Source organism: Chitinophaga dinghuensis, from assembly GCF_003259435.1.
GTDB lineage: Bacteria > Bacteroidota > Bacteroidia > Chitinophagales > Chitinophagaceae > Chitinophaga > Chitinophaga dinghuensis.
The window spans coordinates 115,344-173,014 of record NZ_QLMA01000011.1 but is presented as its reverse complement, the minus strand read 5'-3'; the positions used below and the strand labels follow the sequence as shown (position 1 = coordinate 173,014).

Below are 57,671 nucleotides of genomic sequence, written 5' to 3'. Positions count from 1 at the left end.
CCGCCTGCAGATCCTGTTGCCGGAGCAGCCGCTGCCGCTGTTGGAACTGGCGCCGGAGTAGGCTTAGGTGTAGGAGCCGGTGCTGGTACTGTTTGTACAGGAGCTGCTTGGTGTATAGGTGATTGTACCGGTACAGACTGCTCTGCTTTTACGACAGGAGCGGCTGCGGGTACTTCTTGCTGTATAGTGGATGCTGTAGCAGGTTTCTCTGTGATGCTCTTCGCAGTCACCGGCTGTGCTGCCGGAGCACGGAGCTTCTGCGGCGCACTGCCATCAGGTACTAATTTTTTTTTTGCTACCTCTCCGGTATTATCATCACTGACAAGTGTTACTGCCTGTTGCAGGAAGCAAAGCTTAATCAACGCCATCTCCACATGCAAACGCTTATTGCGGGCCAGACGATAGTTGATCTCTGTTTCATTTAACAGGTTCAGAGCGGATATCAGGTAGGCAGGACTTACCTTTCCTGCCAGTTGCTTATACCTGTCCTTCAGATTTCCAGATACCTCTACCAGATGCATGGCTTTCTCTTCCTTGCACAGCAACAGGTTTCGGAGGAATTCTGCCCAGCCTCCCAGGAAATTATCTCCCTCAAATCCTTTCTGTAATACCTCATCAAATAACAGCAATGCAGCTGCTACATCCTGGGTCAATACATGATCCATTACCCGGAAATAATAATCATAATCCAGGATATTCAGGTGCTCCAGCGTATTTTGGTAGGTGAGATGCCCCGCTGTGAAACTGACAATTTTATCCAGGGTACTAAGGGAGTCACGCATACAACCATCGGTCTTCTGCGCTACCAGATGCAAGGCATCTGTTTCCGCCTCAATACTTTCTTTGCGGCAGATTTCCTGCAGGTGATCTACCGTGTCCTGTATAGTGATGCGTTTAAAATCAAAGATCTGACAACGACTCAGAATCGTAGGCAGAATTTTATGTTTTTCGGTAGTAGCCAGGATAAAGATCGCATAGGAAGGCGGCTCTTCCAGCGTTTTCAGGAAGGCGTTGAATGCCGAAGAACTCAACATGTGCACCTCGTCTATGATATAGATCTTATATTTTCCTGCCTGTGGCGCAAAACGTACCTGCTCTACCAGGGTACGGATATCATCTACCGAGTTGTTGGATGCAGCATCCAACTCGTGTATATTAAAGGAACTACCCTCATTAAAAGATTTACAGGAATGACATTCATTACATGCCTCCCCGTCTGGCTGTAGATTTTCACAGTTGATGGTCTTCGCCAGGATACGGGCACAGGTGGTTTTTCCCACCCCCCTCGGTCCACAAAAGAGAAATGCATGCGCTAACTGATGATTGCGGATGGCATTCTTTAGTGTGGTGGTAATATGTGCTTGCCCAACAACTGTTGAAAAGTTTTGTGGACGGTATTTACGGGCTGAAACGATAAAATTCTCCATAGACTGCTACGCATTCGCGAGCGCCGAAAATACGAATAACATTCCGAGATTTATTTTTTTGCGCGCGCTGAAGTTGATATTATATTATTATCAATTGTTTATGCAGATGCAAATTTAGTTATTTATGGTGTACTTGTGGTCGATCTGAACTATTAATTCCAGGTAAGTTTTTTTCTTCAGGATGATACAGTTGTTCAGGTATTCCATCAGGGAATTGCTGATATCATGCAGGTCTTTGATACTATTATAATCCGGTATGCCTTCCCGGAGAAAATCACAGTCATGCTGCCGGAAATGCTCAATTTTCTCGGAAATATCTTCCGGCAGGTTATTTTTTATGAACGGATGGGCAATGATATGCAGCAATAATTTCTGGAATTCACGGGCATCATCGGAGAGCGCTTCAAAAAAAGGATAGGCCGTTTCCAAGGTATAGCCGCTGTTACTGAAAACGATACTTATACTGTGGATAACCCGAATTACCAGGTCGCTCAGCCGGATGGCATCCCGCTGATGATTCAAAATGGTTTGATAACCGTCCACCATTTCCTGCGCCATCCCAGGGTCCAGTGTCAGCGCCTGTGTATAGTGATACCTACAGGCAAGAATATCATTGGCAGCAAGCCATTGTTGCTCATTTTCTACCTGTACCTGGAGTCGCTGTGCCAGCCGTTCTGCTTTATTGGCCCGGTAACGCTTTCCGTCAAACTCAAACTGGGGCGTTTGTAGCTGCTGCAGGGCAATTGCCTGCAAGGTCTCTGTATCCTGGTAATCCCGGTAATAGGTACGCATACGTAACACTACATCCGGATGATACAACGTTCCAAAGCTGATCTCCGATAGTTCCCCGGCACTCATTGGCCGCAATAGCGTGATATCCGTATTCGTAAATGCCCGGTTATCGTAATAATTATTAAATGCCTTAGGAAATTCGAATATGCGGTGTCTTTTTTCCAGATCATGGATATAATCATTGGCTGAAATCCAGCTGCATTCACAGGCCTCCAATGTTAATATATCATACACCCTGGCTGTAACCTGCTCCTGGAGCGCTTCGGCACTGCTGAAAAGCTGCCAGGCACTATTCTGGGTCTGTTCTTTCACCACCGCCGCCTGTCGGAATCGTTGTACCCTGGCGTCTGTAGTGGGATGTACGGCCCAGTCGGTCCGCAATTGAACGCGACTCCTCAGATGTATTTTATTATAGGAACCCGCCACAATGGGGAGACCTTCATTATCCAAACTGGCATAGTTCTGCATGGTATAATAACCAATGAGATTACGCTGTACTTTATAAATATTCCGGAACCTTAGTTTCGCTTCATACAGCTCAGGCATCTTGTGCATACAGTGATCCATACAATAACTGCCAATATCCGCACGGCGAATAGCGCTCAAAGCTGCGGCAGTACCCGCAGCGTGAACAGCGATATCATCTGCTCGCAGGGCTATCTCCTGACTTACCTGCTGGTATGCCCGGTGAATTAACCTGTATGCCCGACGCAGCAACAACTGAATCGAATGGATGATACTACAGGTAATATGTATGAAGAATCCCGGAATACTGCCACTGTGCCGGTGATGCGCGAGGTCGTTCCAGTTCTCATTCTCATATAGCATCTGATGTAACATCTTATTGGTGCTATAGATATAACTTCCCAGTTGCCTGCTGCCACCGGAAAAATGACCAAATTCATGCGCCAGCAACATCCGGAACTCACTGATATTGACACTATTCACCAATCCCAGCCCAATCTCCAGGTTTTTCCTGACAGGCCAGAATAAATGAAAGAAGCTGGCATTATAAAACAACGCTGTATTCATATCCGGAACTACGAATATCTTCTTAGGAAACCGGACATGCGTCTCCCTAACCAGCTGTTGTAAAAATGCTAGTAACCCCGGATGATCCTTCAGATCTATTTGTGTGCGATACGGATTTACAGACTGATTGCGATGAAGCAGGAATTTCGCTAAAAAATACAGAATACTACAACCCAGAATGATGAGGGCTATTCCTGGAATGGCCGACAATACGGTGCCGTAATAGTGCATAAGCATTACTCCGCCTGCAATGCAACTTGCTGCAAGCCCTATCGCAGTGAATACTAATACCACGTACAGAAAAAGAAACAAAATGATATAGCCCAACACTTTTATCAATTGCTGCCTGACGGTAAACGTGGTTGCACGGACCTCAGTCGTATCAATCCTGGAGTCCTGGTTCAAGTTGGTCATAACAATTCATCAGGTTAAATACGATGGTTACCGGATTAGGGATTTATTAATAGACACAATTCTGCCTGGAAATGTTGAAAAAAAGGAGCCTCATATGAATATATGAGTAGTTGTAACCTAATGCTGTGGCTGGTTTAGGAGGATTATGGCGTGAAATATTTTTTTATTTTATGTGTCGTTTTTTTGGGAAACCAGGGTCAAATAAAAAGCATCAGTATTATGTAAGACTACATATTACTGATGCTTTTATATATAAATTATCATTATTTGTTATTCCAGGATCGGATGACGCTCAAAAGGTGCGTTCGGGTCAAACATGTATCGATAGGTGGTCAGCATACGGGTAGGATGTGCGCCCAGGCCCTCTGCCACATTGATCATTTTAGGGTTGAAGTCGCCCACCCATTGCATTTCATAATCATCGTAACCCGAATTATCCTGGATAACCTTGGCCCCTTCAATGATGAGGTAAGCATCGGCGCCTTTTCCCTGCCATTCCGGAACAATTCCGAAAAGGATACCCACAAATTTCTTACAACTGCCTGTCATCTTCATCCAGAGGAAGGATAATTTCTGGAGCAGTCCGAATTTACCATGGAAATGCTTTAAATACTGGTTCAGATCCGGGAGATTCAGCCAGCAGCCGACTGGTTCATCTTTATAGTAAATAAACCAGGATAGCTTTTCATCCAGCAGTGGTTTCATCTGCTTGAAGATGGTATAAGCCTGCGCTTCATTCATATCCTTACCACCGGCATGTTTAGCCCATGCTTTGTTGTATACCACACAAAAATCATGTGCATACCGTTTCAGGTCATTCTTGCGGATATGCTCTGAGCGGAAGTTCGGATCTTTTGCGAGGGCAGCATGACGGTTGAAAAACTTAGGTTGCAGCTGATCCCGTACTTTCATACCATAGCAAATCTGGTTGAAATAAAGACGGAAACCATATGTTTCCAGCAGTTGCTTGTAATAAGGCGGATTAAAGTTCATCCCATACAGCGGCTCATGAAATCCTTCCGTGAGTAATCCCCACCAGTTATTCCGCTCGCCGAAATTGATAGGGCCATCCATAGCGCCCATCCCTCTCTCCTGTAACCATTGCTTCGCCGTATCCAGCAGTAAATTAGCCGTCTGCTGATCATTGATACAATCGAAAAATCCCATCCCGCCTACTTTGCAGGTGTCGCCTTTGTTCCGATATTTTTTATTGACAAAAGCTGCAATTCTTCCAATCAGCTTTCCGTTATTATCTTGTAATATCCAACGGATACATGTGCCGTGTCTGAATGCCTTGTTGTGGGCAGGATCAAATACGCCATTTATATCCTTATCCAGCGGACGTATCCAACCAGGAACGTCTTTGTTTAGTTGTACGTGTACATCCAGAAACTGCCTTGCCTTAATGTCGTTATCAACAATTATCAATTCCATAGGGAGTATTTGTGCAAATGTAATAAAAAAGCTATCTGATACCCGATGCTGGGCTACTGGCATCATTTTTTCAGGATATGGTCCATATGAAACAACAGTATATTATACCCTCGGTACTGCTGCTACTCACTATTCTGCTGAGTTTAGGATACTGTCAACAGCAAAAACACGTGAGAAGGATTCTCGCAGAAAACGAACGACTGCACAATGAAAACCGCGACCTGAGAAAAAGTCTCGAACAATCAGGTTTGATAGCCCAACAAATTTCAGATCGCAAAGATATGCAGCAGCGGGTAAATGCCCAATTTGTAGACAGACGCGCTTACTTCCGTAAAAATTGGCAGCAATTTATCACCGTATCTGTCAACGATTACCGTACCGGCCTGTTTGGCGGTATTAAAAATTTGAATATCACTGTGCGTAACCAAACGGACTATCCGCTGGAAAATGTGGTCGTGTCTCTCCAATATCTCAAAAACAATAATGAGGTTTTCAAAACGGAACAGTATACCATCAAGCGTATTCCCGCACAAGGGCAACAGTCGCTCCCCGCTTCCAATAGCCGCAAAGGTAGCAAGGCCGTGGTTAAACTGTTAAGTATTACCAGTCAGGCAATGAATTTCTGCTGGTCGGTGGATAAAGCCGTCGCTCCTGGAAACCCGGACCCATATGCCTGTGCGCCTGCATCATCTCCGGCTCAGAATCAGTAACTTAGAGGTATGATACAGTTACAACCAAGTATGCAGCCTTCGGCAGAAGTAAAGGCCTTATTTGACGAAGCTTTCCCATTGGCCGAACGCCGGCCATGGCCCAGGCAACTCCAGTTACTGGCAGACAGGAAACTGCAGTTAGTGGAATTAAGAAAGGAGGGGGCATTTGCCGGATTTGTCTTCTATTGGTGGCTGCCATCATTTTCTTTTATCGAATATATCGCCATTGCACCTGCCGCCAGGGGCGGTGGGGCCGGCTCTTATGTGATGCAACTCATGGCAGATAAACTGGGGGCTATTGTGCTGGAAGTAGAACCGCCGGATACGGAACAGGCTATACGAAGAATTCATTTCTATGAGCGACTCGGATACCAAACTTTTCCGGATGTATATGAGCAACCGCCGCATCATCCGGGGCATGGGCCATTGCCGCTCCGGCTGATGTACCTGCATCTCCCTACAGATCTAACATTCGAGACGATTAAACAAACACTTTACAAAGAAGTATACCAGATTACATAAAAAAAGATCCGCGTACTGCGGATCTTTTTTTATGTAATCTTTGAATAAACCTTATTCACCACGTTTTGGACGATCGCCGCCATTGTTAGCCGGCTGTTGTTGTGGTTGTTGATGCATCACACGTTGTGGCCTTGGCTGTTGTTGCTGATGTTGTTGCTGTTGTTGCTGGCGCTGCATCTGTTGTTGTTGTGTCCTTTGCTGTTGAACCTGTTGCTGTTGCTGCTGACGCTGTACACGTTGTTGCTGTTGCTGTTGTTGTTGCTGCTGTTGCCTTTGTTGTTGAATCTGCTGCTGTTGCTGTTGTTCTCTTTGTATACGTTGTTGCTGCTGTTGCTGCTGTTGTTGCTGTTGCTGTTGCCTTTGTTGTTGAATCTGTTGTTGTTGCTGTTGTTCCCTCTGGACACGCTGTTGCTGTTGAATCTGTTGTTGCTGCTGCTGTTGCTGTTGTTGTTGCTGTTGAATCTGATCCCTGTTTATACGATTACCTTGGTTATTATTCAATCCTCCGTTCACAGGCTGGTTATTATTATTATTGCCTGGTTCAACGCGGGAAGGTCTGTTGCTGTTATTGCCCGGATAGGTGTTACCATTGTTATTATTGCCTCCAGGTACTACGCGCCCACCGTTATTATTGTTATTCCCTGGATTATTATTGTTGTTATTGCCTGGCGTAACCCTGCCACCGTTGTTATTATTATTATTAAAACGGTTAGCATCTTGGTCCCGGCCACGTTGCAGTGCGTTAGCATCCGGACGATAAATTCTCAGCTGGTTATTATTCACAGAGCCGGCGCCTGGCGTGTTGGTATTTGAAATCCTCACTGGTCTGATGTTATTATCAGCCACTGGTCCGCGATTGACCCTGTTGTTATTATAAATAGTGGTGTTATTGATGATCGTAGTATTATTGATAATAGTAGTGTTTCTGCTGTTATCAACATAATAGTTCCGGATATGTGGATTATTAATATACCTTCTGTTTACGAATGTCCAGTTAGCAGAGATAGCAATTCCGCCACCAGGAGCCATTGGCGCCCATCCGTAATAGTCTCCACCAGATCTCCAGTCTACCCATGCAGGAGCCCATTCGTATCCGGGGATCCACATCCAGCCATACATTCTGTCAAACATCCAGCGGCCGTAGTGGAATGGAGCCCAGCCCCATGAATAATCAGATACCCAGGTCCATCCGTAGTCGGTATATACCCAGTGACCACCGGAAGAATAAGGTTGGAAATCCGGACCCGCATTAGGAATCCATACCTGGCTGTAGCCTGGATAACTTGTCCATCGGCCATAAGGACTTAAGGCATCATAGAAAGATACGGAACCACTCACCTGCAGACCTGACCCATATCCGCTGTTATAATCGCCAGAAGCATAATAAGTACTGGCGCAGCTAGTCAGGAACATGGATATGGTAAGAACCGGGATAAGTGAACTTTTTATAAACATTTTCATACTCCTGTATTTTGTGATTGTCGCTGTGATTTAGACGGTAAAAATGGGGCAAGGTCTAAAAGGCAGTATCGAATCTTTTAATTAAATTTTGTTAAAGGAATGCTAATGCTTTTTGAGGGTTTAGCATCGCTCTGAAACAGTAATTACAAAAAAGAGACCAAGTTTTTATTGAGATATTAGGGAGATGAATGTCAGCTAGTTACAGCCATTTTTTTGTTCAAATATTTAAAATTATAGTTATTAAGCTGAAATTCTATTTCACTCAATTTGGATGATGCATTAATATTGCGCGATGAACGAATTTTTTAGCATACATCATATCTTTTTCACGGCATTGGGATACGATGTCAGTTATATTGAATTTATAGGCACATTTACCGGTTTATTATGTGTTTGGCTGGCGGCGCGGGATCATATTCTTACCTGGCCGGTAGGGTTGGTAAATGTGAGTTGTTTTTTTGTACTCTTCTGGCAGTTGCAACTCTATGCAGATATGTTTCTGCAGATATATTTCTTTGCTACCGGCGTCTATGGCTGGATATTCTGGTTCAGGAAGCAGCCGGAAAATGAGCCGGTCTATGCCTTGAAAGTTTCCACCAGGTGGCTGTTGGGTGCACTTAGTATCATACTCACTGCCTGCACCGGTTTCGTGATCTCTAATCTGCATAACTGGTTCCCTGCCGTATTTGAGCATCCTGCAGCCTGGCCTTATACCGATTCATTTGTAGCAGTACTGAGCATTTTTGCCAATATTCTGTTGGCAAAGCGTATCTGGGAAAACTGGTTGTTATGGGTGACAGTGGATATAGTAGCCACTGTGATCTATTTTCAGAAAAATGTACGTTTTCTTGGTGTGGAATATTTCATTTTACTCATCATAGCAACGATGGGGTTGATCAAGTGGGTAAAGACTTACCAAAAGCAAGTCAACTAATTATTTAAGTAAATATTTCCGTCATTCTTAAACCTTCTATTTTATGTCAACCTTTACCCGCAAGGACGTGAAACGTCTGCTGCTAGCCTGTGTCTGTATTTTTGTACTGATGTTCGGACTCCGATTAATATATGGTTATTTATATGTAGGCGCTGGAAATTATGAAGGCGGTGGGTCCCGTGGTATGTTCGAATTTGGTCAGAGCCAGAAGAACTATGCTTCCGCCTCTTATAAAATGAAGAAAGACATAGCTGTATCTAAGAATGCTGCTCCTGTGATAGTGCCTAATGCGCCTCCGCCGCCTCCAGGGGCTAGTCAGAAATACGAGAAAATTGCCCGTGTAGAAACAAAAACGAGCGATTATAGTCAGGATGAAGCGAAAGTATATCAGTTGATAGATAGTTCCGCTTCAGTGATTCAGTATGAGAATAAAACGGGTAATCCGGGTAGTCGGGAAATGCAATTATTGATAGGAGTGGTGCCGGAGAAGTTTGATTCCTTTTACCAGGCAGTGCAACGTATAGGCGTGGTCGTAGTACGGGAAGTAACGAAAACTGACAAGACCAATGAATATAGTAAACTCAATGCCCAAAAGGTGTCCCTGGAAAAGTCGCTGGCCTCTCTCAATGAATTGAAGAAGCAACCAGGGAAAATAGAAGATTTCATCTCCCTACATAAGAAAATTTATGAAACGGAAACTGAACTGCAAAACCTGGGGGTGGAGCTGGGAAGCTTTGATTCTGTGAATGAATTCTGTACTGTGCAGTTGTATTTGTATGAATCGAAGAAGGCGGCAACGCATACCATTCATTTTACGACGCGACTGGTAAGAGCGTTGGAATGGACGATCAAGTATTATGCAATTTTCATTGTGTCGGTTGCAGCTACGCTGATAGCATCTATTATACTGTTGCAGATGATCATCATAGTAAGGCGCTTAATGAATACGCCTCCTAAAAGCTAGATACTTGTAAGTTGTCCCTGCACAGTATGCAGGGACAACTTTTTTCTTTCTATACTTTATATTCTCCCACCACAGTACCATCATCTCCCAGCATGGTAAGTACCAGCTGTTGTTGATCTGCTTTCACTTTAATCAGGGTACGTTTACCATCTTTCGGGCCTCCGCCGATAATCAGGGGATAGTTGTGTTTCCCTTGTTCCGGCGGATGTACGCCATAGGTATGTGTGTGGCCGCAGATGAGGATATCGATTTTATATTTATTGAACAGTCCCCCGAAGAGCTCCCGGCAATGCACGGTGCCATGCCATTCTCCGCCATGGTAGTGCGGAATATGCATCATCACAACTTTATGTTTAGCCTTCTTATAGGCGGGCGATTGCAGTTGTTTTTCCAGCCATGCTGCCTGTTCCTGGCGATAGGTGTCGAAATCCACGATGCCGGCATATACCGGGTGGGTATCTTCCTTATCTTCTCCAGTATCCAGCACTATGGCGAAAACGGGGCCCCAGGTAAAAGAGAAATAGTTGTTTCTGCCAGGATTCTCGAAATACTGATGCCATTCCCGGGCGTATTTGCCGCGGGTTTCATGGTTGCCGCGAACGTAGAGGAAAGGCGTTTGTGTGGAGAAAGTATCGCCGCAGGCGGTGAGCATATGATCGATGATCTGTTGTTCATCGGCTTGGTAGTCGAATACATCCCCGTTGAAGAAGACGAAATCGTACGGAGAGGTACCATTGAGTTTCATCAGGTGGGGAATGGATTCGGGGCGGTCGTGGATATCGTTGATCATCACCCAGGAGACTTCTTTTGCCTGCGGATTGGGAGCAGTAAAGGTATAGGCGTCGCTGGAGAGGGTTTCGCCGTAGGTCAGTTTGTAGGGTTGGAAATCGGTGATTTCCTTTGAAAAGACCTTATAGGTATATTTTTTTCCTGGTTCCAGGTTGTCCAGCGCAATTTTATGTAGTCGGTTATTGGCGTCTACGAGTCCATGGTGTACGGAATGCGCTTTCTGGGAGGGTTTTCCTTCTTCGGCGTATTCTACCCAGCTATAGCAGGGTTTGGAGGTCAGCCACATCACGGAGATGGTATTGGGGGCTGGATACTGGAGATAAGGTTTACAGAGGAACCTATGGGTGTTGGTTGGGTCTGTAGGGGCCAGGGCGGTGGCGCTGGCGATGGTTGGTAAGCCCGTGAGGCCAAGGAGTCCTGCTTTGGAGAGGTTGCCCAGGAATTTCCTCCGGGATTGTTCACTGTGTTTTTTCATATTGTGTTATTGTGTAATAATATATGAAGAACGACAAAATACGAACCTGGGTGGATGGATTATTAAATTTTTTATGAGTGGGAGAGGGGGAAATGAGAAATTTTTGGCGGGATATTATGAATTATATTATTTGTTAATATTATAGATTGGATGGTCAATTGAGGGGGGAATGGTAGTGTATAAATGTAAAAGGGTTTGAAAAAGCCGATTTAAACCTTTATTTTTCCATGGTCGTGTTTTGATTTTCATGCATTTCCTCTTACCTTTGCGCCAAATTTTGGAACTGAAGCTACGTGCTTTTGGTTTTGAGGAAATAACTTTTAGTATTTTATAAACCTCTTTAGAAATATGCCTAACACAGGTAAGATCAAACAAATTATCGGTCCCGTGGTGGACGTGCACTTTGAAAACAAATTGCCCGAAATCTACAACGCATTGGAAATCACCCGCGAAAACGGCCAAAAAGTAGTATTGGAAGTACAACAGCACCTGGGTGAGGATAGCGTTCGTTGCGTGGCAATGGACTCCACTGACGGTATGGTTCGCGGAATGGAAGTTGTGGATAAAGGCGCGCCTATTAAAATGCCAGTTGGTGATCAGGTTAAAGGACGTTTGTTCAATGTGGTAGGTGAAGCGATCGACGGTCTGGGTCAGATTGACACATCCAATGGTTATTCCATCCACCGTCAGCCTCCTAAATTTGAGGACCTGGCAACTGAAACAGAAGTACTGTTCACTGGTATTAAAGTAATCGATCTGATCGAGCCATATGCAAAAGGTGGTAAGATTGGTTTGTTCGGTGGTGCTGGTGTGGGTAAAACCGTATTGATTCAGGAGCTGATCAACAACATTGCGAAAGCACACGAAGGTTTGTCCGTATTTGCTGGTGTGGGTGAGCGTACACGTGAAGGTAATGACCTGATGCGTGAGATGATCGAGGCAAACATCGTTAAGTATGGCGATAAATTTAAAGAATCCATGGAGCACGGTGACTGGGATGTTACCGCTGTGGATAAAGAACTGCTGAAAAATTCTCAGGCGACTTTCGTATTCGGACAGATGAACGAGCCTCCAGGTGCGCGTGCACGTGTGGCTTTATCTGGTCTGACCCTGGCTGAATATTTCCGTGATGGAGATGGTTCTGCAGGCGGTGGTCGTGATATCCTGTTCTTCGTAGATAACATCTTCCGTTTCACTCAGGCTGGTTCTGAGGTATCTGCACTGTTAGGTCGTATGCCTTCAGCGGTAGGTTACCAACCAACCCTGGCTACAGAGATGGGTCTGATGCAAGAGCGTATTACTTCAACTAAAAACGGTTCAATCACTTCCGTACAGGCGGTTTACGTACCTGCGGATGACTTGACTGACCCGGCTCCGGCGACTACCTTCTCCCACTTGGATGCTACCACCGTATTGGATCGTAAAATCTCCGATCTTGGTATCTACCCTGCTGTGAGCCCGCTGGATTCAACTTCCCGTATCCTGACTCCTGCTATCGTTGGTGAAGCGCACTACAACTGTGCTCAACGTGTGAAAATGATTCTGCAACGCTATAAAGAGCTGCAAGATATCATCGCGATCCTGGGTATGGACGAGCTGAGCGACGAGGACAAACTGACAGTATCCCGTGCACGTCGTGTACAACGTTTCCTGTCTCAGCCTTTCCACGTAGCAGAACAATTTACCGGTCTGAAAGGTGTACTGGTACCAATCGAAGAAACTATCCGTGGTTTCAACATGATCATGGACGGTGAAGTAGATGAGTATCCTGAAGCTTCGTTCAACCTGGTAGGTAACATCGATGATGCTATCGCAAAAGGTAAAAAATTACTGGAACAAGCTAAATAATTATAGCTGATAATCCCCGCCACAGCGGGGATTATACAATATATCAAACCATTTACGATCATTCTCATGCTATTAGAAGTATTAACACCGGAAAGAAAGTTATACTCAGGCGAGGTGTACGGCGTACAACTCCCAGGTATCGACGGTTCTTTTGAAATACTGGATAAACATGCGCCGTTAATCGCTGCGCTCGGAAATGGTAAAATGAAAGTGCTGAAAGATAAAACCCATGCTGAATTCTTTACCATCAGCGGCGGTTTCGTGGAAGTTTTACGCAATAAAGCCACCGTGTTGGTGGAAGGCGCTACAGCACTGGAGAAAAAATAATACCACCAGTACACATAATTAGCTAGGCCGGGTAAGATTACCCGGCCTTTCTTTTGTCCTAACTATTCCAATCTTAGAAGAAACCCACCAATAGCAAGATTACTCCGCGGGACTCCAATACCCCGTCTTCGGAAATACAACGTTAACGGCTATACGAAATAGTCGCCATAGCATTCCCTCCAACAGGGCAGCCTCGATTAAAGGCTGTGTATTATTACCTAATGAATTTGCTGATATTGATTGTGTTTGCTGTTAAACATTTGTATGCAGGTAAATGCACGACATCATGCGTCGCCAAAGAAGGAGCACTACTTTTCCATGTTAATATTTTCGCCTTCATAGGTATTGGTATTCGGTTTTTCTTTACCTGAAACGGGTAACAACGCGCTCTTTCACTATATTCTTACTTTAGCAAGATATTTAATTTGTTTTAAAAAAACATATATATTCCTGTTCATTTTTATAGACATAATACACACGATACAGTAGAATACAGATATTAGTCTGGGAATCACCCAGTAAGCAACAAAAAATAACAGGAAATATTTATCAGTTAAGCGAAGGATCTATCGGGAAATTAGCCATCATGGCGAAATTGCTTCCCATATTCTTTAAAGCATTCTGCCAGATTTGCTGCTCATCCTGCGCAAAAACCAAGGTAGGTAATGCCGGGGTTACTATCCATGACTTCTCTTTCATCTCCTCATCCAACTGACCACTACTCCAACCTGAATAGCCAATGAAAAATTTAATCTTATCTAGATCTATCTTGCCCTGGTTAATATTAGCCACCACACTGTCAAAATGCCCGCCCCAATATACGCCCGGACTAATCTCCAATCCACCCGTAATCACTTCTGGCTGCTGATGCACAAAATGTATCGTGTCCATCTGAACCGGCCCCCCCACATATATCGGAATCTTCGTGATCACCACCTCCGGAATCAATTCATCCAAATGCTGATCAAACAACTTATTCAATACAAATCCAAAACTTCCCTTCTCCTGATGCTCACACAATAACACCACAGTGCGGGAAAAATTAGGATCCTTCAAAAATGGATCCGCTATTAATAACACGCCAGGAGCCAATGCTGTCATAATCTATCGTTTTGATTCACTAATATAAATTTAAGGGTTTTACACTTATAAACGAGATTTCCACTGCGAGGAATGCAGTTCAGCAATAATTTATATATGCAGATAAAATTTAACTTGTAGGAGAGGGCATAAAAAAAGGAGGCTAGACAACCTCCTTACCATTTTATCAACCAAAATCTAAATCGCTTATGGAACGAATCCACGTCGATGTATGTAGAAAGTTTAATTTCTTGTGCTTTTGTCAAACTTAACTAAGCAAATTTAGTACCAGTTTGATAGGACAAAGGTAAGGAAAGATGAAATATAAAAATCAGAAGTTTGCCGTTAAAATTACGTTAAAGTAATATTGAATTGTTAACAGTGGCTGCACAAGCTCATATAACTATCTAATTTTGTATCATTGTTGCTATAGCAAGCATCTTTTTTAACAAAATAATACGCTCGAAACTTCCTGATTTATTTAAATTTAAGTCTTACTCATTTTTTGCATGATACCGTTGAAGCGAATTTTTCCTGTCATAGTTGCTCTAATCACCGTTTCTCTCTTAGGAATAATTTATATCCAGGTCAACTGGATAAAAAGTGCCGTTGTCATTAAAGATAAACAGCTGGACCAGAGAGCCATAGACGCATTGAATGAAGTAAGAGAATACTTTATCAATCACAAAGCCAATACCCGCACCCTCCGAATAAACTCCATATCCGGTACGGACCCCATGAATAATGGATTCTTCGATTTAGGCAAACAACAGGTATTACGTACCTACGTGACCGACCGCTTTACGCCCGCACAAATCGAAAAAGTAATCATCAACAGTCTCCGAGACCATCGCCTGGATACGGTACATTTTGAATTCGCCATCGCCGGACCAGTTGCTGGCATCGGCGCCTCCGTATGGCGCGTACAAACACCCGGATTTGCGAAGCTGTTCGGTATTGTCGCGAATGACACACTGTCAAAAAACAAAGAATACAAGATGGGAGTCATCCCCCTGGATGAAAACTATGGCCCCAATATGGAACAACTGTACCTCATCAGACCTGCAAAAGATGAGATCGTCCATCAGCTGACCATCATGATCATTGGAGGGGTGTGTTTCACGCTCATCATTATCACTGCCTTTGCACTCACCATCCGAACGCTGCTCAATCAAAAGAAGCTGTCAGAGATAAAATCGGACTTTATCAATAATATGACCCATGAGCTGAAAACGCCACTGGCCACCATTTCCCTGGCTATTGATGCTATAGGAAATGAAAAAGTGATGGATAATAAAGATAAAATCCGCTATTTCTCCGGTATCATCAAGGAAGAAAACAAAAGGATGAATAAACAGGTGGAAACCATCCTGCAATCTGCCCTCCTGGAAAAAGATGAAATCGGTCTGAAACTCCAGGCCATGGATGTACACGCAGTTATCCAGAATACCGTGGACAACCTGCAACTGCAACTGGCCAATAAAAACGGAATAGTAGATCTGCAACTGAATGCCGTAAACCCAGTGATCATGGCGGATGACGTGCATTTCTCCAATGTGGTTTTCAACCTCCTGGATAATGCCATCAAATATTCAAAAGAGAATCTGGAAGTCACTATCAATACTTATAACACCCGCAAAAGCCTGTTCATCATCATTACTGATAATGGTATCGGTATGAGTAAAGATACTATTTCGCGTATCTTTGAGAAATTCTACCGCGCACATACCGGCAACGTCCATAATGTAAAAGGTTTCGGCCTCGGACTGAGCTATGTGAAAGCGATTGTAGATGCTCATCACGGTAAAATCAAAGTGGAAAGCGTAGTGGGTAAAGGAAGTAAATTTACCCTCGAATTCCCACAGGAATAGTAAAAGGAACAGCGCATGATATTAAGTGAAAAAGAATTACAGCATTTTAAAAATCCTATAGCTGTACCCGGTTTCGGCGTAGCTATGCAGGAAAAACTGAAACTCTCCCGCGTGTTGGTAATCGGTGCAGGTGGCCTGGGAAGCCCGGTGATTCAGTATCTCGGCGCCAGCGGCGTAGGGATTATCGGTATCGTGGATTATGGCGTAATCAACACAGAAGATATGCACCGCCAGCCTATTTTTCACGTACAGGACGTGAAGAAACATAAGGCGAAAATGGCCGCCAGCAGGCTGTATGGCGTTAATCCATTTGCAAGACCATTCCCCTTCCTCTTACAGGCAAAGCCAGAAACAATGGCCTACCTCCTGGAGGGTTTCGATATAGTGATCGATTGTACACAACACCATGGTTCTCATCTGTTGATCAATGATGCTTGCATCCTACATAATAAACCATTGGTAATCGGTGAGGTACATAACTGGCTCGCCTGGTATGGCGGCTTTAATATGCCTATGCTGGATGGTACCGTTTCTGCTTCCTATCGTTGCGCACTGGACATTACAGACGACTACCGCAATTTTGATGCAGGCGCTTTAGGTATTACCCATGGTACTACAGGCATGCATATCGCCACTGATGTCATCAAATACCTGATTGACGTACCTATTGGTCTTACCAATAAACTTTATGGTATCGATTATCTGCACAATAGCACTACTGTACACGACCTGACGGCCAACAAAGCGTTGATTGAAACCACCAGGACAAACGGGCTCCTGTCCGCAGAAGACTACGGACTGGAAATCGTTCCGGATGTAGAGGATTAATCTTCCTGGAGCTTCAGGACGGTTTTAGCTTCACCTACTTTCAGGTGGTGTTTCATGCCCAGTTTAACAGTATAGTTTTCTGTCTGATGGCCTATGGGGAAATTAAAGCACACGGGATAGTCAAATTCCTTGACCATATTGTGAATAATTTCATATTCTGTCTGGCCGAATGGAGTAGTTGTTTCCTTACCATCGGTAAAACCGCCAACTACCAATCCGGCCAGCTTATCCAGCCATCCGGCCCTTTTCAGGTTGTACATCAGTCGGTCTACATTATATCGGTATTCCCCGATATCTTCTAACAACAGGATTTTACCCTTGGTATTGACCTGGGAGGCCGTACCTGACGCATTGGCCAGTAAAGAGAGATTACCGCCCACGAGGATGCCAGTGGCACTTCCTTCGCGGTTTAACTCATGGGAAGGAGTATTGTAACTGTATTTTTTTCCTTTCAGTACTTGTTCCAGGCTGTTCACATACGGATTTTCCACCGTGTCTTTGGTAATGCCACTGCACATCACAGAGTGAATAGAAGGGATATCAAAACGTTCCTGGATATGGGCATGCAGAATAGTTACATCACTATAGCCACAGAGCCATTTGGGATGTTTGCGGAATTTTTTGAAATCCAGCTTATCCAGTATACAAACCATCCCGTAACCGCCACGGCCAAAGACAATGGCTTTGATTTCAGGATCATCCAGCATGTCTTGCAGCTCTTCCAGTCTGAGTTCATCCGGGGCAGAGAAATTATGGAAACTGGTTCCAACGGTAATGCCTAAATGTACCCGGAATCCCCAGGAACGCAATACCTCTGCCGCATACTCCGCTGCTGCCAGTTCCATTTTGCTGCTGGAGCAGGTTACGCCTATTAAATCACCTTTTTTGAGATATGGTGGAATTTTTACCATTGTAGTTTTGTTTACCTTTGCAAGATTGGGCCGTTTTTTAAGCGGTCCGCCCGGTCTAAGTTGATGAAATGTATCGGCTATTCCAAAAACACAGTCATAATTAGAATTTATTTAAGTATTCTTTAAGATAGTATGGCAAAATTTAATAGATATTTAATAACTGCGGCATTACCGTATGCCAATGGGCCTGTTCATATAGGACACCTGGCAGGATGCTATATTCCCGCAGATATCTACGTGCGCTATCTCCGCGCTAAAAAAGCAGACGTGAAATTCGTTTGCGGTACCGACGAACACGGCGTGCCTATCACCATCAAAGCAATGAAGGAGAACGTAACTCCTCAAGATGTGGTAGACAGATATCATAAGATCATTGGAGATAGTTTTGCTGCCATGGGTATATCTTTCGATATCTTCTCCCGTACCAGCAATCCTGTTCATCATAAAACCGCATCTGACTACTTCCTGAAAATGTACAACGATGGCCTTTTCGAGGAAAAAGAATCAGAACAATACTTCGATCCCAAAGCCAACATGTTCCTGGCTGATCGTTATATTATCGGTACCTGCCCTCACTGTGGCAACGATAAAGCTTATGGCGACCAGTGCGAAAAATGTGGAAACAGCCTCAGTCCTGATGAACTGATCAATCCTCATTCCGCTCTCAGCGATGCTGTACCTGTGAAAAAGAAAACCAAACACTGGTACATGCCCCTGCAGAACTATGAACCATGGCTGAATGAATGGTTGCTGGAAGGTCATAAAGACTGGAAAAATAACGTATACGGACAGTGCAAAAGCTGGCTGAATAGTGGACTGCAAAGCAGAGCCATGACCCGCGACAGTAACTGGGGTATCCAGGTGCCACTGCCTGATGCAGAAGGGAAAGTACTGTACGTATGGTTCGATGCACCAATTGGTTATATCTCCGCTACCAAAGAACTGACCGAAAACTGGGCAGACTACTGGTGTAAAGATGATACCAAGCTGGTACACTTCATTGGTAAGGATAATATCGTTTTCCACTGTATTATTTTCCCAGCCATGCTGAAAGCGCACGGCGGCTTTGTATTGCCGGAAAATGTACCTGCCAACGAATTCCTGAACCTGGAAGGAGATAAAATCTCTACTTCCAGAAACTGGGCTGTTTGGGTAAATGATTACATCGCAGATTTCCCTGATCAACAGGATGTACTGCGCTATGTACTCACTGCCACTGCTCCTGAAACAAAGGATAACGACTTCACCTGGAAAGATTTCCAGGACAGAAATAACAGCGAACTGGTAGCCAACCTGGGTAACTTCGTAAACCGCACTATGGTGCTGATGCACAAACTTTGCGGTGGTAAAGTGCCTGTATTGCATGCAGACCTCGTGAACGACGAAGATCGTCAGATGATGAGCGAGTTTGCTATCACAAAAGAGAAGGTGGAAGCTGCGCTGGAAGCCTATAAATTCAGAGAAGCATTGTCTGAAGTAATGGCCCTTTCCACAAAAGGTAACCAATACATGCAGCGTAATGAACCATGGATACTGTCGAAAGCAATTGACAAGCTGAAAAATGGAGAAGTACTGGACAAGTATACAGCAGATGATTTGCCAATGCTGCAACAGCGAATTGATATCTGCCTGCATATCTGTCTCCAACTGACTGCTAACCTGGCTATCTTCATCAATCCATTCCTGCCATTTACTGCAAAGAAAATGCTGCATATGATGAAAGTGGTGGAAAAAATGTTGGATTGGGAGAATGCCGGTTCTTCGAAACTGTTAAGCGTAGGCTATACGCTGCGTGCGCCTGAACTCCTCTTCAAGAAAATTGAAGATGAAGAGATCCAGGCACAACTGGCCAAACTGGCTGCCTCCAAAGCTGCCAACGCGGCTGCAGCACCAGCGCCAGTTGAAGCAGAAAAACCTGCCGCTCCTGCAAAACCAGAAATCCAGTACGATGATTTTGCAAAACTGGAACTGCGTGTAGGAACCATCCTCCAGGCAGAGAAAGTGGAAAAAGCAGATAAACTGTTGAAATTGCTGGTAGACATTGGTACTGAACAACGTACAGTCGTTTCCGGTATAGCCATGCACTTCAAACCAGAGGATATCATTGGCAAACAGGTGACCCTCGTAGCTAACCTGGCGCCTCGTAAAATGCGCGGTATCGAAAGTCAGGGTATGATCCTCATGGCTGAAGATAACGGTAAACTGATATTCGTCAACCCATCCGAAGCAGTGAAAGCTGGTAGCGGTGTAAGTTGATTACCTGATAGATAAGAATAGAAAGAAAAGGTCCGTCTCTACTCCGCAGAGACGGACCTTTTTTGTTGGTCCCTTCCCCATCCCTTCCTGCCATTCATAGGTTCAGACCCGCTACAAAAACATATACAGGATTTTTTAACATCTCATCTTACTTTTCTACCCCAAAAAATCCTAAATTCAAGAATCTAAAAATATTGTTTGTATTCACTAACAGATTAAAGCTGGCCGTAATATGCAAAGACACATCAATAAAGTAGCCGTACTGGGCTCTGGGGTTATGGGTTCAAGGATTGCTTGCCATTTCGCAGGTATTGGCGTTCAGGTACTGCTGCTTGATATTGCACCGAAAGAACTGAATGATGCAGAGAAGAAGAAAAACCTCACATTGGATAGTCCTGCTGTGAAGAACCGCATTGTGAATGACGCCCTCCAGGCAGCTGTTAAGTCAAATCCATCGCCTGTTTTTACGAAAGATGTTATTAAAAATATCAAAACGGGGAACTTTACAGATGATATGAAACGCATTGCAGAATGCGACTGGATCATCGAAGTGGTAGTGGAAAACCTGGCCGTAAAGAAAATAGTATTCGAACAAGTAGAACAGTTCCGCAAACCAGGTACCTTAATTACTTCCAATACTTCCGGTATTCCTATTCATCTGATGGCGGAAGGCCGCAGTGAAGATTTCCAGAAACATTTCTGCGGTACGCACTTCTTCAATCCTCCCCGCTATCTGCGCTTACTCGAAATAATTCCTACTCCTCATACAGATCCTGCAGTGATTGATTTTCTGATGGAATACGGAGATCTGTATCTCGGGAAGACAACCGTACTCTGTAAGGATACGCCTGCCTTTATCGCCAATCGTGTAGGAGTGTACTCCATCATGGCTATATTCCATATCATGCAGGAAATGGGATTAGGCATAGATGAAATCGATGCGCTTACCGGCCCCGTTATCGGAAGGCCTAAATCAGCCACCTTCCGTACTGCCGACGTAGTAGGTATCGATACGCTTGTGAAAGTAGCCAAAGGCGTGTTGGAAAACTGTCCGGATGATGAGGCAATAGCCATCTTCAAAATTCCTGATTTCCTCCAGAAAGTAGTGGATAACAACTGGCTGGGAGATAAAACCGGACAAGGTTTCTATAAGAAAACCACCGGCCCTGGCGGAAAAGAAATTCTCACGCTGAACCTGCAAACCATGGAGTATGGTCCAAAGCAGAAAGCGAGATTCGGCAGCATTGATGCCGCCAAGCCTATAGAAGATCTCAAACAGCGACTGAAAGCCCTCGCTGGCGCTACAGATAAAGCCGGACAATTCTATCAGCAATTCCACGCTCACCTGTTTTCTTATGTGTCTCATCGTATTCCTGAAATAGCAGATGACCTGTACAAAGTGGATGACGCCATGAAAGCGGGCTTTGGATGGGAAATAGGACCTTTCGAAAGCTGGGATCTCTTTGGTGTAGAAGCTTGTGTTAAGCAGATAGAAGAAAAGGGTCTGACTGTTGCGAGCTGGGTGAAAGATATGCTGGCAAAGGGCATTACGTCTTTCTATAAAGTTGATAACGGTAAGAAATTCTACTACGATATTCCTTCTCAATCCTATAAAGCATTGCCTGGCGAAGGCGCTTTCATTATCCTGGAAAACTACTCCAGTAATGTGATCTGGAAGAATAGTGCCAGCAGATTGATTGACATCGGCGATGGCGTTGTTTGCTTCGATTGGCAAACCAAAATGAACACCATTGGCGGAGAAGTACTCGAAGGATTGAACAAGGCAGTAGACCGTGCGGAGAAAGATTTCCGTGGCCTCGTGGTAGCCAACGATGGCACTAATTTCTCTGCAGGCGCTAACGTCGGAATGATTTTCATGATGGCCGCAGAACAAGAGTATGATGAGCTGGATATGGCGGTACGTCTTTTCCAACGCTCTACTATGCGGCTTCGATATTCCAGCATACCTGTTGTAGTTGCGCCACATGCGCTCACTCTCGGCGGCGGTTGCGAAATGGCATTGCATGCAGATAAAATACAGGCGGCTGCAGAAACATATATCGGACTGGTAGAACTGGGCGTAGGCCTGATTCCTGGCGGTGGCGGTACTAAAGAAATGACGCTTCGTGCAAGTCTTGAATTCAAAGAAGGACGCATTGAAGAAGAACCACTGAAAGATTACTTCATGACAGTAGCCACTGCAAAAGTAGCGACCTCCGGATTTGAAGGCTTCGATATGGGCGTATTACGTAAAGGTCATGATGAAATTACCATGAATCCTGGCCGTTTGATTGCAGATGCGAAACGTAGTGTAATTGCTTTGGCAGATGAAGGCTACACGAAACCAGTGGAAAGAACTGATATCAAAGTGATGGGCCGCAGTGCGCTGGGTGCATTACTGGCAGGTATATACGCCATGAAGTTTGGAAACTATATTTCTGAACATGATGAAAAAGTAGCACAGAAACTGGCTTATGTAATGTGTGGCGGAGATTTGACCGAGCCATCATTCGTGAGCGAACAATATCTGCTGGACCTGGAACGCGAAGCATTCCTTAGTCTCTGTGGAGAACGTAAAACCCTGGAAAGATTACAAAGCGTAATTAAAACCGGCAAACCAGTCCGGAACTAATTAAACCTATGTCTATATTATCCTTACAAGGCATCTCCAAAAGGTATGGTGCCATCCAGGCGCTGTCCGGTGTATCATTTGATGTTCCACCCGGCAGCGTCTTCGGCGTTTTAGGCCCTAATGGCAGCGGCAAAACAACCCTGCTAGGCATCGTTACAGATGTCCTCAAAGCCGATAAAGGCAGTTTCCAACTGTTCGGTAAAACGGCTACAGCAGCAGAAAGGCGCAAAATCGGCACCCTGCTGGAAACCCCTAACTTTTATCATTATCTCAGCGCCTGGAAGAATCTGGAAATCAGTGCTTCTATCAAACAGCGTGGGAAAGATGATATTGAACGCGTACTCCGGATTTGCGGACTTTATGACCGCAGAGATAATGCGTTCAAGACCTATTCCCTCGGTATGAAGCAACGCCTGGCTATTGCGGCGGCGCTGCTGGGCGATCCGGATGTACTCATCCTCGATGAGCCTACCAACGGCCTGGACCCCGCCGGGATAGCGGAGGTACGCGCACTGATCCATGATATGGCAAAAGCAGGGAAAACAATCATTCTCGCCAGCCATCTGTTGGATGAAGTGGAGAAAGTATGTACACACGTAGCTATTCTGCAAAAAGGAAATCTCCTGTTATCCGGACCTGTGAATGAAGTGATACAGCGCACGGATTTCGTAGAGCTGGCAGCTGGTAATAACGAAGAGCTGGTGCGACTGATGTTGCAATATCCGGGTTGTAGTAGCGCTACTATCGCCAATGGCAAAGTAATAGCGTCCTTTACTGCCAATCCTGATCCTGCCGCTATTAACGGCTGGTGCGCGAACCATGGTATATGGCTCAAACATCTGCAACTGCGCAAAAAATCGCTCGAAACCGCATTCCTGGAAATCACCCATACCGCTGCCTCATGAAACAAATCATCCTTGCCGAATGGCTCAAATTAAAATACTACCGTACCTTCTGGGTGATCCTGATCCTGTCTGTTATCATACCCATTGCCGGGAATTACACCGTTGCTGAGATCTTCAGTAGCAAAGATTTGAAACAAGCCCAGTTTTTACTTGGGGGGCCTTTTAGTTTCCCGGATGTATGGCAGACAGTAGCCTGTGTGTCCAGTTTTGTTTCTGGTCTATATGGCATACTGCTCATCGTAATAGTCACGAACGAATATAATTTCCGTACAAATCGTCAGAATATCATTGATGGGTGGGAACGGAAAGATTTTGTGTTCGCGAAACTTTTCTGGGTGATGAAACTGGCCGTTTTGTCGCTGGTAGTTGTTGCCATTGTGGGAGCGCTGCTGGGGATGGCATATGGCTCCAAATCTTTCACCTTTGAGGGTTTCAATTTTGTTTTTTATTATTTCCTCCAAGTGGTGGTACAACTGATCATCGCATTGCTGATCGCTGTTTTTGTAAGCAGACCAGGTTTGAGTATTGTCATCTATTTCGCTTACAACATGATGATAGAACAGACGCTGGTGACCATTCTGAAGCGGAGTGTGGGTGCGATCGGAGGCTTACTGCCCTTACAGGCCGGAGATGAGTTATTACCGTTCCCTGGCACTAAAATGCTCGCCCAGAGCATGCCTGGAGGGACTACTACCTACGATACTTATGTGTATTTAATCGCCATGGTGGTGTATATCACTTTAGGTATCTGGTTGGTTTTCAGGAAAGTAACCCGCACAGATCTATAAATAAGCCAATATATTTTACATTCTTTTAAAGCAAAATGTATCAGATAGCGCTTAAATTTGTGAAGAATGTAAAAATGTGAATTATGGCAGAACAGGAAAAACTCATACTGGTAACCAACGATGATGGTATCACTTCTCCGGGAATCCGTGCATTGATTGAAGCGGTACGTCCGCTGGGGAGAGTGGTAGTTGTGGCGCCAGACAGTCCGCAATCGGGCATGGGACACGCTATCACCATCGGAGTCCCCCTGCGTTTAAACCAGGTGGAAATCTTTGAAGGGATAGAAGCATGGCAATGTTCCGGTACGCCTGTTGATTGTGTGAAGCTGGCGAGAGACAAAATCCTGGGCCGAAAACCGGATATCTGCGTAAGCGGTATCAATCACGGCGCCAATCATTCCATTAACGTCATTTATTCCGGAACAATGTCTGCCGCTATGGAAGCTGCTATTGAAGGTATTCCATCTGCCGGCTTTTCCTTCCTGGAATATGATTATAAAGCAGATTTCTCCCTGCCGGCAAAGGTGGCGCGGGAAGTAACTGAACGCATGCTGCAAAATAACCTGCCGGCAGGGACCCTTTTCAATGTCAATATCCCAATTGTAGAGGAGAAAGACTTTAAAGGGCTGAAAATATGCAGACAGGCAGATGCCAAATGGGTAGAAGAATTTGATGAGCGCAGAGATCCTCACGGCAAAAAGTACTACTGGTTAACCGGCGAGTTCAAAAACCGTGATGTAGGCGAAGATACAGACGTATGGGCGCTCGAAAATAATTATGCTTCACTGGTGCCGGTGCAGTTTGATCTGACCAACTATAAGCTGAAGAAAGAACTGGAAGAAAAGTGGAAGGATTTGTAGCAAACAGACTGGAATTCATTTTATCGCCATTATAAATATGCTATGCTTAAGAAAGACAATTTACCTTTAGGGATCTTGCTGGGACTGTTTACGCCTGTCTTCGCATTTTTTCTGTACTATCTGTTTGCAGTGCGTCCGTCGCATATCGACTTTTTCCAATTCCTGGGGGAACTGAAAGGTAACTATCACCTGATACCCAAATTAACCAGTATATGTCTGCTGTTAAATGGACTAGTGTTTTATCTTTACACCCGCGTCAGGAAAGATGTCACTGCTAAAGGCATTTTCCTGGTAACCATGCTGTATGCGATTGCCATATTGCTGATGAAACTGATCAGATAATTTTTAACAGACACCAGATTGAAATATTACATTATTGCGGGAGAGGCTTCTGGGGATTTACACGGTAGCAACCTGATTAAGCAATTGAAGAAACAGGATACCACTGCGGACATTCGTGGCTGGGGAGGCGATATGATGGAAGCTGCCGGCGCCACTATTGTGAAACATTACAAGGAGCTGGCTTTTATGGGTTTTGTGGAAGTATTGATGAACCTCCGTACCATTCTCCGTAATATCGATACCTGTAAGAAAGATATTGAGGCTTTTAAGCCGGATGTACTGATCCTGGTAGATTATCCGGGTTTCAACATGCGCATCGCCGAATGGGCGAAAACCCAGGGTTACAAAGTAGTTTACTATATTTCTCCGCAGGTATGGGCCTGGAAAGAAAACCGCGTAAAGAAAATCAAACGTACGGTAGATAAAATGCTCTGTATTCTGCCTTTTGAGCAGGAATTTTACCATAAATGGAATTACGAGGTAGAATATGTGGGGCATCCGTTGGTAGAGGTTATAAAGGCCGAAAAATCCAAACCTGCCGATCTTCCGCTGGCGAATAAACCTATCATCGCAGTGCTGCCTGGTAGCCGCAAACAGGAAGTAAGCGTGAAGCTGCCTATCATGCTGACTATGGCAAAGCATTTTCCGGAATATCAGTTCATCGTGGCACAAGCGCCAAGTCTGGACGATGATTTCCTGAAAAGTCTCACTGGCGAACATCCCAATGTATCCATGGTCAAAGGAAAAACCTATGACCTCTTACGTCAGGCGACGGCTGCATTGGTGACCTCCGGTACCGCTACCCTGGAAACGGCGTTATTTGGCGTACCTGAAATCGTTTGCTATAAAGGGAATCCGGTTTCCTATATTCTTGCAAAAAACCTGATTAAAGTAAAATATATCTCCCTGGTCAACCTGGTAATGGATAAACTGGTAGTGAAAGAACTCATCCAGCATGATCTGACTGAAGCTAACCTGCTGAAAGAACTGACCGCTTTGCTGAAAGATGATAACCGCAGGAGAGAGCTATCGGCCGACTATGCCGCACTTTGGCATAAGCTAGGAGAGAAAGATGCCAGCCATAGAGCGGCAGAAGTAATCTATGACTTCGCACGCAGTTAAGAAGTTTTAGCTCGCAAAGCAACATAAGCAGCAAAGCAGCAGAGAATAATGTTTTGCTGCTTATGTATAAAAATCTCTATAAGAATACATCCGCCATTTCATCCCCATTTCTCCATCAAATTCCTTTGCTGCTTATGCTGCCCTGCTGCTCTGCGAGAAAAAAAACCGCGTCCTTTCTTCCTTTGCGCCCTTTGCGAGAAAAAAATCCGCGTTAATGCCTTCTGATCAACCTGATAATCATGATGATAATGGCAATAACAAACAGCATTATACTGATGCGGTTCATCCCATGCATCATTGCCACATAGCTCGTTTTGGGTGCATTAGGGTCCTTCTTCCCTATATAGAAATATCTTAGTATTTGTTGCCAGACGCTTTTCATACCATAAAGATCGTAAAAGTATTATTTCCGATTCCCTCTGAGATTGTTATTTTTGAACCTATTCCAAACATCTCGGTATGAAAATGAAACTGACAGGTCGCTGGTTGCTGGTGATCTTTTTTTTAACATGTTTTACTAAATCGATTTACTCACAGCAAATAGTGATGGATCGCGGCTGGGAATTTGCCAGAGCAGATGAACAGATCTGGCGTTCAGCCACTGTTCCTGGTACCGTGCATACAGACCTGATGGCACATCAGCTCATACCTGATCCATTCAAAGGCGCCAACGAAAAAGCAGTGCAGTGGGTGGATAAGAAAGACTGGCTATACCGCTGCAGCTTTGAAGTATCGGCAGAGATGCTCCAAAAAGATATGTTGGAGCTGGAATTTAACGGATTGGATACGTATGCACGCGTCTATCTAAACAATCAATTGATACTCACAACCAATAATATGTTCATCCCCTGGAAAGCGGATGTCAAAAAGTATCTACACCCTGGTAAAAATCAATTACAGATAACCCTGGAAAGCCCGATCAAACACGACATGCCGCTGTTCTTAAAGGATAGCCTGATCTATCCGGCAGGCAATGATGTGAGCGATATTCCACTCAGTGTTTATGCCCGCAAAGCGCCCTATCATTATGGCTGGGATTGGGGACCAAGACTGGTAACAAGTGGCATCTGGCGTCCGGTAACCTTGCATGCCTGGAATAAAGCAACCATCCGCGATATCGCATTCCAGCAGGATATTAAACCTGGCGTAGCAGTTGTGAAAAATACCATCACTGTAGAAGCTGCTGTGGCAGGTAGTTACAAGCTAAATGTAACTGCGGTGTTAAATCGGAAAAATGTGGTAGGTATAACGGTACCGGCTATACTAAAAAAAGGTATCAATGAAATAAATGTACCGCTGACCATTAAGCAGCCGCAGCTCTGGTGGCCTAATGGCATGGGGGCACAAAACCTGTATCAAATAAAGGTAAAGCTGTTTAATGACCAGCAAGACGTTGCTTTTACAGAGAAAAATGTGGGTCTTCGCACCATCGAAGTAATCAACAAACCAGATAGCCTGGGAGAAAGTTTCTACGTGAAAGTCAATGGCCGCCCGGTTTTCATGAAAGGCGCCAACTACATCCCCCAGGATAATTTCCTGCCTCGTGTTACAAAAGAGAAATATGCGCAACTGTTTAACGATATGCAGGAAAGCCATTTCAATATGGTGCGTGTGTGGGGAGGAGGAATTTATGAAGACGACCAGTTCTATGACCTGGCCGATGCTACAGGAATATTGGTGTGGCAAGATTTCATGTATGCGTGTACGTTATATCCATGGGATCAGGCATTCCTGGAAAATGCTGCAAAAGAAGCGGCCTCCAATATCAACCGACTGAAACACCACGCTGCTTTAGCACTTTGGTGTGGAAATAACGAAGTCGCTGTTGCTATTAAAAACTGGGGCTGGCAAAACGGTTATGCCTATACGAATAGTCAGTATGACCACATGATAGAAGGGTACAACAAGCTGTTTAAAGAAGTGCTGCCAAAAATGGTACAGGAGAATGATCCGGGAAGATTCTATTTCCACTCGTCTCCCATCAGCAACTGGGGAAAGAAAGAAGATTTCACCAAAGGAGATAATCACTACTGGGGCATCTGGCACGGTATGGAATGGTTTGAAGCCTTCAATACGCATATTCCCCGTTTTATGAGTGAATACGGCTTTCAGTCGTTCCCCGCTATGGAAACAATCGACAGCTTCGCTACGAAGGCCGATTACGATATCTTCTCCAATGTGATGCAATCACATCAGAAGAGTCCTGCAAAAGGAAATACCGCGATCAAAATTTACATGGATCACTATTACCGTTCACCGGTGGATTTCCCTGCTTTTGTGTATCTCAGCCAGGTATTACAGGCAGAAGGGATGAAAGTGGCTATAGAAGCGCATCGCAGGAATATGCCTTATTGTATGGGTACCTTGTACTGGCAGCTAAACGATTGCTGGCCGGGACCTTCCTGGTCTGGCCGCGATTATTATGGCAGATGGAAAGCCCTGCAATACTACGCCAAGCGCGCTTTTGAACCTGTCATCACTTCTACGGTGGAAGAGAATGGTCAGTTGAACACGTATCTCATTACAGACGCATTTCAACGTGGTACTGCCGTTATAAAAATGAAGGCGGTAGACTTACAGGGAAATGTGATCTGGGAGAAAAATAGCAATAAGCATGCATTGCAGGACGACCGTAGCATACAGGTAAATAGTGTGCCTGTAAATGAAATCCTGAAAGGAAAACAGCGAAATGAGGTAATATTCTATACGCAATTGGTAATTAACGATAACGTTCTGAATCCTAATCTGTATTACTTTGCAATTGCGAAAGAAATCAATTTAACAGACCCGCAACTGACTATCCGTTGCCAACCGGGAGCAGCAGGCGAGGTAAAGGTGCTAGTAAAAACAACGCAATTGGCCAGGAACATTTACATCTCCCTGGACGATGCAACAGATGAACATTTCAGCGATAACTTTTTTGACCTGCTACCAGGCGAAGAAAGAACCATCACCCTGCATACCGCACGCAGTGCAGCGGAGATACAACAGCATTTGAGAAAAACTACTTTGATAGATTCATATAATCACTGACTATGCGTAAACTATTAATGGCAGCCGGACTGGCTTTGGCAGGACTCACCGCCCAGGCCCAGCACGAAGAGTTGCCTTATGTTCCAGAGCCTGATAAGGCGGTACAACAGAAACTGGATGAGTGGCAGGACTGGAAATTCGGTATGCTGATTCACTGGGGACCTTATTCCCAATGGGGTGTAGTGGAGTCCTGGAGTATTTGTCCGGAAGATGAAGGCTGGACTCAGCGCAAACCTGCTGGTATTCCTTATTATGACTACCTGAAAAAATATGAAGCACTGGGTAAAACATTTAATCCAGTGAAATTTAACCCGGAACATTGGGCAAAAGCTGCCGCAGACGCGGGTATGAAATACCTCGTTTTTACCACTAAGCACCATGATGGCTACTGTATGTTTGATACCAAACAAACAGATTATCGCGTAACTGCACCAGATGTGGCTTTCAGCAAAAATCCACGTGCCAATATTGCCAAAGAAGTATTTGAAGCTTTCCGCAAAGCAGGTATTCATGCCGGCGCTTATTTCTCTAAGCCTGACTGGCATACCGAATACTACTGGTGGAGCTACTTCCCACCGAAAGACAGAAACGTTAACTACGATCTGAAAACATATCCGGACAGATGGAATAAGTTTAAAGAGTATACCTACAATCAGATTGAAGAACTGATGAAGGATTACGGTAAACTGGATATTCTCTGGCTGGACGGAGGTTGGGTACGTCCGCTGACGCATCAGACCAAAGAGTCTCTGTCATGGAGCAAAACGCTCCCGCAGGATCAGGACATCGATATGCCTAAAATTGCTTCTATGGCTCGCTCACACCAGCCTGGACTGATTGTGGTAGATCGCAGTGTTCATGGTCAGTATGAAAACTATCGTACCCCTGAGCAGCAAATCCCTGATAAGCCACTGAGCTATCCTTGGGAAACCTGCATGACGATGGCAAACTCCTGGTCTTATGTACCAGATGATAAGTATAAGTCGGTAAATGTGATTATCCACAACCTGGTGGATATCGTAGCCAAAGGCGGTAACTACCTGCTGAATGTGGGCCCAGGTCCTGATGGCGAACTGCATGATGCCGCTTATACTACCATGAAAGGCATCGGAGAGTGGATGCACCTGAACGGAGAGGCTATTTACGGTACCCGTGCAGTGGCTCCTTACAAAGATGGTAAAGTATGCTTCACCAGGAAGAAAGACGGTAGCGTATATGCTATTTATCTGCTGGATGAGCAGGAAAAACTGCCAGCTACGATCTCCTTCAAAGGGTTGACTCCGACTAAGAATGCACGTGTGGAAATCCTCGGTGCTGCTGGTAAGTTGGTGTGGAAAACCAAAGATGGAAGTACCGTTATTAACATACCTGCTTCCGCTCAGAATAAAGGTTTAAAGCATGCGCTGGCAATCCGTATTTCGAGTGTGGATAAAGTGTGAAATAATGTGAGTTAGTGTTAATAAATATAAAAGACTGGCAGGGTTCCCTGTCAGTCTTTTTTTTGTGTTTTTACGTAGATATAATAAAGCCCCGCTGAACGTTACGATAGCCCACTGATAATGAAAGTGTTAATTTGATACCATTTTAAGTTAATTTATTATTCAGATTAACGATTGATTAACCGCAACTGACAGGAATTTTATAAAAATTGCATCGGCGGAGATTTTTTAGGAATAACCATATCAAGCGAAGGAATTGGTATTTGCAAGGATTAGTAATGTGAATAAGACCCCCGCATTAAATCATGAATAAGAACCCTCGTATTTTGTTGGTGGAAGACGACCGTATTTTTGGCGGTCTTGTCAAACGTCGTCTGGAAGAAGTAGGTTTTCGGGTGGAGTATTGCTCCAACGGCTCGCAGGCCTGGAAAATGTTCCAGAAAACAAGATTTGATGTTTGTCTCCTGGACATCGTATTACCTGGAATGAATGGCTTTGAGCTGGCCCGGCAAATACGGAGCAAGAGTACCCTGGTCTGTATTATCTTTTTTTCAGCAGAACGTACAGGAGTGGACGACCGCATCACTTCCTTTGAAATAGGCGGAGATACTTACCTCACGAAGCCCTTTAACATCACTGAATTAATGAAAAGGATACTGGTGTTTTTGAAATATTCCCGGCCTATCCGTTCTGACCTGCTCCTGGGGCATTCCATAGACGATTATACTTTCCATTACCGTAAGCTCAAAATATTCGATAACAGAACTAAAATGCCGGTGGGGAAATTATCCCCCCTGGAAGCCAAAGTAATACGCTATTTCTTCAGCCGCCCCAATGTTATTATCCGCCGGGATGAGCTACTGATCAGGGTCTGGGGCAAAGACGATTTGCAGAATAGTCGCAGCATGGATGTGTATGTTACCAAAGTCAGAAAGCAAATCCGGGAATATCTGGACGGTTTCGAGCTGGAAACCTACCATAATGCGGGTCTGCGCCTGAAAGTGCCGGAAGGAAAGGTGATAGAACGAATAGCAGTGCCGCTGGAGAACCCCCTGAGGTTATAAAGTCTTCACTATTATTGTTTTCCCAAGCCGTGTTTCTTTCAGATTAGATTTAATCGTAACTTTAAGGCAATGGAAACAGTGGTAGTTCAACAATACAATTTAGACGAAGAGCAGGAAAAAAAGTTAATCGTACGGCATTACCGTGCCCTGCTGAGGGCGCTCAAACCGCGTCTGAAAAAGGGAGACAGGGAGCTGGTACGTACAGCTTTTGAAATGGCAGCGGATGCCCATAGGGATATGCGTCGTAAATCCGGCGAACCCTATATCCTTCATCCGCTGGCAGTGGCCCAGATATGCGTGGAAGAAATCGGCCTTGGCGTACGCTCCGCCATCTGCGCATTACTACATGATACCGTAGAAGATACAGAAGTAACCCTCGAAGATATTTCCCGTGAATTCGGTACCGAAATCGCCCATATCGTAGATGGCCTGACCAAAATCAGTACCGTTATCGACTCCAGTACCAGTACTGCACAAGCCGAAAACTTCAAGAAAATACTCCTTACCCTGGCCGATGACCCCAGAGTAATCCTGATAAAACTGGCAGACAGACTGCATAACATGCGCACACTGGACAGCATGAGCAGAGAGAAGCAACTAAAAATCGCTTCCGAAACTGTATTTATCTATGCTCCGCTGGCACACCGCCTTGGTCTGTACAACATCAAATCAGAAATGGAGGACCTTTCCATGAAGTACACCGAGCAACAAACCTATAAGGACATTGCCCGGAAACTTAAGGAAACAAAACGCGAAAGAACCCGCTACATCAACGAGTTCATCAAACCTATAAAAGAAGTACTCCAGGAAGAAGGTTTCAACTTCGAAATATACGGTCGCCCGAAATCGATCCACTCCATCCACAATAAAATCAAAACAAAAGGAGTAGCCTTCGAAGAAGTATACGATCTTTTCGCTATCCGTATTATCCTGGATTCGCCCATCGATAAAGAAAAGGCGGATTGCTGGAAAGTTTACTCCATCATTACCGATTTTTACCATCCCAGCCCTGAACGTACGCGCGACTGGCTGAGTAATCCTAAATCCAATGGATACGAAGCCCTGCACGTTACTGTAATGGGCCCGCAAGGTAAATGGGTGGAAGTGCAGATACGCTCCAAACGCATGAACGACTACGCCGAAAAAGGGGTGGCCGCTCACTGGCGCTATAAAGAAGGTAGTGGAACGCCTCAGCAGGAATCCAAGTTTGATCAGTGGTTCATGCAGATCCGCGAAATCCTCAGCAACCCGGATTCCAATACGCTGGACTTCCTGGCAGATTTCAAGAGCAATCTGTTCACAGAAGAAATCTATGTGTACACGCCTAAAGGCGATCTCAAAATTTTGCCGGTCAACTCTACGGCGCTCGACTTTGCCTATTCCATCCACTCTGCGGTGGGAAACAAATGTATAGGCGCCAAAGTAAATTATAAACTGGTACCACTCAGCCATAAACTGCGCAGTGGAGACCAGGTGGAAATTATTACCTCTAATAAGCAGAAACCTTCGGAAGACTGGCTGAACTTCGTGTTGACAGCGAAAGCCAAATCCAAGATCAAAGATGCCCTGAAAGAGGAAAAACGTAAGATTGCCATGGATGGAAAAGCTGCGCTGGAACGTAAGCTGGACCACATGAAGATTAACCCCAGTCAGCATAACATCAATGAACTGGTACAATTCTACAAGCAATCTTCCCCACTGGATCTGTATTATCAGATTGCAGTGAAAAATATTGATCTGAAAGAACTGAAGGAATTCTCTCTTTTAGGCGATAAGCTGGAACCTCCTAAACCCGCCCCTGTAAAGCAACCAGATCACCTGGCAGAAGAAGCGGTCAGACACCAGATCCCATCCAAGAAAGATGCAGAACTGATCATATTCGGAGAAAGCTCCGACCGCATTGCCTACAAACTGGCTAATTGCTGTCGCCCTATTCCCGGAGACGACGTATTTGGTTTTATCACTGCCAGTGAAGGACTGAAAATTCACCGTACCAATTGCCCGAATGCCGCGCAATTACTGGCAAATTATGGTCATCGCGTAGTGAAAACCAAGTGGGTGAAGAACCGCGAAATCTCCTTCCTGACAGGTTTACGCATCATTGGTATGGATGATGTAGGAGTTATTCACAAAATTACAAATGTGATCTCCGGTGAGCTGAAAGTGAATATTTCTGCCCTGAGTATTGAGTCTAAAGAAGGCCTGTTTGAAGGTCTGATCAAAGTATATGTGCACGACAAGGAAGAGCTGGACGAGCTGGTAGAAAGGCTCAGAAAGCTGGATGGAATCCAGTCTGTACAGCGACTGGAAGAGTCATGATGTCTGTTGCAAAGCAACAATTTTTTACCACATTGAATAACCATTTTTTCAACCGTATACTGGTGGCTGATCCCACTGGTATACGGTGAATGATGGCTTTACATCCGCCTTCGGCGGGGTTCCCCATTTCCCTTTGTTTGCGATAGAAATTTGTAATTGTTATAATTCGCTTTAATTTTGCGACTTCTTTAAATGCAACCTCCGATAAATAATTAAATCATTATGGTAGACGTTTTGTTAGGCCTGCAATGGGGCGACGAAGGTAAAGGTAAAATTGTGGACTATTTTGCCGGTAAATACGACGTGATTGCCCGCTTCCAGGGCGGTCCGAACGCAGGACACACATTGTATGTGAATGGACAGAAAGTAGTACTTCGCACTATTCCATCCGGTGTATTCCACGAAAACACTGTTAACTTTATCGGCAATGGTGTGGTGCTGGATCCAGTAGCTTTCCAGAAAGAAAGTGAAGATATCTCCGCACTGGGCATCGACCTGACAAAAAATCTTTTCATAGCAGAAAAAACCCATATCATCGTTCCTACTCACAGAGCGCTGGATAAGGCTTCTGAGATTTCAAAAGGAAACGATAAAATCGGTTCTACCCTGAAAGGTATCGGACCGGCTTATATGGATAAAACCGGCAGAAACGGTCTGCGCGTAGGTGACGTACTGTCATCCGAATTCGAGCAGCGCTATGCTAAACTGAAACAAAAACACCTGGAATTACTGTCTCATTTTGATATTAGCGAATTCAGCGCTGATATTGCTGCATGGGAAGCTGAGTTCTTTGAAGCTGTAAAGTTCCTGAAAACCATGAACGTGGTTGCAGGAGAATATTTCATTAATGAAAAACTGAAAGCAGGTAAGAAAGTCCTGGCAGAAGGCGCTCAAGGTAGCATGCTGGATGTGGACTTCGGTACTTATCCTTTCGTAACTTCCTCCAACACCATTTCTGCAGGTGTCTGCAATGGTTTGGGTATTGCACCTCAATGGATTAAGGAAGTAATCGGCGTTACTAAAGCTTATTGCACCCGCGTTGGTAGTGGTCCTTTCCCTACTGAACTCCACGATGCCACCGGTGAACAACTCCGCGCTGCCGGTCATGAATTCGGCGCCGTTACCGGTCGCCCACGCCGTTGTGGCTGGATTGACCTCGTTGCACTGAACTATACCTGCATGCTGAGTGGCGTAACCCAACTGGTAATGACCAAATCTGATGTACTTGATGAGTTTGATGAGGTCCTGGCTTGCACCGCCTATGAAATTGACGGCCAACAAACCAAACAATTACCTTTCCAAATGACCGGCCTGGACATCACTCCTGTGTATGAAACCTTCCCAGGTTGGACAGAAAAAACTGCTACTTGTAAGCAATTCAATGAGTTACCAAATGAAATGAAATCATTTGTATCTTCCGTAGAGAAATATCTCGGCGTTCCCGTGAAATACGTTTCCAACGGGCCAGGACGCGACCAGATCCTGGAACACTAGGTGCAAAAAATTACGAAAAAAAAACGGCAAAAAAAATTTGGCGAATAAAAAAAACTATTAAAACTTTACGGCAAAGAAATAAGTGAACCTATTATGAAATCAAAATCTGATAAAGAGAAAGAGACTAAAAAAACTACTTCTCCTAAGACTGCAAAAGACGCTCCTAAAGCTGCGGCAAAGCCTAAGAAAGAGGTGGATGAAGATGATGAGGATGAAGAGGATGAAGAGGAAACTACTTCCAAATCTTCTTCAAAAAAATCAGATAAATCTACTTCTAAATCCAAGCGTAAGTCAGACGATGATGACGACGACGATGACGATGATTTCGATGACGCAGATGATGCTGACGCTGACGCTTGGGAAAAAGGAGAAGAAGAGGACTATGATCCTGACTTCGAAGAGTTTGATATTCCTAAATCTAAAGGAAAACGTGGCCGTCCTAGCACCAAAAAGGAGGATGACGATGATTTAGGATTCGATGACGAATTCAAAGACATGGATCTGTTCAACGATCGCTTCGACGACGATGACGACGATTTTTAAGCATTAAATCGATTATTATCAGGATATTTCACATCTTCCCGGTTGATGATCACCAAATATTTAAACAGCAAATGTTGAATTGGGCCTCCCAGTTCAACATTTGTTGTTTATTAGACAATAATGACTATCCCTCGTCTTATCATCAATTCGAAGTAATACTAGCAGCAGATGCCGTTGATTCCCTACAACTGCCTGCAGGCAACGCCTTTGACGAGCTACTGCGGTTTCATAACACTCACCAGGACTGGCTCTTCGGACACCTAGCTTATGACCTTAAAAATGAAGTAGTTAATACGCTGCATTCCTCCAATCCAGATGGTACCGGATTCCCGGATATGTTCTTCTTCCGTCCCCGCATCATGATGATGCTGGAAAAGAACCAGGTACATATCGGAATGGAAAATGCTACGGTAGATCATGCCCGCGACATTTTCCAGCAATGCCTGGAAATGCCCGCTGCTATTGCAGATAACACTGCGGCCATCTCGCAGCCTTTACAGTCACGCCTCCAGCATGATGCGTATATCGCTGCCGTTCAATCCCTGCAAGATCACATCCTGCGCGGCGATTGCTATGAAGTAAACTTTTGCAGAGAGAGCTTTATCGAAGGTGCAGACGTATATCCGCCAGCGTTATATCATCGCCTCAGCCAGTTGTCGCCAGCCCCTTTTGCTGCCTATTACCGACTGAACGATCGTTATATGGTCTGCTCTTCGCCGGAAAGATTTATGCAGAAAAAGGGTAATACGGTCATTTCCCAGCCCATTAAAGGTACCAGTCGGAAAGACAAAGATCCGCAGCAGGATGAAGCGTTGAAAAAGGCTTTGTTCAACAACGCCAAGGAACGCGCCGAAAACGTAATGGTAGTGGATCTCGTGAGAAATGATCTCTCCCATACCGCTGTCAGAGGTTCTGTAAAAGTGACCGAATTATTTGGCATTTATTCTTTCGCCCAGGTACATCACATGATTTCTACAGTGACCGCAGAAATACGGCCAGAGCTGCCTTTCACTGCGGTGCTGAAAGAAGCTTTCCCGATGGGTTCTATGACGGGCGCCCCTAAAATCAGGGTAATGGAACTGATTGAATCACACGAAAAAAGCAGAAGAGGATTGTATTCCGGGGCAGTAGGATATATCACCCCTCAAGGTGATTTTGATTTTAATGTGGTCATCCGGAGTATTCTGTACAATGCAGCCACGAAATATCTTTCCTTCCAGACCGGGTCCGCCATTACCTTTTACAGCGATCCCGAAAAGGAATGGGAAGAATGCCTGCTGAAAGCCGCTGCACTCCGTAAGGTACTTAGCGCTTCGGAAACAACTGTTCCATAGCCTTATCAATATTCGGATAAGAAAACTGAAAGCCCGTTTGCTGAATTTTTTCGGAAGACACGCGTACACTTTTCAATACCTCTATACTGAACTCCCCGAGGACCATTTTCACGAGGGGAGTTGGCATATAGGCCAACATATAACTCCTGCCTTTGGCAGCCCTGGCCATACTCTGGACCAGTTCCTTATTGGTAACAGGATTCGGCGCTACGGCATTATAGGTGCCGTCCAGCTTATTATTAACAATAGCATTGAAAAAGAGCCGTACCAGATCCTGAATATGAATCCAGCTCACATACTGATCCCCATTCCCCATGGCCATCGCAAATCCGAAACGTAAAGGCTTGTAAAACTCCTTCAACGCACCGCCATCCCGGCTTAATACAATGCCTATACGAAAAATAACCAGTGGCTTCTCTAAAGACCTGACTTCACTAATGCTTTTCTCCCAGAGCGCCGTTGTACTACCCAGATAATCAGGAGCCGCCGGATCAGATTCCGTAAAAGCATGATCCGTGTAAGGCCCGTAAAAACCAGTTGCCGAAGCGCTGATTACCTTCTTAACCTTATTAGGGGTAGACAACAAGGCCTTGACCAGCAGTTCGCTGCTTTGGGTACGACTATCAACAATCTCCCGCTTGCGGGCACTTGTCCAGCGTTTATCCGAAACAGATGCACCTGCCAGGTGAATAATATAATCTGCCTGCTGTAAGGCAGCAGGATCTATGGTTTGATGAAGAATATCCCAGCGGGCATATGTTACCTGCGGGTTGGAGCCTCGTTCCGGTGTACGTGTCAGTACAATCACCTTGTACCCTCTCTCCAGCAAAAGGGCCGTTAATGCGGTGCCTACCAGGCCGGTGCCACCGGTAATTAAAACGGTTTCCATTGAAAAATGCTGTTTAAAAATATTTTCCTAAAAATACACAATAAATTCAGGCTTTTGGTATTAATGTAACGGGGAAACCCGTACGGAATTGTGCACGGAAATTGCTGACTAATATTCTAAATTTTAATGTAAGTTTGAAAATCATGTATGCAGTACGCTCCTGCAACACATTACCACAACTTTTTGAAATATATCTGAAGCATGCATAGACTATACCGCATTCATTTGTTGCTCATAATGCTGCTGGCCGGATCCGCTGTGATGGCCCAGAAAATAACCTATACCCAACCGGAAAAGGATGACTTTAAAAACACCGAATTCGAGATTATAGGTAAAGTAGGAGGGAACATCCTGGTCTATAAATCTGACCGCGGTTCCTATGCAATGTCTGTCTATGATAATTCCATGGAGCTGAAAGAAAGGGTAGCGCTGGACTTCCTCCCGAAAAAAGTAATCAGTATGGACTTTGTGGCTTATTCCAACAAAGTTCTCATGATCTACCAGTATCAATATAAAGATGCGGTATATAGCTTCTGCGCCACTATGAGCCCGGATGCAAAGTTCTATTCAGAACCGCTGCTGATCGATTCTACCCGTATCGGCTACTATTCCAAGGATAATAAAGTGTATTCCACGGAAGTTTCTGAAGATAAGAACCGTATCATGATCTATAAGATCAACCAGGATAAGGAAGAAAACAACCTTTTCTATACTTTCCTGTACGATAGCGCCATGCACCTGGTAAATAATTCCAAGGTGAGCCTGCCTATGCAGTCCAAGAAGTTCTTCCTGAACAACTTTAACCTCACCAATGATGGGGATTTCATCTTCAACAGGCTGGAACGTACTAACAGTAAAGACTATGTGGTAAGTGGCAACATGATCATCAAACACCCATTGATCGACAGTTTTGAGGTGTCGCCTTTACAGTTTCATTCCCAGATGCTGGATGAGATCAAAATGAAACTGGATAACCAGAAAGGTACAGCGCTCATCACCGCATTCGCCTATAAGCAGAAACGTGGAAATGTAGAAGGATTATATCTCTATAAATATGATTTCAAAAATCAAAAAACGATTTATGAGAAATTCCTGGCATTTACACCGGAACTGAAATCAGCGGCCCGCGGTGAATCTGGGACCAATGCTGCTTTCAACGATTATTTTATCCGTAAGGTCATCAATACCGCAAACGGTGGATTCCTGCTGACCGCAGAATCCTTCTCCACTTCCAGCCGCTATCAGCCATGGAACCGCTGGAATTACATGTACGGAAGTCCTTACAGTGGCTTCTATTCTCCTTACTACTATTCTCCTTATTCTCCTTGGTACTACAATCCCGGCTACTGGAACAATTCCCAGGGATTGCGCTATCATTACGATAAAGTTATTATCATGTCCTTTGATGAGGAGGGCAATATGCAATGGAACAATTTCATCAACAAAAGCCAGTACGACGACAATGCGGATCTGTACCTGTCTTACATGATGGTGAACATTGGCTCTGAACTGCGTTTCCTCTACAATGATCTGGACAGAAGAAGTTATATACTGGTCGATAATAGTCTGGACCCAGGCGGTAAAGTAAACAGGATGCCTACACTGAGAAACCTGGATAAAGGCTATACCTGGATGCCACGCTATGGTAAACAGATCGGCGGTCATACTGTAGTGATACCATGCATTTACAGGAATTATATTTGCTTTGCTAAAATTGACTTTTAATCACACCTTTGCACTGTGATAAAATTTTTTCGTTCCGGCAACCCACTGACGGTATTGCTGCTGCTGATTTATACACTCGTTGTTAAGTTTTTCTACCTGCTGCATCCGTCTACATATCTGGCGGATGGGTCGGAAGGTTTGTTGTATAACCTGTTGGTGAAATGGCTGCACGGCCTGGTGGGAACCAGTCCCCTGTTTTTTACTTCGCTGGCCATTCTCCTGATATTGGTGCAGTCGCTCCTCTTTACAAAAATTATCAATCATCACCGGCTGTTTGCGAAACCTACGTACCTCCCGGCGATGTGCTATATCCTCTTTACATCCCTGCTGCATAGCTGGAATGTATTTTCACCCGGACTGATAGTGAATATGATCATGCTGTGGGTTTTCTCCAGTATGACTTCATTGTATACCCGCACTTCCGCCAGAGACGTGGTATTTAACATCGGTTTTGCACTGGGCGTCTGTGGATTATTCTATTTCCCATCTATTATCCTCTGCATCTTACTCCTCGTGAGTATGCTGATCATGCGCGCATTCAGGCTGGCAGAATGGATCATTGGTATCCTGGGATTGATTTGCCCACTCTACCTGATGGGTACTTATCTCTTCCTGACTAACCAGATTGGGCTGTTAAGAAAGATTCCGAATATTGGGTTCTCCCTGCCGTTTATTACAGACTATAAGGTGTGGGGCGCCATGGTGGCCTGTACTTTGTTCTTCATTATGGGTTGGCTGCTGTTGCAACGTCCATTAAAGAAGATGCTGATCCAGGGCCGAAAGATCTGGGCTACTTTGATTGTGTATGTGGTGGTTGCTATGCTGGTGCCTTTCTTCAATCCGGAATTTTCTCCTGCCTATTGGGTACTGGCAGTGCTGCCTGTTTCCATGTTTGCCGGCAACGTTTTCTGGTGCATCCCTAATGATACTTTTGCCAACGTAGTGCATCTCATCACCTTCGCATATGTGATAATTATGCAATATTTTAGCTAAAAGCGGCTAATAAGATATTGATTTCCAGTAATTTGATATTTCCGGATGAACGGCAATGGAAAATTGCGAACGGCGAAGTAATTTTGTCCTTTCCTTGTAGATTTGTCATTAGTGAATTTACTGATATGAATCACAGGAAAACAATGAATTAAAAAGCATTTTTTTCTACATAAACACAAAACATTTTCAGATGAAATTTGGTGTTGTCACCTTTCCGGGTTCAAACTGTGATCATGACATGATTGACTCTTTACGTAATGATTTAGGTCAGGAAGTTATAGAGCTGTGGCACAAGGATAAGGATTTGAGCGCATTTACTACAGAAGATTGTATCGTGCTGCCAGGTGGTTTTTCTTATGGCGATTACCTGCGTTGCGGTGCTATTGCACGTTTCAGTCCTATGATGCAGAGCGTGATTGAGTTTGCTAACAAAGGTGGCCGTGTAATAGGTGTATGTAATGGTTTCCAGATTCTGTGTGAAGCAGGATTATTACCTGGAGCCCTGCTGCAGAACCAGAATCAACAGTTTGTTTGCAAAAACGTATACTTGAAAAGTGAGAATACCACCGCTTCCCTCACCAAGGATGTTACTGGTCGCGCTTTGATGATTCCTATCGCCCATGGTGAAGGACGTTATTATGCAGATGAGGCTACCCTGAATGAGCTGACTGCTAATAATCAGATTCTGTTCCGTTACTGCGATGAGTTTGGCAACATTGTTGAAGAAGCTAATCCAAATGGCGCACTCCGCAATATCGCTGGTATCTGCAACAAAAACCGCAATGTATTTGGTATGATGCCACATCCGGAGCGTGCTACCAACAATATGCTGAAGAATACAGATGGACAACTGATATTCCAGAGTCTTATCAATAACAATTAATAAAAATCAAACCACACCAACCAATTAAAAAGCTAAGTATGAAGAAGTTATTAACAGCAATGGTTCTGTTTGCACTGCCGTTCCTGGCTAGTGCGCAGATCGAGAATCCGGTAAAATGGAAGTTTGCAGCGAAGAAAATTAATGACAACACCTACGAGTTACATATGACTGCCACCATCGACGCTGGCTGGCATCTGTACGCACAGGAGTCTGGAGAAGGTCCGGTTCCTACTACTTTCAAATTCACTAAAAACCCACTGGCTACCCTGTCTGGTAAAGTGACTGAAGTAGGTAAGCTGCATAAAAACTTTGATAAGAATTTCAATTCTGAACTGAAATACTACGAGAACACAGTTGACTTTGTGCAGAAAGTAACCTTAAAAGGTAAAGCTGCTACCAAAGTAAAAGGTTCCGTTGAATTCATGGTGTGCGACGATCATCAATGTCTGCCTCCTAAAGAAACAGAATTCACCATTACTGTTGGAGGTAAATAAGTTGTATCTACCTACACATAAAAGTATTTTATCAAACGAGTTCCACCCTGCTGGAACTCGTTTGTTGTTTTCTTTGATAAGTATTATTTAAAGCCTATCTATTTTATGAAGCATTTGCTTTCATGGCTGATCCCTGTCTTTGCATTATTCACTATACAGGCCAACGCACAGGATCAGAGCCCGAATCCAGTGAAGTGGGAATATTCCGCTGAAAAAAAGAATGATTCTGAATATATTCTCCATCTGAAAGGTACCATTCAGAAAGGTGTACAGTTGTACTCCACCACCATGGCGGACGACGCTCCGAATACCCGTGTGGTGCTGGACACTGCTACAAAAGCTACCATCAGCGGCATCACCGAAAATGGTAAACTGGAGTCTAAAAAAGAACCACTGTTCGATAATATCGACGTGAAATACTTCGAAAACGAAGTAGAACTGTTGGCTAATGTGAAAGCTCCTGCGGGCGACACTGCATTATCAGGCGTTATCAATTACATGGTACTGAAAGATGGTGTAGCTGACCCACATGAACAACAGTTTTCTGTTGCTTTAGCTGGTAGCAAGACAGCCAGTACTGCTGCCACAGCGGGTTCGCAATCAGGCGCAAACGACGGCGTAGCAGACGATGATGCATCCAACAAATCTCTTTGGTGGATCTTTATCGCTAGCTTCGGTGGCGGTTTCATTGCCCTGATCACTCCATGTGTATTCTCCATGATTCCTATCACGGTGAGCTTCTTTACCAAAAGAAGTGGTACCAGAGCGCAAGGAATCAAGAATGCATTCCTCTACTCCCTGTCTATTATCGTTATTTACACTTTCCTCGGTTTCCTGATCACTAAGATCTTTGGAGCGAGCGCATTGAATAACCTCGCCAGCAATGGTATTGCGAACATGATATTCTTTGTAATATTCCTCTTGTTTGCCTTCTCCTTCCTCGGTGCATTTGAGATCTCGCTGCCTAGTTCATGGGCAAACGTGTCTGACTCAAAAGCCGGAATGGGAAGCTTTATGGGTATATTCTTCATGGCGCTCACCCTGGCAATCGTATCTTTCTCCTGCACTGGTCCAATCCTGGGTAACCTCCTGGTACTGGCAGCTAAAGGAGGAAATACCGGACCGCTGGTAGGGATGTTTGGATTCTCTTTAGCCCTGGCTATTCCTTTCTCCTTGTTCGCACTGTTCCCAAGTCTGCTCAATAAAATCGGTAAATCCGGTGGTTGGCTGAACGCGGTTAAAGTGACCCTCGGTTTCGTGGAACTGGCACTGGCGCTGAAATTCTTCTCTAACGTAGACATGGCATATCACTGGAACCTGCTGGACAGAGAAATCTTCCTGGCACTGTGGATCGCCATCTTTGCATTACTGGGACTCTATCTGATTGGTAAGCTGAAATTCAGCCACGACAGCGACGTTCCATTCCTGAGTGTAACGCGTCTCTGCTTTGCTATCGTTACATTCACGTTTGTAGTGTACATGATTCCTGGTATGTGGGGCGCCCCACTGAAGGGTATCAGCGGATTCCTGCCGCATGAAGGTTCTCAGGACTTTAACCTGAACCGTTCCCTGATAGATATCCGTGCTTCACTGGAAAGTGGCGCTGGTAGCGGCGGTGGAAACAAATCTGATGCGGCTATTCCAAAACCTAAGAAACTCGTAGGCATTCTGCATTCTGAGATTCCAGGTGTGGAAAATGTATTCTTCGATTATCAGGAGGCCCTGGCTGCTGCAAAGGCTGCCAATAAGCCACTGATGCTGGATTTCACAGGTCATACCTGCGTAAACTGCCGTAAGTTCGAGAAGTCTGTATTGTCTGATCCTAAAGTGATGCGTATCCTGCGTAACGATTTCGTGGTGGCATCCCTGTACACAGATGAAAAGACAAAGCTGCCTGAAAACGAGCATTTCGATTCCAAAGCTATTGGTACAAGAGTGACCAATATCGGTCTGTTGAACCAGGATCTGGAAGCGGCACATTTCAACAGAAACTCACAACCATATTATATTCCTGTGGATAATGACGGTAAAGCGCTGGTATCAGCTGGTCGCGGTTATGATCCTAAGGAAGATGTGGATGCATTTGTGCAATACCTGGAAGGTGCGAAAGCAGAATATGCAAAACGCATGGGTAAATAAATAATTTCCATTTATTGTGGATATGAAAAAAGACGGCCATTTGGCCGTCTTTTTTATGTTAAAATAGTTGCTGTTATGGAATTAGAAAGTAAAATCCGCTACTGTAGCAGCAGCTATTTTCTCTTGTTGACCTGTTTGTAAGTTTTTAATACTTACCAGGTTCTCTTGCAGTTCCGACTCTCCAATAATGGCTACAAAAGGAATACCGCGTTTATCGGCATATTTCATTTGTTTATCCATTTTGGAAGACTCGTGATAAATTTCTGCTGCAATACCTTTATTGCGCAAGGCTTGTACATGTCCGAAAGCGGCGCGGGCATTGGCTTCACCGAGGTTCAGGAAGAGTACGCGGGTAGACTGTTGCGCTGTTTCAGGGAAGAGTTTCAGTTCTTCCAGTACATCATAAATACGATCCACACCAAAAGAAATACCTACGCCGGAAATACCAGGCAGGCCGAATAGACCGGTAAGGTCGTCATAACGGCCACCACCACCAATGCTACCCATCTTCACGGTAGCAGGCGCTTTTACTTCCACGATCATGCCGGTATAGTAGTTCAGGCCACGGGCGAGGGTAACATCCACTACCGGAATGCTATTGTAGCTGGTATAACCTGAATTCAGTACAAAAGCCAGTTCTTCGATTCCTTTCTGGGCGGTGGGACTGTCTTTCAGCAGATTGCGGAGTTTTTCCAGTTTCTCTTCGCTGGAACCGTCAATAGCAAGGAATTGTTCGATAGTGTTGATATCCTCTGTGCTGAGGCCTCTTTCACTGAGTTCTTTACGTACGCCTTCAGCGCCTATTTTATCCAGTTTATCGATGGAAATAGTGATATCTGTAAGGAGATCCGTTTTACCAATTACTTCTGCGAGTCCGTAGAGGATTTTGCGGTTGTTCACGCGCAGTTCAACGCCCTGGAGGCCAAGACGGGAGAACACAGTATCATAAATCAGGAGGAGTTCTACTTCGTTCAGCAGGGAGTTGCTTCCTACCACGTCCGCATCGCACTGATAGAACTCGCGGTAGCGGCCTTTTTGAGGTCTGTCGGCTCTCCATACTGGCTGCATCTGATACCTTTTAAAAGGCATGGCCAGATCATTCTGGTTCATGACTACGAATCTTGCGAAAGGTATAGTCAGGTCATAACGAAGGGCTTTTTCACTAAGCGCGCTTACGAGTTCTTTATTGTTCGTTGCTTTTTCTGCCTCTGCGAAAATCTCTCCGTTATTCAGCACTTTAAACATCAGTTTATCGCCTTCTTCGCCGTATTTACCTGTCAGGGTAGACAGGTTTTCCATGGCAGGGGTTTCCAGTGGTTGGAATCCATAGAGCTCGAACACTTCACGGATGGTCTGAAAAATATAATTACGCTTTCTTACGATCACCGGTCCGAAGTCGCGGGTACCTTTGGGAATGCTGGGCTTAATCATTATAAAAATTTAAGGTTACTGTTCGTTTTTAACTATTCGTTCGCATGCTTTGTATATTAAAGTATATACGGGAGCGAACATGTTATCATCAAAATAAGGATCGGGTACTTCTTGTTCATTTTCCAGCAGAAAATGCACTTTTTGGCGATCGGCTTCATGTCTTGCCTGATGGATAACGTTATTGTAGTTGCTGCTATCCATTACATAAATGCGATCGAAACGGTCGAAATCGCTGCTGTTGAACTGTTGGCCCCTATGTTGCGATATATCAATACCATTGGTTCGGGCAATTTTTACGGATCTGCGGTCGGGGGCATCCCCAACGTGCCAGTTGCCGGTTCCGGCGGAATCGATGAGCCAGTCGCGATGATGATGTTCGGTCGCCAGGTGACGCATAATGCCCTCCGCAAGTGGAGAGCGACAGATGTTACCTAGACAGACCATTAAAATTTTCATGTTAAATAATTAAAATTCTGGCCGCAAACCTACAAGATATTATGGAAATGTGCATTGATTTGCATCTAATAGGTAGGTAAATGAAAAAAGTCAAAGAAAAATCTGCCAAAAAAATGTTATTTGTTGAAAAAATGCCTCAAATTGCCGCTGGTTGTGTAATTGGGTGTATGTTTAGCAGGTTTTTTTAACAAACTTCTAAAAGTTCATATACCTGATTAAAAAATATTTTTTTGTATACTTGTAAATCGCAATCATAGATGATGCAGGACGAACGAACAAACAGACGAATAGAAAATAAGTATAGACCAATAGGCGAAATAGTTAGAGGGTTATTCTTTCTTCTCTTTGGTCTTTTCGCGATTTTCGCTGAAAAATTAGGCTTGGGAGAGTTCCGTTTACCACCCCAGTGGATGACAATTCTTGGAGGTGCGCTTTGTATTTACGGTCTCTTTAGAGTTTATAATGGAGTGAAAAAACTTTTTTTTAACGGGAAATAGCGAAAGGAGGTTTGTTTATGGGAATTCTCAATCTTACTAAGACGGTAGCGGCGTGTATGATAGCTATGATTGCTATGGCCGCTTGTAATGGCAATAAGAAAGGTAAACAGAAGTTAGACACACCAACTGAGGGCACTATTCGGATCAGTGTTGATGAAACTTACCAACCGTTGATAGAGGCTGAAATTAAAGTGTTTCAGTCATTATATCCAAAAGCGCATGTCATCGCTGAGTACAAGCCGGAGTCCGAGTGTTTTAAGGATTTGTTGGACGATAGTTCAAGACTGATAATTGTTACACGCGAGTTTAACCAACAGGAAAAGGATTACTTTAATCAGCAGATCAAGATTAAGCCGCGCAGTTTGTTACTCGCCTGGGATGCGCTGGCACTGATTGTAAATCATAGCAATCCGGATTCAATTCTTACCATGGACCAGGTAAGGGGTATTATGGATGGCACAGATACTGAACGTAAATGGCAACTGGTGTTTGACAATGCCAACTCAAGCACGGTTCGTTATATAAAAGACTCCATCAACAAAGGTAAAGCGTTACCTGCCAATACTATGGCGGCAAAAACCAATCCTGAGGTAGTGGATTATGTTACCAAGAATAAAGATGCCATTGGAGTTATAGGTGTTAGCTGGATCTCCGATCCGAACGACTCCCTTTCACTGGCCTTTACCAACGACGTCACAGTAGCCAAATTGCGCGCAGATGGCTATTCTGAATTTGTAAGACCTTACCAGGCTTACATTGGAATTGGCAGCTACCCATTGAAAAGAGGATTCTTTTATTGTTTGAGAGAACCATACAGTGGACTTGGCTCGGGGTTTGCCACTTTCCTGGGGAGCTATGAAGGACAGCTGGTAATCAAGCAGTTCAGATTGTTCCCGGCCAGATTGAACGTAGTTTTCAGAGAGGCCAACCTGAAGTAGAAAAACACAACTAAAAATTTAAAAAAATCAGATTGCAAATGAACAGACGGAAAAGTTTAATCGTAGCAATGCTGTGCGCTGCCTCCAGCAGTGTAATGGCTCAATCTGTAGAAGATGGATTGAAAGACCTGTATTATGGAAAGAATCTATCTGCAAAACAGAACTTCGAAAAAGTAATTGCTGCGAAGCCAACAGAAGACAAAGCCTATTATTACATGGGTATAGCGCAACTGGCCATGGGTGATCAGGCTGGTGCTACTGCCACTTTCCAGAAAGGTTTGCAGGCTGTTCCTACCTCTGCATTACTGCAGGTGGGTATGGGCCGTATCGACCTGTTGAATGGTAACGCTGCTGCTGCCAAACAGAAATTTGAAGGTGCAAACGCTGCTACTCAGGGAAGAGATGGCGATGTGGCTCGCGCTATCGCTGATGCCAACACAGAAGTAAAAGGTGGTGATCGCCCTTACGCACTGAGCGTAATGGAAAAACTCCTCAACAACGAAGGACGTAAGAAAAAAGAACAATATACTGCCACTGCAGCAGACTACATTGAGCTGGGTGATGCTTACCGCTACCTGGGTGGTGAAAACGGTGGTAAAGCCATCACTACCTATGAGAAAGCGCTGGAATTACAGCCTAACAATGCAGAAGCTGTAATGAAAGAAGGTCTGGTAAACTACAACGCCCGCCTGAAAGCGGAAGCGGTATCTGACTGGACCAAAGCTACCAACATGGACCCTAAGTATGCTCCGGCATTCTATGAGCTGTTCCTGTTCTACACCACTCCTAAGAAAGATCAGTTGGATTGGAACAGAGCGGCCGGATACCTGCAACAGTATATGGAAGTAGCTGACCCTGCTGATAAAAACAAACTGCAATATCTGTCTGCTTCCGTAGCATTCTTCAAGAAAGACTATGATCAGGCTATCTCCAAAGGACAGGCTGCAATGGCTGGCGCTGATGCGCAAACCACTGATAAACTGAGCCTGCTGATTGGTGACTCTTACCTGCAGAAAGGTGATTCCCTGACTGCTAAGAAAGTAATGGACGAGTATGTAGCTAAAGCTGGCGATGCTAGCCTGGGTATCCAGGATTACAAACTGCTGAGCACTATCTACCTGCGTCTGAAATCTTCTGACTCTGCTACACAGGCTGGTTATTCCGATAAAGGTCTGACTTACCTGGAAAAATATGCAGCCCTGGATACTACCAGAGATGTAGAAACTTACAACGCAGTAGCAGAAGCTTACAAATCTGCAAGAAAATACGATAAAGCAGGTGAGTGGTATCTGAAAGCAAACGATATCCGCACTGGCAACAAAGAAACACTTCAGGCAATTGATTACTATCTGCCTGCACAGATGTACTACTATGCTGGCGCTACTGCCAAACCACAGGATACCACTGCGCTGAATAAAGCAGATGAACTGTATGGCAAAATGATCGAAGTAAAACCTGATTTTGTGTTGGGTTGGTATTACAGAGGGATGGCCAACTACGCAAAAGACCAACAAGGTCAGTCAGGCGTTGCTAAACCTTACTTCGAGAAATATGCAGAAATCGCTGGTGGCGATCCTGCTAAAAACAAGAACAACCTGATCAATGCTTATACTTATCTGTTGCTGTACTACTACAACAAAGAAGATAAAGCAAACATGAATACTTACATGGAGAAACTGCTGTCTGTTGATCCAAACAGCGTTACCGTGAAAGAAATCAAAGAAAACATGGCTGCTCGTGAGAAACCATCTGCCAAACCTGCAGGTAATGGTGCCAAAACGGCTGCCGGCAACAAGAAGTAATCTTTATCGATTATAAACAAAAAACCCTCTGAACTTCAGGGGGTTTTTTTGTTTCTGGTTAATGAAAAAATCTAATATTTTACCAGTTTATTCATTTGATATTTAGATTACTTACAGTATTTTTGCGCATTCGGTCAATATTTTTATCGGGAAGCTTATGTATACAGAAACTGAATTTTTGTCAGCAACGACTACTCCTTTCAGCTATTTCCCTATTGTGCTGCAATTACTTGCCGCTGTAGGTTTTGTTGGGATTACCATGTTTGCCACCCATTTCCTAGGTCCCAAACGCAAAACAAGCGATAAGCTTATTAACTTTGAGAGTGGAATTGAACAAGTTGGAAATGCCCGTCAGCCGGTTGCCATCAAATATTTCCTCACGGCGATCCTGTTCGTATTATTTGATGTGGAAGTAATCTTTTTCTATCCCTATGCTGTTAATTTCAGAGATCTTCATTGGGAAGGATTTATTGCAGTGCTGATGTTTGTTGGTTTCTTCCTCTGTGGCTTTATCTACATTGTGAAGAAAGGCGCCCTGAAATGGGAAGATTAATCATAAATCTCTAAAACTTATACCATGGCTCGTCCGGTTCAATATAATACTAACGTGAAGATGGTGGAAATCCCTGAGGGATATTCCGGTGAAGGATTCTATGCCACCTCTTTTGATAAGGTGATTGGTTTGGCCCGTAAGAACTCTATCTGGCCGCTGCCTTTCGCTACTTCCTGCTGTGGAATCGAATTCATGGCAACAATGGCTGCTACATACGATATGGCGCGTTTCGGTGCGGAACGTATGGCCTTTACTCCTCGTCAGTGCGATCTGCTGATGGTAATGGGTACCATTTCCAAGAAAATGGGTCCTATCGTACGTCAGGTATATCTGCAAATGGCAGAACCACGCTGGGTACTGGCAGTAGGCGCCTGCGCTTCCAGTGGTGGTATTTTCGATACTTATTCCGTTCTTCAGGGTATTGACCAGGTAATTCCGGTGGATGTATATGTACCGGGTTGCCCTCCAAGACCAGAAGCAATTATCGACGGTTTCATGAGAATTCAGGACCTGGTTGGTAATGAGAGTCTCCGCCGCCGTAATTCTGACAGATATCGCGAACTCATGGAGTCTTACGGTATTAAATAATGAAGAACAGGTAAATCGTTAATCGTAAATTACTCTTGTTAATGTCTTTAACAAACGAACGCATACAACAACGACTCACGGAGAAGTTTGGAGAACAAGTCGGCGGCTTTGAAGAGCCATATGGCATGCTCACCTTCACCGCGCAGAAAGACTATAATCTGAAAGTAATGCAATTCCTGTTTGATGATGAGGAATTGCGTTTTCAGTTTTTAACGGATATCACTGCCGTTCATTATCCTGAAAGGAAAAATGAAGAACTGGCCGTGATTTACCACCTGCATAACTTCCAGGATAATGTTCGCATCAGACTGAAAGTATTTGCACCGGTATCCGCACCTAAAGTATATACCGCTACCAGCCTGTTTCTCTCTGCAAACTGGATGGAGCGCGAAACATATGACTTTTTCGGGATTGACTTCGTAGGTCATCCTAATCTGAAACGTATCCTCAACGTGGACGAAATGACTTATTTCCCCATGCGTAAGGAATTCCCGCTCGAAGACTCCATGCGTATTGACAAAGACGATGAGATGTTTGGTCGGGGAGGAAACATTTAATACTACCAGGATATGCTAGACCAGAAACAACATGTAAAGCTGCCGGAAGGCTCATTAGAGAAAACAACTACCACGCTGAACCTGGGGCCTACTCACCCTGCTACCCACGGCGTGTTCCAAAATATTCTGGAAATAGACGGTGAACGAATTGTAAGCGCTGAATCTACAGTGGGTTATATCCACCGCGCTTTTGAAAAAATCGCTGAACGCCGCCCTTACTACCAGATCACTCCACTCACAGACCGTCTTAACTACTGTTCTTCTCCCATCAATAACATGGGCTGGCATCTGACAGTAGAAAAATTACTGGGTTTAGAAATGCCTAAACGTGTGGATTACATGCGTGTAATCATCATGGAACTGGCGCGTATCGCAGATCACCTGATCTGTAACTCGGTAATGGGCGTGGATACCGGAGCCCTCACCGGTTTCGTATACCTCATGACCTATCGTGAGTTGATCTATGAAATTTATGAAGAAATCTGTGGGTCCCGACTCACTACCAATATCGGCCGTGTAGGTGGATTTGAAAGAAATTTCACACCAGCTGCCTGGGCGAAAATCAACCGCTTCCTGGATGAATACCCGGCTGTTCTGCAGGAGTTCGAAAAACTCCTGACCCGCAACCGTATCTTCATGGAGCGTACGCAGGGCGTAGGCGGAATCGATGCCAAACGCGCAATGAGCTACGGCTTTACCGGCCCGAACCTTCGTGCAGCTGGTGTTGACTTCGATGTACGCGTGTCTAACCCATACAGCTCTTATCAGGATTTCGATTTTACAGTACCTGTAGGTACTACCGGCGACTGCTACGATCGTTACCTGGTGCGTAATGCGGAAATGTGGGAAAGTATCAGCATCATCCGTCAGGCAATGGAAAAATTAAAAGGCCTGCCAGACGATGTATTTCATGCTGATGTACCGGATTTCTACCTGCCTCCTAAACAAGACGTATATACGAAAATGGAAGCCCTGATCTATCACTTTAAGATCGTAATGGGTGAAACAGATATTGTTCCTGGTGAAATATATAATGCAGTAGAAGGTGCAAACGGCGAATTGGGTTTCTATCTGATCAGTGATGGTGGCCGTAGCCCTTACCGACTGCACTTCCGTCGTCCTTGCTTTATCTATTATCAGGCCTATGCTGAACTGGTACAGGGAGCCATGCTGAGTGATGCGATCATTTGCATGAGTAGCCTGAACCTGATAGCAGGAGAGCTGGACGCGTAACAGGAGTGGATATAAACTCCGGTTTATATCATTATACGTATTAATAAATTTATTCAATTATAAATTTGAATAGCAGTGGTTCAATTTTCTGAAGAGAAACTGAATAAAGTAAAAGAGATCGTCGCACGCTATCCGGAAGGGAAGCAGAAAAGTGCGTTGATACCAGTGCTGCACCTGGCACAGGAGTCATTTGGCGGATGGTTGAGCGCAGAAACGATGGACTATGTAGCAACACTGTTGCAACTGACGTCTATCGAAGTATATGAAGTGGCTACTTTCTACAGTATGTTCAATTTGAAACCTGTAGGAAAGTACCTGTTTGAAGTATGTCAGACGGGTCCTTGCATGGTGAGTGGCTCAGATAACATTATTGAGTATATTAAATCCAAACTGGGTATTGGGGTAGGTGAAACTACTGCTGATGGCATGTTTACACTGAAAACAGTGGAATGTCTGGGCGCCTGTGGTTATGCTCCGATGATGCAGTTGGGTAAACACTATCGTGAACATCTCACCCCTGCAAAAGTAGATGAAATCATTGCTGAATGCAGGTCTAAGGCTAACTAATTTTCGGTCATAAAAAATTATTACCATGCGATTAACAGGCATCTTAGTACAGCACTTTTTACAGAACAAATTCATCCTGGTGGAATCAGCGTTGCTGATAGGTTGTCTGACAGCCCTTTGCCGAGTGGATGATACTTTTGCTTCTTTTGTGTTCGGAGTTACTGCTGGATACCTGTTATTCCGGCTGGGTGACCGTATTGCAAAGAGAGGAGCCAGTAAGGCCTGATGGTCAAAAATCTTTACATCACAAATCTGTTGATGACAGATTTCAGAATGAAAATTGTCGTCAAACTATAAGAAGAAAATGGGACGCAAATTACTGTTAGAAAACGCACATATTGAAGGCATCCGGTATTATGACACTTACCGGAAACAAGGCGGTTATGCGGCAGCGGAAAAGGCGCTGAAAAGCATGGGTCCGGAAGCTGTACTGGAAGAAGTGAAGAAGAGTGGCCTCAGAGGCCGTGGTGGAGCAGGCTTCCCTACTGGTATGAAATGGAGCTTTATTGCAAAACCAGAAGGCGTTCCCCGTTACCTCGTTTGCAATGCGGATGAATCCGAGCCAGGTACGTTCAAAGACCGTTACCTGATGGAGTTTATCCCTCACCTCCTCATTGAAGGGCTGCTGATTTCCAGCTTTACCCTGGGCGCTAATGCCTGCTACATATACATCCGTGGTGAATATGCCTGGATTCCGGATATTCTGGAACAAGCGATCGCGGAAGCAAAAAATAACGGATGGCTGGGTAAAAATATCCAGGGAACCGGTTTCGATCTGGAAATCTACGTGCAACGTGGAGCCGGCGCCTATATCTGTGGTGAAGAAACTGCGCTGATTGAATCCCTGGAAGGTAAACGCGGTAACCCACGTATCAAACCTCCATTCCCTGCGGTAAAAGGCCTCTGGCAGTGTCCTACCGTAGTAAACAATGTTGAAACACTGGCGGCTGTAGTTCCTATCATCAATTACGGCGCTGATGAATATATCAAACTCGGTACAGGTAAATCTACCGGTACTAAACTGATCTCCGCTTGCGGTAATATCAACAAACCGGGTGTTTATGAAATTGAAATGAATATCTCTGTAGAGGAATTCATTTTCTCTGAAGAATACTGCGGTGGTATTAAAAATGGCAAACGCCTGAAAGCTTGTATCCCTGGTGGATCTTCCGTTCCGGTACTGCCTGCAAACCTCCTCCTGAAAACAGCTAAGGGCGATACCCGTATGATGACATACGAAGGCCTGGCTGAAGGCGGTTTTGCCACAGGTTCCATGCTGGGTTCCGGCGGCTTTATCGTAATGGATGAAGATCAGTGTATTGTTCGTAATACGCTCACATTTGCACGTTTCTATCACCACGAAAGCTGTGGTCAGTGTAGCCCATGCCGTGAAGGTACCGGCTGGATGGAAAAAGTGCTGAAAAATATAGAATACGGGAAAGGTAAAATGAGTGACATCGATTTGCTCTGGGATATCCAGCGTAAAATCGAAGGCAATACCATCTGCCCACTCGGCGATGCCGCAGCATGGCCAGTAGCAGCTGCTATTCGTCACTTCCGTGATGAATTCGAATGGCATGTGAAAAATCCGGAAGAAGCACAGCGCCGTAACTTCGGCCTGGCACACTACGCAGACCCGCTGCCAGTGCCTGCCGCTGTGTAGATTTTTTGCTCGCAGAGCAGCATAAGCAGCAAAGCAGCAAGAATAACTTATTATTATTTTCAGAGATTGTTAACCCAAACCGATTTTATCCATGTCTGAAAATGAAATCTCAAAAGAGGTTGTAGTTCTTTGTTATTATTTGCATCAAAAGTATGGTCCAGGACTGTTTGAATCTGTTTATCAGCAAATACTTGTATATGAGTTGCGAAAAAAAGGCTTTCATATACAGGAACAGGCAGAGATAGATATTGAACATGAAGGGATCATTATCCCAAAAGCTTTTAAGGCGGATATAATTATCAATAACAAGGTGATTATAGAGCTGAAATCAGTTAAACAGCTGGAGGAGATACATTTTAAACAGCTATATACCTATCTGAAGCTGACAAATTTAAAACTTGGTTTGTTGATCAATTTTAATGTAAAGCTCATTAAAGAAGGTATTCGAAGGGTTGTTTATAACATTTGAGAAGATTAAAAAAGTGGAGTAACATCCAACAAAACATAATCACTTTGCTGCTCTGCTGCTTATGCTGCTTTGCGAGCAAAGTTTAAACGCCCGCCTGCGGGCAACAAACAGAAAACAATGGCTGAGGAAAAAAAATTGTTCAAGGTCAAGATTGATAATATCACCGTGGAGGTTGAACCTGGTACTACCATTCTCAACGCTGCACGTGGTATTGGTGGAGATGTAGTACCACCGGCAATGTGCTATTACTCTAAATTACAGGGTAGTGGTGGTAAATGCCGTACCTGCCTCGTGAAAGTAACCAAAGGATCTGAAGCAGATCCTAGACCTATGCCTAAGCTGGTAGCCAGCTGCCGTACTACCGTAATGGATGGTATGGAAGTAGCAAATATCACTTCTCCGGAAGTACTGGACGCACGTAAAGGTATCGTTGAATTCCTGCTTATCAATCACCCGCTGGATTGCCCAGTTTGTGACCAGGCAGGTGAATGCGACCTCCAGGATCTGAGCTATGAACATGGCGCTGAAACTACCCGGTACGAATTTAAACGCAGAACTTTTGATAAAGTAGATCTCGGCGAGCATATTCAATTGCATATGACACGCTGTATCCTTTGCTACCGTTGCGTTTTCACAGCTGATCAGCTGACAGAAAAACGTGAACACGGTATCCTGGACAGAGGAGATCATTCTCAAATCAGCACTTACATCCAGCAAAACCTGGACAACGACTTCATCGGTAACGTGATCGATGTTTGTCCGGTAGGCGCATTGACAGATAAAACCGCTCGTTTCAAAAACCGCGTATGGTTCCTGAAACCAGTAGACGCACACCGTAACTGCGATAATCCAAAATGCTGCGGTAAAACCGTTCTCTGGATGCGTGGTAACGAAATCTTCCGTGTTACAGCCCGTAAAGATCAGTTTGGAGAAGTAGAAAACTGGATCTGCGATACCTGCCGTTTCGATAAGAAAGACGTAAAAGACTGGGTAGTTGAAGGTCCTCGTAATATCGATCGTCACAGTGTGATTTCTCAAGGTCACTATGTTAATACCGTACAACCTAAAGATCCACTGGTGGAAGTACTGGATGGCCGTCAGCCGCAATTGCTTTTCGATATCCATACTACCAGCCAGGTTAACAGGCCGGATATCGATCTGTCTAAAATTGACGGACCGGCACATTCTGACGACTTCAACAAGCCTAAATCGTAATTCGTAATTCGTAATCGTACTTGATAATGACGTTATTAAGCATAGACTGGTTTTATTTAGTGGAGAAAATACTCCTGATTTCGGGAGTATTGGTACTCTCACTGGTGGTGGCCATGTATTCCACCTGGGGTGAAAGAAAGGTTGCCGCCTGGATTCAGGATCGTCTGGGTCCTAACCGTGCGGGTCCAATGGGATTACTCCAACCGCTCGCGGATGGTGGTAAACTCTTCTTCAAAGAAGAAATTATCCCAACTCACTCCAACAGATTTCTGTTTATCCTCGGGCCTTCCATCGCTATGATGGTAGCCTGTATGACCAGTGCTGTTATTCCATGGGGAGATACTATCACCGTTGCTGGTCGTACTGTTTCCCTGCAGGTAGCCGATGTAAACATCGGTATCCTCTTCATTTTCGGAGTAGTGAGTATGGGCGTATACGGCATTATGATCGGTGGTTGGGCTTCCAACAACAAATACTCCCTGCTGGCATCTATTCGTGCGGCCTCCCAGATCATCTCTTATGAGCTGCCTATGGGCCTGGCTTTGATTGCACTGCTGATGCTGACAGGCACCCTCAGTCTGAAAGAAATTGTAGAACAACAGCGTCATGGCGTATGGAACGTATGTTTA

The 57,671-nt window shown here is 44.6% G+C and carries 50 protein-coding genes (2 of these 50 cut by a window edge); 39 read left to right on the top strand and 11 right to left on the bottom strand.

Going from position 1 to position 57,671, the window contains the following annotated elements; all coding sequences use genetic code 11:
* From CLV59_RS27185 to CLV59_RS27175, 3 genes are all read right to left on the bottom strand, one after another.
* On the bottom strand, positions 1 to 1,427 hold the 5' portion of the coding sequence (locus CLV59_RS27185) for a DNA polymerase III subunit gamma/tau (RefSeq protein WP_111595252.1). The gene continues 457 nt to the left of window position 1, outside the view; the window shows 1,427 of its 1,884 coding nt (coding positions 1–1,427); its start codon is at positions 1,425 to 1,427; its stop codon lies beyond the left edge, outside the window.
* Positions 1,428 to 1,541: 114 nt separating this feature from the next.
* Positions 1,542 to 3,665 (bottom strand): M48 family metalloprotease, encoded by a 2,124-nt coding sequence (locus CLV59_RS27180; protein WP_111595251.1) that lies wholly within the window; start codon positions 3,663 to 3,665, stop codon positions 1,542 to 1,544.
* A 270-nt stretch (positions 3,666 to 3,935) separates the two neighbouring features.
* Positions 3,936 to 5,099, bottom strand: coding sequence for a hypothetical protein (locus CLV59_RS27175; protein WP_111595296.1), 1,164 nt, complete (start codon positions 5,097 to 5,099; stop codon positions 3,936 to 3,938).
* Between the two features lie 170 nt (positions 5,100 to 5,269).
* On the opposite strand from CLV59_RS27175, the gene CLV59_RS27170 reads away from it, so the two are divergent.
* Both CLV59_RS27170 and CLV59_RS27165 read left to right on the top strand, forming a co-directional pair.
* Positions 5,270 to 5,809 carry a hypothetical protein gene (locus CLV59_RS27170; RefSeq protein WP_146616334.1) on the top strand — a complete coding sequence of 180 codons (540 nt, stop codon included), beginning with the start codon at positions 5,270 to 5,272 and terminating at the stop codon, positions 5,807 to 5,809.
* A gap of 9 nt (positions 5,810 to 5,818) precedes the next feature.
* Positions 5,819 to 6,331 (top strand): GNAT family N-acetyltransferase, encoded by a 513-nt coding sequence (locus tag CLV59_RS27165; RefSeq protein ID WP_111595249.1) that lies wholly within the window; start codon positions 5,819 to 5,821, stop codon positions 6,329 to 6,331.
* Between the two features lie 51 nt (positions 6,332 to 6,382).
* On the opposite strand, the gene CLV59_RS29065 is transcribed toward CLV59_RS27165, so the two are convergent.
* Entirely contained in the window at positions 6,383 to 7,792 is a 1,410-nt protein-coding gene (locus CLV59_RS29065; RefSeq protein WP_170137941.1) for a DUF6600 domain-containing protein, read from the bottom strand.
* 292 nt (positions 7,793 to 8,084) lie between these two features.
* Here CLV59_RS29065 and pnuC point away from each other — a divergent pair, with 292 nt between their 5' ends.
* Together pnuC and CLV59_RS27150 are read left to right on the top strand one after the other, a co-directional pair.
* Complete coding sequence (pnuC, locus tag CLV59_RS27155) at positions 8,085 to 8,726, top strand: nicotinamide riboside transporter PnuC (RefSeq protein WP_111595248.1); 642 nt, start codon at positions 8,085 to 8,087, stop codon at positions 8,724 to 8,726.
* Positions 8,727 to 8,769: 43 nt separating this feature from the next.
* Positions 8,770 to 9,690, top strand: a complete 921-nt coding sequence (locus CLV59_RS27150) for a DUF4349 domain-containing protein (protein WP_111595247.1) — start codon at positions 8,770 to 8,772, stop codon at positions 9,688 to 9,690.
* Between the two features lie 49 nt (positions 9,691 to 9,739).
* On the opposite strand, the gene CLV59_RS27145 is transcribed toward CLV59_RS27150, so the two are convergent.
* Positions 9,740 to 10,954 carry a purple acid phosphatase family protein gene (locus tag CLV59_RS27145; protein WP_111595246.1) on the bottom strand — a complete coding sequence of 405 codons (1,215 nt, stop codon included), beginning with the start codon at positions 10,952 to 10,954 and terminating at the stop codon, positions 9,740 to 9,742.
* Positions 10,955 to 11,302: 348 nt separating this feature from the next.
* Here CLV59_RS27145 and atpD point away from each other — a divergent pair, with 348 nt between their 5' ends.
* Positions 11,303 to 12,802 (top strand): F0F1 ATP synthase subunit beta, encoded by a 1,500-nt coding sequence (atpD, locus tag CLV59_RS27140; RefSeq protein ID WP_111595245.1) that lies wholly within the window; start codon positions 11,303 to 11,305, stop codon positions 12,800 to 12,802.
* Positions 12,803 to 12,868: 66 nt separating this feature from the next.
* On the top strand, positions 12,869 to 13,129 hold the full coding sequence (atpC, locus tag CLV59_RS27135) for an ATP synthase F1 subunit epsilon (RefSeq protein WP_111595244.1): 261 nt from the start codon (positions 12,869 to 12,871) through the stop codon (positions 13,127 to 13,129).
* Between the two features lie 549 nt (positions 13,130 to 13,678).
* On the opposite strand, the gene CLV59_RS27130 is transcribed toward atpC, so the two are convergent.
* Positions 13,679 to 14,230, bottom strand: coding sequence for a YqgE/AlgH family protein (locus tag CLV59_RS27130; protein ID WP_111595243.1), 552 nt, complete (start codon positions 14,228 to 14,230; stop codon positions 13,679 to 13,681).
* Positions 14,231 to 14,718: 488 nt separating this feature from the next.
* Here CLV59_RS27130 and CLV59_RS27125 point away from each other — a divergent pair, with 488 nt between their 5' ends.
* Positions 14,719 to 16,080, top strand: coding sequence for a sensor histidine kinase (locus tag CLV59_RS27125; protein WP_245950965.1), 1,362 nt, complete (start codon positions 14,719 to 14,721; stop codon positions 16,078 to 16,080).
* A 15-nt stretch (positions 16,081 to 16,095) separates the two neighbouring features.
* Entirely contained in the window at positions 16,096 to 16,908 is an 813-nt protein-coding gene (locus CLV59_RS27120) for a HesA/MoeB/ThiF family protein (RefSeq protein WP_111595242.1), read from the top strand.
* Here the strand turns inward: CLV59_RS27120 and CLV59_RS27115 are convergent.
* Positions 16,905 to 17,819 carry a S66 peptidase family protein gene (locus CLV59_RS27115; RefSeq protein ID WP_111595241.1) on the bottom strand — a complete coding sequence of 305 codons (915 nt, stop codon included), beginning with the start codon at positions 17,817 to 17,819 and terminating at the stop codon, positions 16,905 to 16,907. The genes CLV59_RS27120 and CLV59_RS27115 overlap by 4 nt on opposite strands.
* A gap of 132 nt (positions 17,820 to 17,951) precedes the next feature.
* Here CLV59_RS27115 and metG point away from each other — a divergent pair, with 132 nt between their 5' ends.
* From metG to lpxB, 7 genes are all read left to right on the top strand, one after another.
* Positions 17,952 to 20,075 carry a methionine--tRNA ligase gene (gene metG / locus CLV59_RS27110; protein ID WP_111595240.1) on the top strand — a complete coding sequence of 708 codons (2,124 nt, stop codon included), beginning with the start codon at positions 17,952 to 17,954 and terminating at the stop codon, positions 20,073 to 20,075.
* A 232-nt stretch (positions 20,076 to 20,307) separates the two neighbouring features.
* Entirely contained in the window at positions 20,308 to 22,707 is a 2,400-nt protein-coding gene (locus CLV59_RS27105) for a 3-hydroxyacyl-CoA dehydrogenase/enoyl-CoA hydratase family protein (RefSeq protein ID WP_111595239.1), read from the top strand.
* A gap of 8 nt (positions 22,708 to 22,715) precedes the next feature.
* Complete coding sequence (locus CLV59_RS27100; RefSeq protein WP_111595238.1) at positions 22,716 to 23,612, top strand: ABC transporter ATP-binding protein; 897 nt, start codon at positions 22,716 to 22,718, stop codon at positions 23,610 to 23,612.
* Positions 23,609 to 24,400 (top strand): ABC transporter permease, encoded by a 792-nt coding sequence (locus tag CLV59_RS27095; RefSeq protein WP_170137940.1) that lies wholly within the window; start codon positions 23,609 to 23,611, stop codon positions 24,398 to 24,400. Before CLV59_RS27100 ends, CLV59_RS27095 begins: the two co-directional genes overlap by 4 nt.
* A gap of 83 nt (positions 24,401 to 24,483) precedes the next feature.
* The gene (surE, locus tag CLV59_RS27090; protein ID WP_111595236.1) at positions 24,484 to 25,260 is read left to right on the top strand and encodes a 5'/3'-nucleotidase SurE; all 777 of its coding nucleotides are present in this window, start codon (positions 24,484 to 24,486) and stop codon (positions 25,258 to 25,260) included.
* 42 nt (positions 25,261 to 25,302) lie between these two features.
* The gene (locus tag CLV59_RS27085; RefSeq protein ID WP_111595235.1) at positions 25,303 to 25,602 is read left to right on the top strand and encodes a hypothetical protein; all 300 of its coding nucleotides are present in this window, start codon (positions 25,303 to 25,305) and stop codon (positions 25,600 to 25,602) included.
* Between the two features lie 18 nt (positions 25,603 to 25,620).
* Positions 25,621 to 26,724 (top strand): lipid-A-disaccharide synthase, encoded by a 1,104-nt coding sequence (gene lpxB / locus CLV59_RS27080; RefSeq protein WP_111595234.1) that lies wholly within the window; start codon positions 25,621 to 25,623, stop codon positions 26,722 to 26,724.
* Between the two features lie 211 nt (positions 26,725 to 26,935).
* Here the strand turns inward: lpxB and CLV59_RS29380 are convergent, their stop codons facing one another.
* Complete coding sequence (locus CLV59_RS29380; protein ID WP_317048652.1) at positions 26,936 to 27,106, bottom strand: DUF6728 family protein; 171 nt, start codon at positions 27,104 to 27,106, stop codon at positions 26,936 to 26,938.
* A 77-nt stretch (positions 27,107 to 27,183) separates the two neighbouring features.
* Between CLV59_RS29380 and CLV59_RS27075 the strand changes: the two genes are divergently transcribed.
* The 7 genes from CLV59_RS27075 to CLV59_RS27045 all read left to right on the top strand — a co-directional run bounded on the left by CLV59_RS27075 (position 27,184) and on the right by CLV59_RS27045 (position 37,950).
* Complete coding sequence (locus tag CLV59_RS27075) at positions 27,184 to 29,757, top strand: beta-mannosidase (RefSeq protein ID WP_245950964.1); 2,574 nt, start codon at positions 27,184 to 27,186, stop codon at positions 29,755 to 29,757.
* A 2-nt stretch (positions 29,758 to 29,759) separates the two neighbouring features.
* A complete protein-coding gene (locus CLV59_RS27070; RefSeq protein WP_111595233.1) occupies positions 29,760 to 31,196 on the top strand; it encodes an alpha-L-fucosidase in 1,437 nt (478 codons plus the stop codon).
* A gap of 305 nt (positions 31,197 to 31,501) precedes the next feature.
* Positions 31,502 to 32,260 carry a response regulator transcription factor gene (locus CLV59_RS27065; protein ID WP_111595232.1) on the top strand — a complete coding sequence of 253 codons (759 nt, stop codon included), beginning with the start codon at positions 31,502 to 31,504 and terminating at the stop codon, positions 32,258 to 32,260.
* Positions 32,261 to 32,329: 69 nt separating this feature from the next.
* A complete protein-coding gene (locus CLV59_RS27060) occupies positions 32,330 to 34,579 on the top strand; it encodes a RelA/SpoT family protein (protein WP_111595231.1) in 2,250 nt (749 codons plus the stop codon).
* Between the two features lie 222 nt (positions 34,580 to 34,801).
* On the top strand, positions 34,802 to 36,073 hold the full coding sequence (locus CLV59_RS27055) for an adenylosuccinate synthase (protein WP_111595230.1): 1,272 nt from the start codon (positions 34,802 to 34,804) through the stop codon (positions 36,071 to 36,073).
* A gap of 93 nt (positions 36,074 to 36,166) precedes the next feature.
* A complete protein-coding gene (locus CLV59_RS29060; protein ID WP_170137939.1) occupies positions 36,167 to 36,616 on the top strand; it encodes a hypothetical protein in 450 nt (149 codons plus the stop codon).
* Positions 36,617 to 36,687: 71 nt separating this feature from the next.
* Positions 36,688 to 37,950, top strand: coding sequence for an anthranilate synthase component I family protein (locus CLV59_RS27045; protein WP_111595229.1), 1,263 nt, complete (start codon positions 36,688 to 36,690; stop codon positions 37,948 to 37,950).
* Here CLV59_RS27045 and CLV59_RS27040 read toward each other — a convergent pair.
* Positions 37,922 to 38,839 (bottom strand): TIGR01777 family oxidoreductase, encoded by a 918-nt coding sequence (locus CLV59_RS27040; protein WP_111595228.1) that lies wholly within the window; start codon positions 38,837 to 38,839, stop codon positions 37,922 to 37,924. The two genes, CLV59_RS27045 and CLV59_RS27040, sit on opposite strands and share 29 nt — an antisense overlap.
* Positions 38,840 to 39,040: 201 nt before the next feature.
* Between CLV59_RS27040 and CLV59_RS27035 the strand changes: the two genes are divergently transcribed.
* From CLV59_RS27035 to CLV59_RS27015, 5 genes are all read left to right on the top strand, one after another.
* Positions 39,041 to 40,564, top strand: coding sequence for a hypothetical protein (locus CLV59_RS27035; RefSeq protein WP_111595227.1), 1,524 nt, complete (start codon positions 39,041 to 39,043; stop codon positions 40,562 to 40,564).
* Positions 40,565 to 40,579: 15 nt separating this feature from the next.
* Complete coding sequence (locus CLV59_RS27030) at positions 40,580 to 41,557, top strand: hypothetical protein (protein WP_111595226.1); 978 nt, start codon at positions 40,580 to 40,582, stop codon at positions 41,555 to 41,557.
* Positions 41,558 to 41,747: 190 nt separating this feature from the next.
* Positions 41,748 to 42,440: a phosphoribosylformylglycinamidine synthase I gene (gene purQ, locus CLV59_RS27025; RefSeq protein WP_111595225.1), complete on the top strand. Its 693-nt coding sequence runs from the start codon at positions 41,748 to 41,750 to the stop codon at positions 42,438 to 42,440.
* A 38-nt stretch (positions 42,441 to 42,478) separates the two neighbouring features.
* Positions 42,479 to 42,934: a protein-disulfide reductase DsbD domain-containing protein gene (locus tag CLV59_RS27020; RefSeq protein WP_111595224.1), complete on the top strand. Its 456-nt coding sequence runs from the start codon at positions 42,479 to 42,481 to the stop codon at positions 42,932 to 42,934.
* A 105-nt stretch (positions 42,935 to 43,039) separates the two neighbouring features.
* Entirely contained in the window at positions 43,040 to 45,073 is a 2,034-nt protein-coding gene (locus tag CLV59_RS27015) for a protein-disulfide reductase DsbD family protein (protein WP_111595223.1), read from the top strand.
* A gap of 81 nt (positions 45,074 to 45,154) precedes the next feature.
* On the opposite strand, the gene hisS is transcribed toward CLV59_RS27015, so the two are convergent.
* Together hisS and CLV59_RS27005 are read right to left on the bottom strand one after the other, a co-directional pair.
* On the bottom strand, positions 45,155 to 46,504 hold the full coding sequence (gene hisS / locus CLV59_RS27010) for a histidine--tRNA ligase (protein WP_211324036.1): 1,350 nt from the start codon (positions 46,502 to 46,504) through the stop codon (positions 45,155 to 45,157).
* A 15-nt stretch (positions 46,505 to 46,519) separates the two neighbouring features.
* Positions 46,520 to 46,960: a low molecular weight protein-tyrosine-phosphatase gene (locus tag CLV59_RS27005; RefSeq protein WP_111595221.1), complete on the bottom strand. Its 441-nt coding sequence runs from the start codon at positions 46,958 to 46,960 to the stop codon at positions 46,520 to 46,522.
* Positions 46,961 to 47,474: 514 nt separating this feature from the next.
* Between CLV59_RS27005 and CLV59_RS26995 the strand changes: the two genes are divergently transcribed.
* The 12 genes from CLV59_RS26995 to nuoH form a co-directional block, all read left to right on the top strand.
* The gene (locus CLV59_RS26995) at positions 47,475 to 48,395 is read left to right on the top strand and encodes a substrate-binding domain-containing protein (RefSeq protein WP_111595219.1); all 921 of its coding nucleotides are present in this window, start codon (positions 47,475 to 47,477) and stop codon (positions 48,393 to 48,395) included.
* A gap of 38 nt (positions 48,396 to 48,433) precedes the next feature.
* A complete protein-coding gene (locus CLV59_RS26990; RefSeq protein ID WP_111595218.1) occupies positions 48,434 to 50,197 on the top strand; it encodes a tetratricopeptide repeat protein in 1,764 nt (587 codons plus the stop codon).
* Positions 50,198 to 50,354: 157 nt separating this feature from the next.
* Complete coding sequence (locus CLV59_RS26985) at positions 50,355 to 50,750, top strand: NADH-quinone oxidoreductase subunit A (protein WP_111595217.1); 396 nt, start codon at positions 50,355 to 50,357, stop codon at positions 50,748 to 50,750.
* Positions 50,751 to 50,774: 24 nt separating this feature from the next.
* Positions 50,775 to 51,338: an NADH-quinone oxidoreductase subunit B gene (locus CLV59_RS26980; protein WP_111595216.1), complete on the top strand. Its 564-nt coding sequence runs from the start codon at positions 50,775 to 50,777 to the stop codon at positions 51,336 to 51,338.
* 41 nt (positions 51,339 to 51,379) lie between these two features.
* The gene (locus CLV59_RS26975) at positions 51,380 to 51,895 is read left to right on the top strand and encodes an NADH-quinone oxidoreductase subunit C (RefSeq protein ID WP_111595215.1); all 516 of its coding nucleotides are present in this window, start codon (positions 51,380 to 51,382) and stop codon (positions 51,893 to 51,895) included.
* 12 nt (positions 51,896 to 51,907) lie between these two features.
* Positions 51,908 to 53,128 carry an NADH-quinone oxidoreductase subunit D gene (locus CLV59_RS26970; protein WP_111595214.1) on the top strand — a complete coding sequence of 407 codons (1,221 nt, stop codon included), beginning with the start codon at positions 51,908 to 51,910 and terminating at the stop codon, positions 53,126 to 53,128.
* Between the two features lie 75 nt (positions 53,129 to 53,203).
* Positions 53,204 to 53,695 (top strand): NADH-quinone oxidoreductase subunit NuoE family protein, encoded by a 492-nt coding sequence (locus CLV59_RS26965; protein ID WP_111595213.1) that lies wholly within the window; start codon positions 53,204 to 53,206, stop codon positions 53,693 to 53,695.
* A 25-nt stretch (positions 53,696 to 53,720) separates the two neighbouring features.
* A complete protein-coding gene (locus CLV59_RS26960) occupies positions 53,721 to 53,921 on the top strand; it encodes a hypothetical protein (RefSeq protein WP_111595212.1) in 201 nt (66 codons plus the stop codon).
* 78 nt (positions 53,922 to 53,999) lie between these two features.
* The gene (gene nuoF / locus CLV59_RS26955) at positions 54,000 to 55,358 is read left to right on the top strand and encodes an NADH-quinone oxidoreductase subunit NuoF (protein ID WP_111595211.1); all 1,359 of its coding nucleotides are present in this window, start codon (positions 54,000 to 54,002) and stop codon (positions 55,356 to 55,358) included.
* 91 nt (positions 55,359 to 55,449) lie between these two features.
* On the top strand, positions 55,450 to 55,827 hold the full coding sequence (locus tag CLV59_RS26950; RefSeq protein ID WP_111595210.1) for a GxxExxY protein: 378 nt from the start codon (positions 55,450 to 55,452) through the stop codon (positions 55,825 to 55,827).
* 117 nt (positions 55,828 to 55,944) lie between these two features.
* Positions 55,945 to 57,042 (top strand): 2Fe-2S iron-sulfur cluster-binding protein, encoded by a 1,098-nt coding sequence (locus CLV59_RS26945; protein ID WP_111595209.1) that lies wholly within the window; start codon positions 55,945 to 55,947, stop codon positions 57,040 to 57,042.
* A 26-nt stretch (positions 57,043 to 57,068) separates the two neighbouring features.
* Positions 57,069 to 57,671, top strand: partial view of an NADH-quinone oxidoreductase subunit NuoH gene (nuoH, locus tag CLV59_RS26940; protein WP_211324035.1) — the 5' portion only. The gene runs 441 nt beyond the window's last position; only the first 603 of its 1,044 coding nucleotides appear in the window; the start codon lies at positions 57,069 to 57,071; the stop codon falls past the right edge of the window.

Excerpts from the sequence above, each read along its gene's own strand:
- CLV59_RS26960 (WP_111595212.1), top strand. The coding sequence starts at position 53,721 with ATGCGATTAACAGGCATCTTAGTACAGCACTTTTTACAGAACAAATTC.
- CLV59_RS27125 (WP_245950965.1), top strand. The coding sequence starts at position 14,719 with ATGATACCGTTGAAGCGAATTTTTCCTGTCATAGTTGCTCTAATCACC.
- CLV59_RS26995 (WP_111595219.1), top strand. The coding sequence starts at position 47,475 with ATGGGAATTCTCAATCTTACTAAGACGGTAGCGGCGTGTATGATAGCT.
- CLV59_RS27145 (WP_111595246.1), bottom strand. The coding sequence starts at position 10,954 with ATGAAAAAACACAGTGAACAATCCCGGAGGAAATTCCTGGGCAACCTC.
- CLV59_RS29065 (WP_170137941.1), bottom strand. The coding sequence starts at position 7,792 with ATGAAAATGTTTATAAAAAGTTCACTTATCCCGGTTCTTACCATATCC.
- CLV59_RS27100 (WP_111595238.1), top strand. The coding sequence starts at position 22,716 with ATGTCTATATTATCCTTACAAGGCATCTCCAAAAGGTATGGTGCCATC.
- CLV59_RS27075 (WP_245950964.1), top strand. The coding sequence starts at position 27,184 with ATGAAAATGAAACTGACAGGTCGCTGGTTGCTGGTGATCTTTTTTTTA.
- atpD (WP_111595245.1), top strand. The coding sequence starts at position 11,303 with ATGCCTAACACAGGTAAGATCAAACAAATTATCGGTCCCGTGGTGGAC.
- CLV59_RS27130 (WP_111595243.1), bottom strand. The coding sequence starts at position 14,230 with ATGACAGCATTGGCTCCTGGCGTGTTATTAATAGCGGATCCATTTTTG.
- CLV59_RS27055 (WP_111595230.1), top strand. The coding sequence starts at position 34,802 with ATGGTAGACGTTTTGTTAGGCCTGCAATGGGGCGACGAAGGTAAAGGT.
- hisS (WP_211324036.1), bottom strand. The coding sequence starts at position 46,504 with ATGATTAAGCCCAGCATTCCCAAAGGTACCCGCGACTTCGGACCGGTG.
- CLV59_RS27060 (WP_111595231.1), top strand. The coding sequence starts at position 32,330 with ATGGAAACAGTGGTAGTTCAACAATACAATTTAGACGAAGAGCAGGAA.
- CLV59_RS27045 (WP_111595229.1), top strand. The coding sequence starts at position 36,688 with ATGTTGAATTGGGCCTCCCAGTTCAACATTTGTTGTTTATTAGACAAT.
- CLV59_RS27095 (WP_170137940.1), top strand. The coding sequence starts at position 23,609 with ATGAAACAAATCATCCTTGCCGAATGGCTCAAATTAAAATACTACCGT.
- purQ (WP_111595225.1), top strand. The coding sequence starts at position 41,748 with ATGAAATTTGGTGTTGTCACCTTTCCGGGTTCAAACTGTGATCATGAC.
- metG (WP_111595240.1), top strand. The coding sequence starts at position 17,952 with ATGGCAAAATTTAATAGATATTTAATAACTGCGGCATTACCGTATGCC.
- CLV59_RS27175 (WP_111595296.1), bottom strand. The coding sequence starts at position 5,099 with ATGGAATTGATAATTGTTGATAACGACATTAAGGCAAGGCAGTTTCTG.
- atpC (WP_111595244.1), top strand. The coding sequence starts at position 12,869 with ATGCTATTAGAAGTATTAACACCGGAAAGAAAGTTATACTCAGGCGAG.
- CLV59_RS27035 (WP_111595227.1), top strand. The coding sequence starts at position 39,041 with ATGCATAGACTATACCGCATTCATTTGTTGCTCATAATGCTGCTGGCC.
- CLV59_RS27005 (WP_111595221.1), bottom strand. The coding sequence starts at position 46,960 with ATGAAAATTTTAATGGTCTGTCTAGGTAACATCTGTCGCTCTCCACTT.
- CLV59_RS27120 (WP_111595242.1), top strand. The coding sequence starts at position 16,096 with ATGATATTAAGTGAAAAAGAATTACAGCATTTTAAAAATCCTATAGCT.
- pnuC (WP_111595248.1), top strand. The coding sequence starts at position 8,085 with ATGAACGAATTTTTTAGCATACATCATATCTTTTTCACGGCATTGGGA.
- nuoF (WP_111595211.1), top strand. The coding sequence starts at position 54,000 with ATGGGACGCAAATTACTGTTAGAAAACGCACATATTGAAGGCATCCGG.
- CLV59_RS26980 (WP_111595216.1), top strand. The coding sequence starts at position 50,775 with ATGGCTCGTCCGGTTCAATATAATACTAACGTGAAGATGGTGGAAATC.
- CLV59_RS26950 (WP_111595210.1), top strand. The coding sequence starts at position 55,450 with ATGTCTGAAAATGAAATCTCAAAAGAGGTTGTAGTTCTTTGTTATTAT.
- CLV59_RS27020 (WP_111595224.1), top strand. The coding sequence starts at position 42,479 with ATGAAGAAGTTATTAACAGCAATGGTTCTGTTTGCACTGCCGTTCCTG.
- CLV59_RS26970 (WP_111595214.1), top strand. The coding sequence starts at position 51,908 with ATGCTAGACCAGAAACAACATGTAAAGCTGCCGGAAGGCTCATTAGAG.
- CLV59_RS26990 (WP_111595218.1), top strand. The coding sequence starts at position 48,434 with ATGAACAGACGGAAAAGTTTAATCGTAGCAATGCTGTGCGCTGCCTCC.
- CLV59_RS27150 (WP_111595247.1), top strand. The coding sequence starts at position 8,770 with ATGTCAACCTTTACCCGCAAGGACGTGAAACGTCTGCTGCTAGCCTGT.
- CLV59_RS27065 (WP_111595232.1), top strand. The coding sequence starts at position 31,502 with ATGAATAAGAACCCTCGTATTTTGTTGGTGGAAGACGACCGTATTTTT.
- CLV59_RS27070 (WP_111595233.1), top strand. The coding sequence starts at position 29,760 with ATGCGTAAACTATTAATGGCAGCCGGACTGGCTTTGGCAGGACTCACC.
- surE (WP_111595236.1), top strand. The coding sequence starts at position 24,484 with ATGGCAGAACAGGAAAAACTCATACTGGTAACCAACGATGATGGTATC.
- CLV59_RS29060 (WP_170137939.1), top strand. The coding sequence starts at position 36,167 with ATGAAATCAAAATCTGATAAAGAGAAAGAGACTAAAAAAACTACTTCT.
- CLV59_RS27165 (WP_111595249.1), top strand. The coding sequence starts at position 5,819 with ATGATACAGTTACAACCAAGTATGCAGCCTTCGGCAGAAGTAAAGGCC.
- CLV59_RS26985 (WP_111595217.1), top strand. The coding sequence starts at position 50,355 with ATGTATACAGAAACTGAATTTTTGTCAGCAACGACTACTCCTTTCAGC.
- CLV59_RS27085 (WP_111595235.1), top strand. The coding sequence starts at position 25,303 with ATGCTTAAGAAAGACAATTTACCTTTAGGGATCTTGCTGGGACTGTTT.
- CLV59_RS27105 (WP_111595239.1), top strand. The coding sequence starts at position 20,308 with ATGCAAAGACACATCAATAAAGTAGCCGTACTGGGCTCTGGGGTTATG.
- CLV59_RS27180 (WP_111595251.1), bottom strand. The coding sequence starts at position 3,665 with ATGACCAACTTGAACCAGGACTCCAGGATTGATACGACTGAGGTCCGT.
- CLV59_RS26945 (WP_111595209.1), top strand. The coding sequence starts at position 55,945 with ATGGCTGAGGAAAAAAAATTGTTCAAGGTCAAGATTGATAATATCACC.
- CLV59_RS26975 (WP_111595215.1), top strand. The coding sequence starts at position 51,380 with ATGTCTTTAACAAACGAACGCATACAACAACGACTCACGGAGAAGTTT.
- CLV59_RS29380 (WP_317048652.1), bottom strand. The coding sequence starts at position 27,106 with ATGAAAAGCGTCTGGCAACAAATACTAAGATATTTCTATATAGGGAAG.
- CLV59_RS27115 (WP_111595241.1), bottom strand. The coding sequence starts at position 17,819 with ATGGTAAAAATTCCACCATATCTCAAAAAAGGTGATTTAATAGGCGTA.
- CLV59_RS27015 (WP_111595223.1), top strand. The coding sequence starts at position 43,040 with ATGAAGCATTTGCTTTCATGGCTGATCCCTGTCTTTGCATTATTCACT.
- CLV59_RS27040 (WP_111595228.1), bottom strand. The coding sequence starts at position 38,839 with ATGGAAACCGTTTTAATTACCGGTGGCACCGGCCTGGTAGGCACCGCA.